Genomic DNA, 57,671 nt, shown 5'->3' on the forward strand with positions numbered 1-57,671 from the left:
TGGGCGCGCTTTATGGTCACTTTCAGGGATTTATCACACCCTCTGTGGCCAGTTTCGATTTTTCCATTTTGTTGATCACCATGGTTGTTCTGGGGGGTATGGGATCGACCATCGGGGTGATTATTGGCGCAGTGGTTCTGGAAATTCTGCCGCAAGTGCTGGCAGATTTTCAGGAGATGGAAATGGTGATGTTTGGTTTAATCCTGATGCTGACCATGATCTTTATGCCCAAAGGCTTGCTGCCAACCCTGACTGGTTACCTGAACAAACGACGCGCCAGATCTGTCGGAGGTGACGCATGACCGCTTTGGTGGAAGTCAATAAGTTGTCCAAGGCTTTTGGTGGCGTACACGCCGTTGAGGATGTGAGTTTTTCAGTTGATGCGGGCCAGGTGTACTCGGTTATTGGTCCCAACGGCGCGGGCAAAACCACGCTCTTTAATTTGATTACAGGCCTGTACACACCTACCAGTGGCGAAGTGAAGCTGAACGGTGAAAGCACTGCCAAGCTGCAGCCTAATCAACTGGCAGAGCGTGGCATGTGCCGCACGTTCCAGCAGATGCAGATCTGTATGAACATGACAGCCATTGAAAACGTAATGCTGGGCCGGCACCTGACCCTGAAAAGCAATCTTTTTACTACGTTGTTCCGTTTGCCTGCGCTCACCCGGGGTGAAAAAGCTGCGCGGGAGAAAGCGGCCGAACTGATGGAGTTTGTCGGTTGTGGCGAGTATCTCGATACTGACGCCTCGGCGATGTCTTATGGCGCCCTGAAACGCCTTGAGATTGCCCGAGCGCTGGCCGCTGAGCCGAAAGTTGTCTTGCTGGATGAGCCGGCTGCTGGCCTGAATGCCGTGGAAACTGCTGCGCTGGAAGAACTGATCCGCAAGATCGCAGCGCAGGGCATTACTGTGATGCTGGTAGAGCACGACATGAAACTGGTGATGGGGATTTCTGACCGTTTGCTGGTGCTTAACTACGGGCGCGTACTGGCAGAAGGCACGCCGGAACAGATTCGTGCAAACCCGGACGTGATCGCAGCCTATCTGGGCGGTTAAACGGAGCGAGGGATAACCATAATGACACAGACACCGACCAAGGTTGCGCCTGAAAACAGCTACAGCCAGCAAGCCATAAGCACGATTGTTCAGGAACACCAGTCCCTGTGGCGCATACTTGATTTGCTGGATCAGCTTCAGCATGACATGAACATTAACGAACAGCAGCCTGATGAAACGCTGTTCAACAATATTTTTGATTACGTTCAGCACTTTGCCCGGCGGGTACACAGTTCCCCGGAAGAGATAGTTTTGTATCGCGTGCTGGGGGAAAAGTCCCCCGAGACCAAACCGCTACTGGATAAGCTGGCGCATGGTTACGTGATTGGCGATGGAAAGATTAACGAACTGCGACAGCTGCTGATGGTTTGCATGGAGCGCTGGCCTGATGGCCGGGAAGAATTCAGTCACGCATTGGCCCGGTTTACTGAAGCATTGCGCAAGCACATCAAAAAAGAAGAGGGGGTCGTTATACCCCGGGCGCGCAAACTTCTGAGTGAAGATGACTGGCGCCTGATTATTGAATCCCGTGATCAGGCCAACGATCCGTTGTTCGGCGAGCGGGTGAGGGATGAATTCCGGGAGCTGCGTCACCGCATCGTAAGCTATACGCCTGAACGCCTGGGTGGCCTGGGGTTGCATCATGCCTCGCGCAGAACCGCTGCGCACGCGACAGAGGAAATGCTTGCCATCAAGGGGCTGAAGACCTCCTATGGCCAGATCGAGGCGCTGCACGGCATTGATATCTGTATCAACAGCGGTGAAATAGTGTCTCTGGTTGGTGCCAATGGTGCTGGCAAATCGACGTTGTTGATGACTATCTCAGGTCTGCAGCCGACCGACAGCGGCAGCATTACCTTCGAAGGCAAAGACCTGCTGAAGATTGGCACCGATCAACGTGTAGCCAGTGGCATTGTGCAGGTTCCTGAAGGCCGGCAGGTGTTCAAGGATCTGAGTGTTGAAGACAATCTGCTACTGGGCGCCTACACCCGTGGTCGCAGCCCGGAAGTGGAGGAAGACATAGAGCGTATGTACGAAAAGTTCCCCATATTGCGGCAGAAACGCAGAAACCTGGCGGGCGAACTGTCCGGCGGCCAGCAGCAGATGCTGGCGATGGGGCGGGCTCTGATGGCCAAACCCAGGTTGCTACTGCTGGACGAGCCCAGCATGGGGCTGGCGCCATTAATTATCGAAGAAATTTTCAACATCATCAAAGAGTTGAAGAATGAAGGCATGACTATTTTCCTGGTGGAGCAGAATGCCTCCCAGGCGCTCGCTCTGGCAGATCGTGGCTATGTGCTGGAAACCGGCCGCGTGGTAGTTGAAGGTTCCGGGCGTGAGTTGCTGAGCAACGAGAAAGTACGTGAGGCGTATCTGGGTATGTAATGGAACACCACAAAAAAACCGCCAGAGCGTTAAGCTTCTGGCGGTTTTTTTATGGCCGGAAGTTTATTCCGGCTTTTTGGCAACCAGGGTCAGAATATCGTAGCTGGCAACCAGCTCGTCGTTCTGATTGGTGACCTGAACATCCCAAACCACCACACCTTGAGGGTGGCCATCTGGCGACGTACGGCCCTGGTCGATTTTGCGTTTACAGGTCAGGCGGGCGCGAATGGTATCGCCCGGTGCGACCGGCTCAATGAAGCGCAGCGTGTCCAGGCCATAGTTGGCCAGGACAGGGCCTTCGCCAGGATCAACGAACAGGCCGGCGGCGGCAGATAGCACGAAATAGCCGTGGGCAATGCGCTTGCCGAACTGGCTGTTCTTCGCGGCGATTTCATCGAAGTGCATGTAGAAGTGATCGCCCGACAAGCAACCGAAGTTCACCAGATCTGCCTCAGTAACCGTGCGACGGTGGGTCAGCAGCGATTGATTGATCTGTAGATCTTCAAAGTGATAACGGAACGGGTGAATGTCATTTTCGATCAACGTGGCACCGCGAACATATTCGCCGGTTACTGCTGCCAACATGGTGGGTGAACCCTGAATGGCGGTGCGCTGCAGGTAGTGATACACGGCGCGGATACCACCGAGTTCTTCGCCACCACCGGCGCGGCCCGGGCCGCCGTGCTTCAGCATAGGCAGGGGAGAGCCGTGGCCGGTAGATTCCTTTGCGGCTTCTGCGTCCAGCAAGTGCAGGCGGCCATGATAGGCTGCCAGCGCCGGAGCCAGCTTGGCAATGGTGACCGGGTCGCGGGTGGTTACGGTGGTAACCAGTGAACCACGGCCTTTGGCGACCAGCTCAACGGCTTCGTCCAGAGTGTTGTAAGGAATGATCGTGGCAACCGGGCCAAAGGCCTCGATGTCGTGTGCGCCACAGCCATTTTCCGGGTTACGGCATACCAACAGGTGCGGTTCGATGAACGCGCCTTTTTCGGTGCCCTCGCCTGTTGGCTTGAAGTTGCCTTCGCCTCCGAAGACAAGCTCACTGGTTTTCAGCAGCTCCTGGATGTTGGCTTTCACGTCTTCCAGTTGATCGATAGAGGCCAAAGCCCCCATGCGCACGCCTTCGACAGAAGGGTCACCCGTGGTGATTTTCGACAGTCGATCTTTGAGCTTGTCACACACCGCCTGTACCTGATCCTGAGGTACTATCACCCGGCGGATTGCAGTACATTTCTGACCGGCTTTGGCGACCATTTCGCGGCCGACTTCCCGCACAAACAGGTCAAACTCTTCGTGTTCCGGTTTTACATCCGGGGCCAGAACAGCACTGTTCAGCGAGTCTGCTTCGGCATTGAAAGGAATGGACCGGTTGATAATGTTCGGGTGATTTCGCAGCATCCGGGCGGTTTTCGCCGAGCCGGTAAAGGTAACCACATCCTGCTCTTCCAGGTGTTCGAACAGATCGCCGGTGCTGCCGATAATCAACTGCAGGCTGCCTTCAGGCAAAGCGCCTGATTCGTGCATCAGGCGCACGGCCAGTTCAGTCACGTAACAGGTCGACGTCGCCGGCTTAACAATGGAGGGCATGCCTGCCAGGAAGGTTGGCGCAAACTTTTCCAGCATTCCCCATACAGGAAAGTTGTAGGCGTCGATATGCAGTGCTACACCGCCACGAGGCACCATAATATGAGTGCCCGCAAAGTGATTGTTTTTGCCCAGGGGTGTTACCGGGCCTTCGTGGATCACATTGCCGGATGGCAGCTCACGGCGGCCCATGCTGGCATAGGAAAACAATGTACCGAAGCCGCCATCGATGTCGATACCGTTATCTGCTTTGCTGGAACCGGTATGCATTGAGAGAGCATAAAGTTCTTTCTTGTGCTCTTGCAGATACAGCGCCATGGCTTTTAGGGCCAGGGCGCGCTCCTGAAAATCCATGGCCAGCAGGTTTTTTCCGCCGACCTTGCGGCCATACTCCGCAGCTTTTCTGAAATCCAGTGTGTCGTCGTGTGTATAGGCAACGATCTCGCCGTTGATGGCGCTGGGCAGGGCTTTGCCCTGCTTTGAACCAATCCATTCACCGGCAATAAAACTCTTGAGAACTGACATGTAAGAAAACTCCAGAATCACATTTCGTCGTAGTCAAGGACGACCTTGTCACTGACGGGGTAGCACTGGCACGACAAAACGTAGCCGGCGTCTACTTCGTAGTCTTCCAGGGCAAAGTTCTGGTCCATTTCCACTTCGCCTTCCACCACTTTTGCGCGGCAGGTGGAGCAAACGCCTGCTTTACAGGAGTATGGCAGGTCAGCGCCTTCGTCATTACCTGCATCAAGGATGCTCTTGGTATCGCGGACCAGCTCAAAAGTCAGCGAGCGGCCATCGGCTTTGACAGTTACAACGCTGACGGCCTGAGGGTCTACTTTGTTTTCAGCCCGGTCTTTGCGGGACTGCGGAGCTCCACCGGCTGGTGTAAACAGCTCGTAGTGCACCTTTGTTTTTTCCAGACCATGGCGAACCAGCGAATCACGCACGGTTTCGGTCATCATCTGCGGCCCGCAGAGGAAAGCCGCGGTGAGGTTTTTGGCGTCGATCCAGTGATCAAACAGCTGGTCGCATTTCCCGGCATCAATGCGGCCGTTGTACAGATCTATGTCCTGTTCTTCCCGGGTAAAGATATACACCAGGTTGAAACGGGTCATATATTCGTTTTTCAGGTCCTGCAGCTGATCGCGGAACATGGTGCTGCTGGTGCCCTTGTTACCATAGAACAGGGTGACCTGACTTTTCGGTTCGGCTTCCAGTGTGGTTTTCACAATAGACAGAATCGGGGTGATACCACTACCGGCAGCCACTGCCAGGTAGTTGCCTTCCCGTTCCGGATCCAGATCAATGGAGAAATGGCCTTGCGGCGGCATGACGTCCAGAGTGGATCCGGGCTTCAGTTGTTCGTTGGCAAAACTGGAAAACACTCCGCCGGGCACGCGTTTAACGGCTATGCGCAGCTCTTCGTCATTCACACTGGTGCAGATGGAGTAGGTACGGCGCACTTCTTCGCCGTCCAGGTTGGTACGAACGACAATGTGCTGACCTTGCTTGTACTTGAACTTTTCTGCCACATCGGCGGGCAGGTCAAAGCTAAGGGATACGGCGTTTCTTGTTTCCGGCCTGACCTCTTTGAGGGCCAGCGAGTAGAATTTATTCATGATCGTATCGGCTCTATATGCATTTGAAGTAGTCGAAGGGTTCAAGGCAATCACGACAGCGATAAAGCGCCTTGCAGGCAGTGGAGCCGAATTCGCTGATGCGTTCGGTGTGCTCGCTGCCACAGAGCGGGCAGGCAATCACCTCATCAGCACCCAGCAGGCTCATTTTGCTGGCACTGCCCTGGGGTGGAGCTATGCCAAATACCCTCAGTTTTTCCCGGCCTTCATCGGTTATCCAGTCAGTCGTCCACGCGGGTGTCAGCACGCGGTTAATGTGTGGGTCGCGAATGCCGGCTGCGCGCAGGGCTTCGGCGATCAGCTCTTCAATGAGCTCGGTTGCGGGGCAGCCGGAGTAGGTTGGTGTTACATCTACACTCAGATGTTTTCCATCCCAGCTAATGCCGCGCACGATGCCCAGTTCCACAACACTGACTGCGGGCACTTCCGGGTCCAGAACCTTGTCCAGAAGCTCCCATATGGCATCTTCTGTCAGCAGTTCCGGGTGGGCGTTGGCCGGTACCCGGTCGCTGGCAATCAATACGTCTACAGACGATGGTTCACGTTCAGTCACCGGAGGTGCTCCCTATAGCAGACGGACTTACCAGGTGGTCGCATCCGGGTAGGCGCGAGGCAGGAACTGCATCTCGGCCAGGATGAGCCCCAGGTGTTCTGTGTGAACGCCGCGCTTTCCACCCATGTACATCCAGGCGTCTTCTGCACCAGTTGTAAGAGTGGCCTGGGCTGCTACTTCACGCACCATTCCAAACCAGTCTTGCTTCAGCTGCTCAGGATCAGGGCCTATGCCGGCCTTGAACATGGCGTGGTCGATATCGTCCGGAGTTACCAGTTCGCCGGTGAAGCGCCAAAGCAGATCGAAGGCATCCTGAATGCGACGATGGCTTTCTTCGGTACCGTCGCCCATGCGCTTGACCCACTCAGAGGAGCGCCGCAGATGATAGGTCGCTTCCTTGACAGCCTTTGCTGCGATGTTGGCAATGCGCTCGTCTTTGGCATTTTCCAGGCTCTTCATTGTGAAGTAGTGCCACACATCGAAGAAAAACTGGCGCGCCATGGTGACTGCGTAATCACCATTTGGCTGCTCGACCATCAGCAGGTTGCGATAGTCATGGGCATCCCGGAGGAAGCAGAGCTTGTCTGCATCACGACCGTCGTCGATCAGTTCAGCGGCGTATTCGTACCAGTTGCGGGCCTGCCCCACCAGATCCAGCGCGACGTTCATCAGTGCCAGTTCTTCTTCTACAGCTGGCGCTTTGCCGCACAGTTCGCAAAGTCGCTGACTCAGAATCATGTCTGAATCCGCAAGGCGTAGCAGGTAGTCCTGCAGAGCTTGTTGTTCGGTCATTGGATGCTCTCCTTACATGTGCCCGACTTCGTCGGGCAGTTTGTAGAAGGAAGCGTGTCGGTACACCTTGTCTTCTGATGGATCAAACAGAACTTCCTTTTCATCAGAGGCAGAGGCGGTGATGGTGTCCGACGGAACCACCCAGATGCTTACCCCTTCACTGCGGCGGGTGTAAAGATCACGGGCGTTTTCCATGGCCATTTCATTGTCGGCGGCGTGAACGCTGCCAACGTGTTTGTGGTTCAGGCCGTGCTTGCTGCGAACGAATACTTCGTAGAGGCGCCATTCAGACATGGTTGTTTCTCCTGTTTACGCGGCTGCGCGCTGTTTTTGTTTTGCTGCGTAGGCAACGGCGGCTTCCCGTACCCAGGCACCTTCATCAATTGCTTTGCGACGGGTGGCCAGGCGTTCACGGTTGCAAGGGCCATCGCCCTTCAGCACGTCGTAGAACTCTTTCCAGTTGATGTCGCCGAAGTCGTAATGACCTGTTTCTTCGTTCCACTTCAGATCCGGATCGGGTGCGGTGCAACCGAGGAATTCAAGTTGTGGAATTGTCTGGTCAATGAACATCTGGCGCAGTTCGTCGTTACTCTTGCGTTTGATCTTCCAGACCATGGACTGCTGGGAATTGGGGGACTCATCGTCGTGCGGACCGAACATCATCAGCGCCGGCCACCACAGACGGTTGATTGCGTCCTGTACCATATCCTTCTGCTCTTGCGTGCCTTCGCGCATCATGTCCAGCAGGATCTGGTAACCCTGACGCTGGTGGAAACTTTCTTCTTTACAGATGCGGACCATGGCGCGGGAGTACGGGCCGTAGGACGTTCGCTGAAGAACCACCTGGTTCACAATGGCTGCACCATCAACGAGCCAGCCAACTGCACCCATATCGGCCCAGTTCAGTGTCGGATAGTTGAAAATGCTGGAATATTTAGCCTTGCCGTCGTGCAGCTTCTGGATTTCCTCATCCCGGTCAGCGCCCAGCGTTTCCATGGCGCTATACAGGTACAGGCCGTGGCCCGCTTCGTCCTGAATTTTGGCCATAAGCTGCAGCTTGCGCTTCAGCGTGGGTGCACGGGTAACCCAGTTGCCTTCCGGTAGCATGCCGACAATTTCTGAGTGGGCGTGCTGGGAAATCTGGCGAATCAGGGTTTTGCGGTAGCCGTCTGGCATCCAGTTTTTGGCTTCAATCTTGATTTCGGCGTCTACCTTTTCCTGGAAATCCCGCTCTTCGGGAGACATTTCTTCCAGGGTCTTGAGGCGCTTGGTGCCGGTATCAACGAGCTGTGCGTACATAACTCTCTCTCCGAATCTGGCTTGTTTTGGTCTGCTGGAGTTGTGCAGCAGGGCGCCGTGACGGATCACGGGCGATATCTTCATACTATATGATACTGAATAAATATCAAGGAAACGTATTTTGTATCATGTTCGCTTGTATGGGTTTTTGTTGGTCATTTAACTCATTGAAACGAAACAATTAACGTGAGTTTATTAATGATATTTTTTTGATCTGTTAAAGCCTGAAGAAAAATAAATTTCCGGAGCGTAGCTGCTGCCCGCCCCGGATCCGTGGGTTTTAGTCCTTGCGGCGATCAAATACTCGCTTGGCTTTGCCCTCAGAGCGGTTCATGGTTCCCGCATCCTGCACATGTACTTTTGTGCTTATGCCGATATACGACTTGATATGGTGAGCCAGTTCTTTGGCTGCGCTTTCCTTTATGCCGGCTCCTTCTGCTTCCAGTTTCAGCTCGACCCGGACATCAACGCAGTCCAGATTTCCCTCTTTGTACACTTCGATTTCGTAGTGGGGTGCCAGTGAACGGCACTTCAGTACCTGCTCTTCAATCTGGGTGGGGAACACGTTCACGCCACGAATAATCAGCATGTCATCACTGCGCCCGGTGATTTTGTCGATACGGCGCATCGGACGGGCTGTGCCTGGCAGCAGGCGGGTGAGGTCTCGTGTGCGGTAGCGCAGCACTGGCATGGCTACTTTGGTGAGGGAGGTGAATACCAGTTCACCGTACTCGCCGTCAGGCAGCACTTCACCGGTTTCCGGATTGATGATTTCCGGGTAGAAATGATCTTCCCAGATGGTCGGGCCATCTTTTGTTTCCAGGCACTCCATACCTACGCCGGGGCCCATTACCTCAGACAAACCGTAGATATCCAGAGCCTGAATGCCCAGGCGGGTTTCCAGTTCTGTACGCATTTCGTTGGTCCAGGGCTCTGCGCCGAAAATGCCCAGTCGCAACGGCAGTTTTCTGGGATCAATGCCCTGACGATCCAGTTCATCAGCAATGTTCAGCATGTAGGAAGGTGTGACCATGATGATGTCGGGTTCAAAGTCTTTGATCAGCTGAACCTGTTTCTCGGTCTGGCCGCCAGACATGGGAATCACGGTACAGCCCAGACGCTCGGCGCCGTAATGGGCGCCGAGACCACCGGTGAACAGGCCGTAGCCATACGCAATATGAATTTTGTCTCCGGCACTGCCGCCACCAGCGCGGATAGAACGTGCAACTATATCTGCCCAGGTTTCAATGTCGCTCTGGGTGTAGCCCACAACAGTGGGTTTTCCGGTGGTACCGCTGGACGCGTGAACCCGGACGACTTCTTTCATTGGCACTGCAAACATGCCGAACGGGTAGTTTTCCCGAAGGTCGTTTTTACCGGTAAAGGGAATTTTGGCTATGTCTTCCAGGCTTTTTATATCCATTGGCTTCAGGCCAATAGCGTCAAACGCCTTGCGGTAATGGGGCACGTTTGTATAGGCATGCCAAACGCTCCAGCGCAGGCGCTGAAGTTGCTCATGACGGAGTTCGTCGACACTGGCGGTTTCCATCCGGTCCAGTTTTCCGAGTTTCTGCATGGGTAGGCTCATGTTTGCTTCCTGTCTTGTTCTTGTTGCTCCGGCATACCGCCGGAGCAGCTTCAGTTTGTGTCACGGCCCCGGAATTCTCCGGGCTGCTTCAGCTATTACTCAGCGCTGTCTACGCGTTCGATAATCAGCGCTATGCCCTGGCCTACGCCAATGCACATGGTGCACAGAGCATAGCGGGCGCTCTGGCCTTGCTGATGGCGACGTTCCAGTTCATTCAGTGCTGTAGTCACAAGGCGCGCACCGCTCATACCCAGAGGGTGGCCCAGGGCAATGGCTCCGCCATTGGGGTTCACATGTTCGGCATCATCCGGCAGACCCAGGTCGCGCAGCACGGCCAAAGCCTGGGCGGCGAAAGCTTCGTTCAGCTCGATCACATCCATATCGGCCAGTTCCAGCCCGGCAGTCTTCAGCACTTTGCGGGTGGCGGGAGCCGGGCCCATACCCATGATGCGCGGCTCAACGCCAGCAGTTGCCATGGCAACGACCCGGGCGCGGGGTTTGAGATTGTGCTGTTTAAGAGCATCGCCGCTGGCCAGCAGCAGGGCGCAGGCACCGTCGTTTACACCGGAGGCATTGCCCGCGGTAACACTGCCGTTCTCACGGAAGGGGGCGGCCAGGCTTGCCAGCTTTTCCAGACTGGTTTCACGGGGGTGCTCGTCGGTATCAACGATCAGCGGGTCCTGCCTGCGGCGGGGGACACTCACCGGTACGATTTCATTGTCAAACCGGCCTGCTTTCTGGGCTGCAGCGGTACGTTGCTGACTGCGCACTGCAAAGGCATCCTGGTCTTCCCGGCTGATATTGAAGTCGGCAGCGACGTTCTCGGCAGTCTCCGGCATGGAATCAATGCCGTACTGTTTCTTCAGCAGAGGGTTAACAAAACGCCAGCCGATAGTGGTATCGAACATTTCAGCTTTGCGGCTGAACGCAGAGTCTGCTTTTCCCATAACGAAAGGAGCCCGGGACATGGACTCCACACCGCCGGCCAGCATCAGGCCAGCTTCGCCTGTACGCAGTGCACGTGCGGCACTGCCAATGGCATCCATGCCGGAACCACAAAGGCGGTTTATGGTGCTGCCCGGGACATCAACCGGCAAGCCGGCCAACAGCAGCGACATGCGGGCTACATCGCGGTTGTCTTCACCCGCCTGGTTGGCGCAGCCGTAAAGCACGTCGTCGATGGCGGTCCAGTCCAGCTCGCTGTAGCGGTCTTTCAGCGCCTTGATAGGAATGGCGCCCAGGTCGTCGGCGCGTACAGTTGCAAGGGAACCGCCGTAACGGCCGATTGGCGTGCGTACTGCGTCCACTATATAGGCATCTTGCAAGCGTTTTTCGTTACTCATTGATCGTTCTCCGACTGAATGACTTCGCCGCGTACCTGATAGGATTTGCCGCGAAACAGGGCAATCACGTGGCCGTTCTGGTTGGTGACAGTGATGTCGTATACGCCGGTGCGGTTGCCTCGGGACTGCTCAACTGCATTGGCTGTAAGCAGGTCGCCTTCGCGGGCGCCGAGCATGTAATCGATGGAGCAGCCTGATGCCACTGTGGCTTTGTTGTAGCTGTTGCAGGCAAAGGCAAACGCGGAATCGGCCAGGGTAAACAGATAGCCTCCATGGCAGGAGCCGTGGCCCTGAATCATGATGCTGGTGACGGGCATGGTGACAGTGGCTTTCCCCGGGGACACGTGGGTTATTTTCATGCCCAGGTTGCGACTGGCCGCGTCACGCTGGTACATGGATTCGGCACAGTCCTGCGCCAGTTTTTGCGCATCGGGTGTGTGATGTTCGTTGCTCATGAATAGAACCCTTTTTCAGCGAACCGGTTTTTCCTCAGCAGCAATGCCGGCCGGTATCGGTCTTCGCCATAGCTTTGCTGGATGTTTGTCAGAACTCTATGAACAAGGCTGAACCCCAGGTTGTCGCTCCAGCGGAGTGGGCCTTCGGGGTAGTTCAGGCCGGCTTTCATGGCAAGATCGATATCGCTGACAGAAGCCACTCCGTGCAGAGCCGCGTCGGCAGCCTCATTGGCCAGAGTTGCAAGAGTGCGCATAATCACAAGGCCCGGACGGTCGGCGACCTGACTCACGGCAATGCCGGCCCTTTGCAGCAGGGCGCAGGCGTCAGCTACTGCCTGTAAGGGCGCCTGATCGGCAGCGGCAATAGCGAGACGGCTGGCCTTGGCATAATCAAATGCCAGGTCCAGAAGAACAAGATTGTTGCAGGCTTCTGCAGTGGCGCGCTCAGTTGCCATGCGGCCATCGGTCAGTGCCAGAACGGCCTCGCCGAAACGCAGGCGGCCCGGGCCGTCGCGTTCAATGATGTTGAGGCCGCTTTCTTTCAGGCGCGCTATCAGTGCCGCCAGAGGCCCCGGGTTGCCCTCTACAACAAGCGTACTGGCCTCGCTGCTGACCGCTGCTGCTGTTACTGGCTCAGGTTTTTGCGCACCTTCTGCATAGCTATAAAACCCCTGGCCACTCTTACGTCCCAGACGTCCGGCTTCAACCAGCTCTTTTTGCACCAGAGAAGGCAAAAAGCGGGTGTCCTGGTAGTAGGAATTGAAAACCGAGGAGGTGACCGCGTAGTTCACGTCGTGGCCGATCAGGTCGGTCAGTTCGAAGGCGCCCATACGGAAGCCTCCGGCTTCGCGCAGGATGGCGTCCAGTGTTGCGCTGTCCGCTGCCTGTTCCTGCAGCAGACGCAGGCTTTCAGCGTAAAAAGGTCGTGCGACCCGGTTAACAATAAACCCGGGAGTGGATGTCGCAGTAACGGGTTTCTTGCCCCATTGGGCAGCTGTGGCATAAACACTTTGTGCTATCTCGTCGCTGGTAGCCAGGCCCTTGATGACTTCAACCAAAGCCATCAGTGGTGCCGGGTTGAAAAAGTGCATGCCCACCAGACGCCCGGGATGTTTCATTCTGGCACCCAGAGCGGTCACAGAGATAGACGAGGTGTTGGTGGCGAGAATGGCGCTGTCGTCACACACTTCCTCAAGGTTTGCCAGCAGGCTGCGTTTGATCTCCAGATCCTCAACGATGGCTTCAATGACCAGTCCTGCGCCTGCAAGTTCGTTGAGTTCGTTGACCGGTTCGATGCGCGCAAGAAGTGCGTCCAGGGAAGCCTGCTCCATCTTTCCTTTATCGACCCGGCGCTGCAGTTGACTGGCAATGCTCTGGCGACCTGCTTCTGCCGCACCTTCGCGCTGGTCCAGCAGAAAAACCCGGTGGCCTGCCTGGGCGGCTACCTGAGCGATGCCGGAACCCATGGCGCCGGCGCCTATGACCGCAACAGAGATATCAGTGGTAAGTGGCTGCATGCTTATTTCCCCTTGAATTCAGGAGCACGCTTTTCCATGAACGCGGTAACGCCTTCGCGGTAGTCCTCCGTGCGACCAGCGAGGCGCTGCAGATCCCGTTCAACCAGAGACTGTTCTTCAAAGCTGTTATTGGCGCTTGCGTGCAGGGCACGCTTGATCATTGCCAGACCTTTGGTGGGCTGGGTGGCGAAATGGCGAGCCAGTTTCATGGCTTCATCCTGCAGGGCGTCGTCTTCCACGCACTGCCAGATCATGCCCCACTGTTCGGCTTTCTCGGCGCTCAGCTTGTCACCCAATAAGGCCAGGCCTTTTGCGCGAGCCATCCCTACTGCACGCGGCAGGGTCCAGGTACCGCCGCAATCGGGAATGAGGCCGATCTTGCAAAAAGCCTGAACAAAGTTTGCAGAACGTGCTGCAATCGTAATGTCACAAGCCAGAGCGATGTTTGCGCCAGCTCCGGCCGCCACACCATTTACAGCGCAGATCACCGGCATGGGCAGATCCCGAAGGGTCTGCAGCAGAGGGTTATAGTAGTTCTCGATAGAGAACCCCAGATCCGGGGCTTCGGCGCCGGGCTTTACGTTTCGATCCGACAGATCCTGGCCTGCACAGAAACCGCGGCCGTTACCGGTAAGCAGCAATACGCGTACGGTGTGGTCGTTGCTGATGGTTGTCAGTGCGGCACGCATCTGTTCATGCATTTCGACGTTAAAGCTGTTGAGGCTCTTGGGACGGTTCAGGGTTACTTTTGCAATCCCCTGATCGATATCGAGAAGCACACTCTGCTCGGTCATGGAAGAATCCTTGTGATAGCAGTGAAGCCCGCGTTGGTTAATTGGCGCGGGTATTTGGAATTAGTCTGGATTTCGGGATGGCTTCAGGGCGATTAAGCGTTAACAGACGAACGCCTTGATCCGGCCCTTCTGAGAGCAGTATCTGTGGCATAGCGATTCCGGCATTGCGTTGTTTTAATGGTTTGTCGGTGAGCCTGAAGATGATCAGGACAGCTCCCGAATGGCCGTATTCAGCCTTGTCCGATATCAGGAAAGAGTATAGGTTTGAATTGATACCGGTCAAGAATTTGAAACTGATTTTTTGTATCACGTTGTTGTGATGCTGACAGAGTTGTCTGTAGAATTATGATTTCTATGGTTATTTTCCGTGTTAGTCTTTAGTCTTATAGCTGGCTGAAACAGAGCCTGTTGCGCTCTGTCCGCGTATAGACTGGGTATTATTTGTTCTGATACAGAAAATGTAGCTTAAAATACAAAAAAACAAACGCGTTATAAGGAGTGCTTTATGCCCTATTACCGGATTGATGGTGTGACGCCAGTGGTACATCCATCGGCTTACGTGCATCCCACTGCCGTAGTCATCGGCGATGTGCATATAGGACCCGATTGCTATGTAGGGCCCTGTGCTTCCTTACGTGGTGACTTTGGCCGCATTGTGATGGAGGAGGGGGCAAACCTGCAGGACACCTGTGTAGTTCATGCCTTTCCCGGACGTGATGCCATTATCCGGCGTAACGGCCACATAGGTCACGGGGCCATATTGCACGGCTGCGAGATAGAAGAAGACGCCATGGTGGGGATGAATGCAGTTGTAATGGACGAAGCCGTGATTGCAACGCGCTCCATTGTAGGGGCCGCAGCGTTTGTGAAAAGTGGTTTCAGCTGCGAGCCAGCATCATTGATAGTGGGCTCGCCGGCCAAGGTGCTGCGCCAGTTAAGCGACAAGGAAGTCAGCTGGAAGCAGCGCGGCACCCGGGAATACCAGGCTCTGACACAAAGGTGTCTGGAGAACATGAGGGAATGTTCTCCTCTGACTGAAGTGGATACTGACCGGCCGAAGCTGCAGGTTGGCGGGCATGATCTGAAAGACAAGGCATGACGTTTGCTGTGCTTTATGCCTGTTTTGGGTTTGCAGACGACAATGGTTTGCGTATGGGGCTGATATGAGCCCTGACGAGTGGCAGTCCGTTCTGGAGGTTATTCCGGATGTGCGTGATGGGCTGACGCGCACAGAGAGGCTGATTCTGTACCTTGTACATGAAACCCAGAAAGAGCTGAACGGGCGCAATGTGCCTACCGCCATGCTGTACGGCCGGGTACTTGAATACGTGGATATGAGTGAGGCCGAGCTGCATGTCTATCTTGACCGGCTGGGCGTCAGGGGCACCTGAGCACTCGTTGCGAGTGCTCAGGTGGGGTTAGTGATGGTCAGAAAAACACGCCTGGAAGCCAGGTTGCGATTTCCGGAAAGACCATAATGATGGCAATGGCCAGTATCTCAATGATCACGAATGGAACGACAGAGGTATAGATGTCCTTCATCGTAATACCCGGTGGAACTACACCTTTGAGATAGAACAGATTAAAACCGAAGGGTGGCGTTTTATAGCCGATTTCCATATTGATCACGAACAGGATGCCGAACCAGATAGGGTCGAAACCCAGTGATTTCACGATCGGCATGAACACCGGCAGAGTGATCAGCATGATACCGACCGGGTCGAGCACCATGGCCAGGAAGAATATGATCACCATCATTGCAATGATGATACCCCAGGGGCCGCCGGGGATATGCTGCATCATGCCTTCGATAAGATCCTGGGCGCCCATGCTTTGATACGCCGCACTGAATGCATGTGCCGCAAACAGGATCCACATGATCATACCGGTGAGCTTGAAGGTACGGATAGCAGCTTCCTGCAGGATGCCCCACTTGAGCTGGCGATATACAGCCGCTGATATCAGGGACCCGAGTACGCCCATGGCGGCGGCTTCTGTTGGTGTAGTAATACCGCCAATAATGGATCCGAGTACCATGAAGACTACGCCGATGGGCAGCAGTACTGCTCTGAGTGCGCGTAGCTTCTCAGGCCAGGTGCCCCGTTCTTCCGGAGGCAGGGCTGGTGCCAGATGCGGCTGGAGGGTAGAGCGCACCACGATATAGGTTACGGTAAGCACCATCAGTAGCACCCCCGGCATAATGCCGGCAGCAAACATCTGGCCTACAGATACACCGGTAATCAGGGCGTAGAGGATCATCAGGATGCTGGGTGGGATCAGAATGCCCCAGCCACCACCGGTATTGATAACGCCCAGTGCCATTTTTCTGTCATAGCCCCGTTCCAGCATGGAGGGCAGTGCGATAGTCCCCATTGCAACCACTGCTGCTCCGCTTATTCCTACCATGGCAGCAAAGACAGCACAGATGACCAGGGTTCCTATAGCCAGACCGCCACGAAGGCCGCCGAACCACAGGTGCATCATCCGGTACAGATCCTTTGCGACTCCGGTTCGTTCAAGCACCATGGCCATGAAAACAAACAGGGGTATAGCTACCAGGGTAAAGCTTTCCATCGTGCCCCAGATCTGTGAGGCCACCATGTAGAAGGAGTCAAATCCCCAGGTGAAATAGAGGAAGACCACCGAAACGCCACCAAGAACAAAAGCCAGTGGCAGTCCAAGCAGCAGGAAGAACAGCAAGGAACCAAAAAACAGGAGGGTCAGGATTTCAATGCTCACGACTGCTCTCCTTCGGAAATGCTCTGATCCGGACGGTAGTAATCCAGGTTGAATGCAATGGCGATGTCTTCAAGGAGCTTGGCCAGGCCCTGTAGCACCAGCAGTCCTGTTCCGACGGGAATGGCAAGCTTGACCGGCCAGACGGGCGGGTTCCAGGCTGAGTAAGACGTTTCCCAGCCAGCTATGGATTCGCTCGCCATATCAATGCCGAACCACAGAAGGGCGAGGGTAAAAATAAAGAACATCAAAGAGGTAACTATGTCCATTGCTGCCCGCTTTCGGGGTGGCAGCTGTGCGTGCAGAAGGTCCACATTTACATGGCCTCTGTGGGCCATGATGTAGCCTCCAGACATGACCGCATAAACGCCGAACAGCATCTGGGTAAGCTCGTTTGTCCAGACTGTGGGTGTGTTCAACAGGTAACGGAAGCCCACTTCCAGTAACAGGAACGCGAACATCGCGAAAACAAGCAGGGCTATCCAGCGCCCGACGAAGTCATTAAGACGGGTAACCCCTCTTATGAATGCAGTCAGCACACTCATGGCACTCTCCAGGAGGATGTTAAGTTTTTCAGGGAGAAAAAGGCCGGAGGTGAAAGACTCCGGCCTTTATTACATATTCAGGCTTTCGGCTCAGAGGTAGCCGAGTTCACCCAGGTAGCTTTTCAGCATGTCCAGCGCCTTCTTGGCGTTGTCGCTGCGCTTGCCTTCCTCGTCCCACATGGCCTGAGCTGTCTGGACCAGTCTGTCCTGAACTTCGTCCGGCAGAATGTTTACCTGAACACCTTGTTCTGCAATGACCTTGGCCAGAGTTGTACGCTCTTTATAGAGGTATTCGTTGGTACGAATCCAGAACTGCTCGTTGAGCGCATCTTTGACGATCTTCTGCATGTCTTCCGGCAGTTTGTCCAGCGCCTTCTGGCTGACAATGATGACATCGGTTCCAGCTATGTTCAGGGCCGGTTGAACGTGGTACTTGGCAACTTCATACAGAGCCATACTGGCTGCACCCTGAGCCGCGCCCCAGTGGGCACCGTCAACAATGCCTGAGTCGAGTGCAGAGTAGAGTTCGCTGCCCGGGATGTAAGATGCTGCAGCGCCAGCTTCGGTCAGGAATTTTTGCAGAGCGCCGGAGGAGCGGATCTTCAGACTGGTGAAATCATCCCAGTTGTTGATCGGCTTTTTGATAACCATCTCGGTGGGATAAACCTTGTCTGTCGCCCAGTAAACGCCATGTTCCGCAGCTTCATCGCGAAGCATTTGCTCGAAACCCATGGCCTGGTGGAAGTAGGCGGCTTCCCAGACGTTACGAAACGCAAATGGCAGGCCGGAAGCGATACCAGCAAGAGAAACCTTATCCTGAGCATAGCCCGGAGAGATTGTTCCCATTTCCAGGATGCCGCGGCTTACCGCATTGAATGTTTCCTGGGCCTTGAACAGTGCGCCAGCTTCGTAAAGTTTGAGCTTCAGGCGTCCGTCGGTCCGCTCGTCCAGAACCCGTTGCAGTCTTACGAGGCTGTCGGTGTAGGAGCTGCTGGCGCCTGGCCAGTGGGACTGCACTTTCCAGGTGAAGGTTTCCTGAGCGGCTACGGGTGCAGCACTCAAGGCGGCAGTAATGCCCAGAGTCAGGGCTGACGCGTAAACGGTCAGTGTCTTGCGTGCTTTGGCAAAGAGTTTCATAGCTGTGCCTCGTTCGTTGTTGTAATGGTACTTATTATTGTTTCACTGTGCAGAACTCACGACTGCAGGGTGAATTTATGTTTTCTGAATCTATCACAAGATCGGGTTTTTGCAATAGGATGTTTTAAGCTTAGGTATCAGAATCTTTCTAAAAGGATAGTTCAATGATCGAAATTCAGCAGTCTCAAGGTGTGCTCCAGCTTGTTATCAACCGGCCAGAGAAGAAGAATGCCCTGACCCGGGATATGTACCAGCAGTTAGGTGACGCAGTATTTCGTGCCAACAATGACGAAACAGTTAACGCAATTGTTATCTCCGGTGCGGGAGGCGTGTTTACCGCCGGTAATGATCTGGATGATTTTCGCGCTCGCGCCACGGATGAAAACCCGAAGCCTTCCGCCGGGCTGGTGTTTATCGAAGCTCTGATCAACAGTGACACGCCGGTAATTGCTGCGGTTGAAGGTCTGGCTATCGGCATAGGCACCACTTTGCTGTTGCACGTGGATGTGGTGGTTGCAGCAGAAAGTGCAAAATTCAAAACAGCGTTTGTGGATCTAGGATTGGTTCCCGAGGCTGCCTCCACGGTTACCATGCCCTTGCACCTTGGGGCTCGCAGAACCACGGACCTGCTGCTGTTGGGCGAGGTACTCAATGGTAACGAAGCAAGAGAATGTGGGCTCGTAAGCCGGGTTGTGGATGATGGGCAGGCGTTGGCTGAAGCGATGATCGTTGCGGCAGGTCTGGCAACCAAGCCCCGCGAAGCGCTGCGGGCCAGCAAACGACTGATCCGGGCTCCCTGGCGTGAGCAGGTAGAACAAGCTCTGGCGCGGGAACGGGAAGTATTTTCTGAGCGTCTTAGGTCTGAGGATTGCCGGGCCGCTCTGGATAAGCTGCCCGGCGCTGAGAGGGCTTAAATCGCGGTATTCTGCCAATAGGGCGCGCGCAGCTCCCGCTTCAGAATTTTGCCTATGGTGGAGCGGGGAAGCTCGTCGCGGAGCTCAATAGCAGAGATGCGTTGGCTTTTACCCAGCTGGCTGTTGGCCCAATCAAGTACCTCTGGCCCGGAATTCTTGTGTCCGGGCTTGAGAACGACAAGACCCAGAGGGGTTTCTCCCCATTGTTCGCTGGGAATGCCGATAACGGCAGCATCGTCTACTGCAGGGTGAGCCAGCAGGGCTTTTTCAAGATCTACCGCATAGATATTGAATCCACCCGATATGATCATGTCCTTGCGGCGATCGAGGATGTGGATAAAACCGTCCTCGTCGATTCGCCCCATATCTCCGCTGCGATAGAACACATCGCCTTCAGGGCTGGTCCACAGCATTTCCTGAGTCTGTTCAGGCCGGTTCACATAACCCCGCATCATTGAAATTGCGCGGCCAACGAGTTCGCCTGTTTCGCCTTTTGGCAGTTCCTGGCCATCCTCGCCAATCACACGTACTTCAGCGCCTTCTGTGGGCAGACCCACGGTGTTCCATTTGTCCGGGTACGCCGCACAGTCGAGGCTGGTGGAAATGCCGCCTTCGGTCAGGCCGTACACCTCGCGGATGTTACCAGGCCAGCGTGCCATGGCATCTCCGATGATTTCCGGACGCAGCGGTGCGCTGGTGCACAGTTTCAGCTTGAAACTGGAAAGGTCAAAGCGATCAAACTCTTTGTCAGCCAGGATTCTCTGGTACTGCACAGGCACCAGCATGGCGTGAGTGACGCGATGTGTCTCTGCCAGCTCAAGAAACCGTCGTGCATCGAACTTGGCCATGATCACGATTGTTCCGCCGTGAAATAACGTCGGTAATACCGAAACCAGTGTGGTGTTGGAGTACAGCGGCGTGGAAACCAGGTTAATGGCCTCTCCATCCAGCCCGTAGCGACTCATGCGCAACATCTGCCGCTGCCGGAACCGGTAGTCGTGGAGGATGCCCTTGGGCGTGCCTGTGGTTCCGGAGCTGTAGATGATGTTGAAGGGGTTATCCAGTGATACATCTGCAGGCCGGGCCTCGGTGGAGGCGTTGGCCAGCCAGTCGTTCAGTGTTTTGCCAATACCATCGTTGTCTGCATCCAGAGAAATAATCCGGTCATCCGGTAATTCCTTCAGCCCGGCGCGGAAGCTTTGCAGGAGCTCACGGTTTTTCTGTGACACGAACAGAAACTGAGCGGAGCAATCGGACAGCATAAGGTTTAGTGCTTCTGCACTGGCCATACCTGAAAGCGGCACCATGCAGCCGCCGGCAGTAATTGCGCCAAGATAGAGCGCGACATAGTCAGCGCTGTTTTCCGATAAGGCGGCAACTGCTTCGCCGGGCTGAAGCCCTGCATCTCTGAGGCGGTTGGCAATCTGGTTGATCCGGTCAAGCAGTTGCCGCCAGCTCAAGGTGCCCTGTTCGCTGATCAGCGCAGGGTGATCAGCACGGCTGTTCGCAAACTCCTGGATCCGGTGCCCGATGGCTTCCATGGATTCATTCTGGATTAAGGGTGCGTACACCGGCATTTCGTTCAGGTTACTTTTCATTTTTGTTCCTTATGCTGCTATGGTGTTTTGACTAGTGAAACTTGTTTTCGTTTATATTGACTCAAAAGTGGAAGTCATGACAAATTAAAGTAAAAGCAAAACCGATAACGCAATAACAAAATCAAAGACACAAGGAGCATCGGCATGGGGCGTTTTGATGGCAGAGTGGCTATTGTCACTGGGGCAGGCAGCGGCATAGGCCGCGCGACCGCCATACGGCTGGCGCGGGAAGGCGCGCGGGTGGTTATGGCGGATACGTCCGAGTCGGGGCTGGTTGAGAGCGAGAATCTGATGCCGGAAGGTGCAGAATACGTTCGCCATCTCGTGAATGTTGCCGATGAGGCGCAGGTGAAGGAACTGGTAAGCAAAACCATCAGCGCCTTCGGGAAAATTGACGTCCTCTGCAACATTGCCGGTATTTCAAGCTCAGGGAAAGGTTACCCGCGGGTAACCGATAATGAGCGGGACGAGTGGGACAAGGTGTTGTCGGTCAATCTGATTGGCACCATGTTGCTCATCAAGCATGTGGCCCCTCACATGCAGGCACGCAAGCTCGGTTCCATTGTGAACACCGCTTCGGTGGCTGGTGTCCGCTCTGGCGCCGGCGGTAATGCCTACAGCGCCTCCAAGGCCGGAGTAATAAACCTCACCATGACCGCTGCATGCGATCTTGGTGATTGCAACGTTCGGGTTAATGCAGTCTGCCCGGGCCTTGTTGAGACAGGCATGACGAAAGCGGTATTCGACTACGCCCGCGCCAATGAAAAAGCCCACAAACTTGGTAATCGCTGCGAACTGCGTCGTTATGGCGACCCGGAAGAAATTGCGGCTGCCATTCTGTTTTTTGCCAGTGACGATGCCAGTTATATCACCGGGCAGGCGCTACCGGTGGATGGCGGCAACACGGCTTCCCTGAACCTGCCAGGAATGAAAGTGTAATGAATAATCAAGAACCCCTTTATGCCGACAGCTCTGAATTGCCGGGTTTTCATAATCTGCTTGGTTACCAACAGGTTTCCTGGGAAGAAAACGAAGCAGTCATGGAGCTGAAGTTACAGCCCAAACACCTGAATCTTGGTGGTGTGATTCATGGGGGTGTGCTGACGTCACTGCTTGATATTACGATGGCTCAGGCTGGCACTTACTGCCCCTTTCCGGGGCGGCTGCGCAAAGCCATAACCCTGTCCCTGACGACTACCTTCACCGGCCAGTGTTCTGGTGGAACCATCCGGGTGACGGGTCGAAAGCGTGCAGGTGGTACGCGAATCTTCAACAGCACCGGCGAAGTTCATGATGATAAGGGTAATCTCCTTGCCATCGCTGAAGGTACGTTCCGGGTCCGGTCTGGCAGTGATAAGCCAGAGGGCGTTCCTCTCTGACTTTCAATCCCTAAAACAAAAACTGTTCGGTTGCGAAGACCGGTCGTCGAATCAATATCAATAAAAGGAAGCCGAGATGTTCGAATTGTCTGATAAAGCCAAAAAACTTCAAGTGCAGTTGAACGATTTTATGGATGCGTACATTTATCCCAATGAACACACGCATCACGAACAGATTGGAAAGGCAGAGAACCGCTGGGCTCCGGTTCCGATCATTGAAGAGCTGAAAGCAAAGGCGAAGGCCGCGGGGCTCTGGAATCTGTTTCTGCCTGAGAGCGATCTGGGCGCCGGCCTGACCAACTTTGAATACGCTCATCTTTGCGAAATCATGGGTCGTTCCGAAATGGCTCCGGAAGTATTCAACTGCTCCGCTCCAGACACCGGCAATATGGAAACCATCGCCCGTTACGGCAATGAAGAGCAGCAGGAAAAGTGGCTGAAACCTTTGCTTGCAGGTGAAATCCGTTCCTGCTTCTCCATGACAGAACCGGATGTTGCCTCTTCGGATGCCACCAATATTGCCTGTGAAATTCGTCGTGAAGGCGATGAGTATGTGATCAACGGCAAAAAATGGTGGTCATCAGGTGCCATGACTACCACCTGTAAAATTGCCATCGTTATGGGCAAGACTGATCCAACCGCGCCAAAGCATCAGCAGCAGTCCATGATCCTGGTACCGCTGGACGCGCCTGGCGTAAAGCTGGTCCGGCCGCTGACTGTATTCGGATACGATCACGCACCCCATGGCCATGCGGAGATTCATTACGAAAACGTACGGGTTCCTGTCAGTAATATTCTGCTGGGTGAGGGGCGCGGTTTTGAAATCGCCCAGGGTCGCCTCGGGCCAGGACGTATTCACCACTGCATGCGCACCATTGGTGTTGCGGAACGTGCGCTGGAACTGATGTGCAAGCGTGCCAACGAGCGCGAAGCTTTCGGCAAACCCTTGTCTGGTTTTGACTCTATCCGTAAGGACATCGCCCGTAGCCGTATCGAGATTGAGCAGGCTCGTCTGTTAACGCTCAAGGCAGCTCACATGATGGATACCGTCGGTAATAAGGTAGCTCGTCAGGAAATTGCCATGATCAAGGTGATTGCTCCCAGCATGGCGCTGAAGATACTTGACCGTGCCATTCAGGTACACGGTGGGGCCGGCGTGAGCCAGGACACCTTCCTTGCGTCAGCCTGGGCCAAGGTTCGTACGCTGAGACTTGCGGATGGTCCGGATGAGGTGCATCTGGATTCGGTCGCCAAAATCGAAATGCGCCAGTATCGCTAACCGAACCGGAACTCTGGCGGGAAGAGAGCCTTCCCGCCAGCCCCTCCAACGAGCATGAGGATCTTGATATGAACAATCCACTTTTTGATATGACCGGCAAAGTAGCCCTGATCACGGGTTCAACCAAGGGCATAGGCCTTTCAATTGCCGAAGAAATGGCCCGGCTGGGCGCGAAAGTTGTTATCTCCAGCCGCAAGGCCGACGTCTGCGAACAGGTTGCGAATGATCTGAAAGCCCAGGGGTATGAGGCTATGGCCATACCCTGCCACGTTGGTAAAAAAGACGACCTGCAGAACCTGGTGAACAAGACAAACGAAGCCTGGGGCGCTATCGACGTACTCATATGCAATGCCGCCACTAACCCGGTGTATGGCCCAACCTCGGAAATGACTGACGAGGCCTGGGACAAGATTATGGACACCAACGTTAAAGGGACCTTCTGGCTTACCGGTATGGTACTGCCGCAGATGGCAGAGAAGGGCGAAGGTGCCGTTGTGCTGCTGTCCAGCATCGCAGGCATTCGTGGCAACACCACTATCGGTACCTACGGTGTGTCCAAAGCGGCAGAAGCTGCACTGGCCAGAAACCTGGCCGTGGAGTGGGGTCCGAAGGGCATCCGTATCAACAGCATAGCTCCTGGTCTGATCAAAACCGATTTTGCCAAAGCCCTCTGGGAAGATCCCGTGCGTGTGAAGCGGGCAGAAGACAAAACCCCATTGAGAAGAATTGGTGATCCGGTAGATATCGCCGGTCTGGCCGTATTCCTGTCAACCAAAGCCAGCGCATACATAACCGGACAAACCATAGTAGCCGACGGCGGCGAAACCATCTGTTGAGCAGGGAAATAACCAAAATAAGCCTAGGGCTGTGGGTGGTGATGCTTTCTGCAGGAAAAAATGTCTGAGTGCAGCGAGTTGTTTTTCCGAAAGAAAGCATCACCACCCACAGCCCGCCGCTCCCAGCGTAAGGCTGCCCCCAAAAAATGAAGGCAACAAAATAATGAGCATAACCCCAGAGCTGGTAGATGTCCTTCCGGCCCACAAATTCGACGAAGCCAAACTTTTGTCCTGGCTCCGCCAAGCCATGCCGGATTTTGGCAATCGCCTTGTTGTAAAACAGTTTCAGGGTGGCCAATCGAATCCTACATTTCTTTTGGACAGTGACAGTGGACGCTATGTCCTGCGCAAAAAACCGCCGGGGAAAACACTACCTTCTGCCCATATGGTCGAGCGGGAATACAAGGTTATTCGTGCGCTTTCAGACAACACCTCCCTGCCAGTGCCCAAGGCCAGAGTTCTGTGTGAAGACAGCGACATTATCGGTACCCCTTTTTACGTGATGGACTTTCTGGAAGGTCGCATTGTCAGCCACTCTGCCTTGCGGGCGCTGGATCGCCGGGAACGGCTGCCGGCCCATTACTCTGCGATCGACACCCTGGCGGAGCTGCATTCTGTTGATGTAAATGCAGTAGGCCTTGGGGACTATGGTCGTCCGGAAGGCTACGTGGCCCGGCAGGTTGCGCGCTGGAGCAAACAGTATCTGGCTGCAAAAACCGACGAAATGCCCGCCATGGACAAGCTTATGGCATGGCTGCCTGAAAACCTTCCTTCCACGGACGAGTGCGCAATTGCCCATGGGGACTATCGTTTTGGCAACCTGATGCTGGCCCCTGACAAGCCAGAAGTGATTGCCATACTGGACTGGGAGCTTTCTACGCTTGGACACCCGCTGGCGGATCTGGCCTACTACTGTCTGCCTTATCATCTGCCTTCGGATATGCCAGGTATGCGCGGATTGAAGGGTGAAGATCTCGAAGCGCTGGGCGTTCTGGATGAACAGGAAACCATTGCCCGTTACTGCGCCAGGACTGGCCGTGAAGAAATAGCAGACTGGCATGTTTATCTGGCGTTTTCGTTGTTCCGGTTAGCCTCTATCGTTCAGGGTGTCTATAAACGTGCTCTGGATGGTAATGCCGCCAATGCCAATGCTCTGGAAGTGGGGAAACGTGCGAGTCTTCTGGCTGAGACGGGCTGGAAAATTGCCTGCGAGGGAGAGCAGAAATGAGCGGGCCTATCGTGCGGCGTATCCTGATAACCAATGATGATGGCATCAAAGCCCCGGGGTTGGCGAGGCTGGAAAAGATAGCTCGCAACCTGGCGGAAGAGGTCTGGGTGGTTGCTCCGGAGCACGACCGCAGCGGTGCAGGTCAGAGCATTTCTATCCACGATCCTCTGCGAGTCTACGAAACCGGCGATAAGCGTTATTCAGTCTCCGGCACTCCGGCAGATTGTGTTCTCTATTCACTCGCCCGGTGGTTTGGCGAAACGCCTCCGGATCTGGTGCTGTCCGGTGTTAACTGCGGGGCCAATATCAGTGATTCGGTGCAATATTCGGGTACGGTGGGTGCTGTGCTCAGCGCCCGTCATATGAACGTCCCTGCCATTGCCCTGAGCCAGGCCTTTTTATCCAGAGACGGTGTTCAGTGGTCGCCCGTAGAACGTTTTGGCGAGGAGGTGATCCGGCAACTGTGGGAGCCAGGTGAAATCCGGGCCTGGAACGTGAACTTTCCTGCCTGCGACGCCGAAGACATTGTCTCTGCACGTTTGTGTCACCAGTCTACCGGGTCCATCCAGCAGGCCCGACTGCAGGCCGGGAAGGATGCCCGCAGTCTGCCTTACTGGTGGCTTGGGTTTGATCGCAGCTCCCGACACATAGTTGCGCCGGATTCTGACGTATCGGTATTGAGAGACAAAGCCATCGCTATCGCACCTCTGCGACACGAGGGGCCCCTGCCGGGGAACGTCAAAGAACTTGATCTGTCCGCACTGCTGGCAAACTGATTTTAACTTAAAGAGAACAATAACCATGTTCACACGCCATTATGCCGTCTGGCCTAAAGAGTTGCCCAAGACCCTGACTCTGCCGAACACCAGCGTTTTCACCAACCTGGAAATTTCGGCATTGCGCTACCCTGACCATACAGCCATTATTTTCTATGACGAACCTATGACATACCGTCGCCTGTTGGCAGAGGTGGAGGCGATGGCTGGATACCTGCAGGCGCAGGGTGTGAAAAAAGGTGATCGGGTACTGCTGTATATGCAGAACTCACCTCAGTATGTAATTTCCTATTACGCGATTCTGCGTGCGGATGCGATCGTGATTCCGGTGAACCCGATGAACCGGGCTTCAGAGCTGGAGCACTATATTGCGGATACTGGCTCGGCTATATGCATGGCGGGCCAGGAACTTGTCGACTATATATCTCCACTGCTGGAAACAACCGATCTGGAACAGGTTGTGGTGGCCTCGTACAGCACCTATATCAAGCCTGATACTGATCTTGACCTTCCCGCAGAGGTAGCCGCACCAGCCTGGTCCGGTGAGATTCCTGGTCTGGTGAGCTGGGAACAGGCTATGGCGGCCGGCCATAGTCCTTCGGAACATACAGCGGGTCCGGAAGACCTGGCGGTGTTTCCATACAGTTCCGGCACGACCGGTGCGCCCAAGGGTTGTATGCACACCCATCGCTCGGTAATGGCGACGACAGTACACCGGGTTTTCTGGAATCTGAGCACCGCCAACAGCGTGCAGCTGGCAACCTTGCCATTTTTCCACGTAACAGGCATGACAGGTTCCATGAACGGGCCAATTTTTTCGGGATCCGCAGCAGTGATCATGACGCGCTGGGATCGCACAACTGCCTCAAGGCTTATTGAACGCTATAAGGTCACTGCCTGGACCAACATCGTTACCATGGCCGTGGATTTCCTCTCCAACCCGGATATTGGCAACTACGACCTGTCCAGCCTCAGCATGATTGGTGGCGGAGGCGCCGCCATGCCTGCTGCCGTTGCAGAAAAACTGAAGAGGCTGACGGGGCTTGATTACATCGAAGGGTACGGCATGTCAGAAACCATGGCCGCAACCCACATAAATCCTAACGCGCATCCCAAAGCCCAGTGTCTGGGCATCCCCGTGTTTGATGTGGACAGCCGGATTATTGATCCAGAGACATTGAAAGAGCTGGGCCCGGGGGAAACCGGCGAGATCGTTTCCTGTGGTCCGCAGGTTACCCTTGGTTACTGGAACCGGCCTGCTGAAACCGATGCGGCGTTCATAGAAATTGACGGCAAGCGTTTCTTCCGTACTGGTGATCTGGCGTATTACGATGAAGAGGGATATTTCTTCATGGTTGATCGCCTTAAGCGGATGATCAACGCCTCCGGGTTCAAAGTCTGGCCGTCGGAAGTTGAGGCCCTGATGTACCGCCACCCGGCTATTCATGAGGTATGCATTATCTCGGCGCCAGATCCCAAGCGTGGTGAAACGGTGAAAGCCTGCATTGTGCTGACGCCTGAAGCCGAGGCGAGCACCAGCGTCGAAGATATTACCAGTTGGTGCAGAGAACATATGGCCGTCTACAAGGTACCTACCCTGGTTGAATTTGTGACTGCTTTACCCAAATCTCCTACGGGCAAGCTGATGTGGCGTGCGCTGCAGGAAGAAGAATGGAAAGGAAGGGAGGGGTCATGAACAACAAACCCAGTATTCTGATTGTTGGTGCGGGAGCTATCGGCGGCTTCTATGGGGCCATTCTGAAGCGGGCAGGTTGCTCTGTGAGCACTGTGTTGCGATCTGACTATGACGCCGTCAAAGCCAGGGGTATTTCCATCACAAGCCCACTCGGAGACCTGTCCTACAAGCCTGATCATGTATACCGCGATGGCGACCTGCCTGATGAAGCACCTGACTTTCTGATTCTTTGTGTGAAAGTTCTGCCCGGTGTGGATCGGGTTGCTCTGGTTGCGCCCTGGATGGGTGAGAATACCCGTCTGGTACTGATTGAAAATGGTCTGGATATTGAGAAGGAGATGGCCGACGCCTATCCGGACAATCCTCTTTTAAGCTGCCTGGCATTTATTGCCGCGAGCCGCACAGAGTCAGGAGTAATTGAGCACAAGGCTTATGGCAAGCTGGTAATGGGGCGCTACCCGGAAGGTGTGGATGAAAACTGCCAGACTTTGTCGCAGCTGTTTACAGAGGGTGGTATCAGGGTCGATCTGACTGAACGGGTGGTGGGCGAGCGCTGGCGCAAGTGTCTCTGGAATACTCCGTTCAACCCTTTGTCTGTTATTGCCAATGGTGCGGATACCCGAAGCATTCTGGATACCGAGGGCGGTGAAGAGCTGATCCGGGCGATGATGCGGGAGGTGATGGATGTGGCAGCAGCGGAAGGCTACCCGATGGCTGACGAGTTGATCGATCAGAACATTGACGGTACCCGCAAAATGCCTGCATACAAGAACAGCATGGCGCTGGACTATCTGAATGATCGCCCGATTGAGCGGGAGGCAGTGCTGGGCAATGTTGTGGCACTGGCCAAAAGTCACGGCATTGCTGTACCTCACCTGAATACGGTGCTCGTTACTCTGAAAATGCGGGCCGCATTGGAAGGTAGGGAATAGTCACCGGGTTGTTTTCAGGGCCCGTTTCCCGGGCCCTGAAAAACTCAGTGTTGCTCAGGCCACATACATGGCGAGATTTTCTGTCACGCAGGCCGGCTTGTCCTGTCCCTTTATTTCTATTGTGGTTTTGTAGGCTGCGAGGGTTCTGTTGTCGCCTGCAGGTGTCACGTCGATCAGTTCGATTCTGGTACGGATCTCCGAGCCAACCGGCACAGCTGCCGGGAAGCGCAGTTTGTTTGAGCCGTAATTGATGGTGGCGGTGGTTCCGGTTACCCGCAGAGCCTGAGGGTTAAGCCGGGGGATCAGCGACACTGTCAGATAACCATGTGCAACCGGGCTCTTCCAGGGTGACTCTCGCTTTGCCCTCTCCACGTCTACATGAATCCACTGATGATCACCTGTGGCATCGGCAAATGCCCCGATCATTTCCTGGGTAATTGTAAGCCAGGGGCTGTAGCAACATAGCTTGCCCTTATAGTCAGCCAGATTACCGAGCGGTATTTCCTTCATGTTGCCTCCTTTTTATACTGCGTAACCGGGGTTTTTGCTGTCGAGAAGGCGCAGCAGTGCCGGCCAGGTGAGTGCAGCGGCACGACCCAGGGATTGTGACTGCTCTGCGGTAGTCTGTATGGCCTCTTTGGAGGGCATACACACCGGGCCGCAACTCTGGGCTTTGACCTGGATCTCGCAGGCTTTCATCAGGAAGTACAGGTAAGTAAAGGTTTCCGGCACGTCTTTACCCGCAGTCAGAACACCGTGGTTGCGCAGCATCATCATGGATTTGTCTCCAAGATCCCTGATCAGGCGTTCACGTTCGTCCAGATTCAGCGCCACGCCTTCGTAATCGTGGTAACTCAGGTGTTCAAGGCAAAGCATGGCGGTCTGGCTCAGAGGCAGCAGGCCGTCTCTGTGGGCTGAAACTGCGACACCGTCTGGCGCATGGAGGTGCATAACCGCACCGGCATCGTCGCGGCCCATATGCACGGCACTGTGGATGGTAAAGCCTGCAGGGTTTACCCGGCCAAGGCCTCCGGATTCCACCACCTGCCCTTCCTGGTCTACCTTCACCAGAGAGGATGCAGTGATTTCATGGAACAGCAGGCCATATGGGTTGATCAGAAAATGATGTTCGGGGCCAGGTACCCGGGCCGAAAGGTGGGTAAAAACCAGATCGTCCCACCCGAACAGGGCGACAAGACGGTAAGCGGCCGCCAGTTCACTGCGAACCTGCCATTCTGCATCGCGTAGCGCTTTCGCTTCGGTATTCGAGGTGTCTTTTTTCATGTTGTTCACCTTTTTTGACTGCCCATAAAAAAAGGGGGTGGCAAGCCACCCCCAAAAAGAGACCCCCGACTGATAAGAAAGAGGTCTCTGGCTCACTGATCAGGAGTTTAGCTTGCCTGTAAAAGGGAGGCGTAGCGCTCCAGATGGAAATCGTCGTCACCCAGCTGGTGGTTGATCATGATCAGGCGCTTGGCGTAATGGGCAAAGTTATACTCCCATGTCATACCAATGCCGCCATGGGACTGAACGCCCTGTTCGGAAATAAACTGTCCGCTGCGGCCAATAATGTTTTTAGCCGCAGACAGCACTCGGCGACGCTCATCGCTCTGTTCTTCGTTTGCCACACTGGCGGCGAGAATAGCCATGGAACGGGCCTGTTCCAGTTCGGACATCATGTCGACCATACGGTGCTGCAGAACCTGGAACTTACCGATAGGCACACCGAACTGCTTGCGCTGCTTGAGGTAGTCCAGAGTCAACTCGTTGGCGGTTTCCATAACACCGACAGCCTCTGCACACAGCGCTGCGATGGCACGGCCTGACTGATACTCAATCACCCCGGAGGCGTTGCCTTCTTCGCCCAGCAGGGCTCCGGCATCTACCTGAACGTTGTTCAGGGTAAGGTCGCAACCTTTGAAACCGTCAATGGTCGGGTAAACCCTGCGCTCGATTCCTGCTGTGTCGGCCTTTAAAGCGAACAGGCTGATGCCGTTGGCATCAGAGGTATCGCCAGAGGTGCGGGCGGATACAAGAATGAGGTCAGCACAATGCCCGCCAATCACTACGGCCTTGCGACCATTAAGGAGGTAGCCTTTGTCATTTTTCTCGGCGCGGGTTTCCACATCGTTCAGATTGTAGAAACTCTGGGGCTCCTGAAGAGCAACCGCTGCCTGCAGACCGCCACTGGCAATACCCTCAAGCCAGGCTTCTTTCTGGCTGTCGTCGCCGGCCTGGCTGATAAGGCCTCCGCCGAAAATAACAGACTGCAGGTATGGTTCCAGGCACAGGCCCCGGCCCAGTTCGGTCATAACCGACTGTACTTCTACGCCGGTACCACCGAAGCCTCCCAGCTCTTCCGGGAAGGGCACAGCTGTCAGCCCCAGTTCGCCGAGTTGCTTCCAGAAATCTACGCTGAACCCTGCGTCGGTTTCGCTGAACTCCAGGCGTTTTTCAAAGCTGTATTCACCGCGCACCAGGCGCGCCACGGTGTCCTGCAGCATCTGCTGCTCTTCATTGAGTCGGAAATCCATGGTCGCCTCCTTAAAGCCCAAGAATCATTTTCGAAACGATATTCTTCTGGATCTCGTTGGATCCGCCGAAAATCGAGAGCTTGCGGTTATTGAAGTAGTAGGCTGACAGAGGTGCTGCATTCTCGTCTGACAGGAATTCGCCTTCATGCTCGAGGCTCAGTTCTTCTGCCACAAATGGAATGGCGTAAGGGCCGATGGCCCGGCGCGCCAGGTCGTTAATGGACTGGCGAATCTCGGTACCCTTTACTTTCAGCATGGAGCTTTCAGCCCCGGGAACACCGCCGCCTTCAACCGAGGCAATAATGCGAAGGTTGCTGATCGCTGCTGCCGTAAGGTCAATCTCGATTTTGGCAATGCGCTGGCTGAAGGATGTGTCTTCAATCAGCGGCCGGCCATTCTTGAGGCGACGGGAGGCAAGTTCCTTGAGATGAGACAGCGCGGCTTTGGACAGGCCAATGCCTGCAAGACCAGTGCGCTCATAAGTGAGAAGGAATTTGGCGTAGGTCCAGCCTTTGTCTTCTTCACCTACCAGATTCTCAACCGGAACTTTCACGTCTTCAAAGAAGACTTCGTTCACTTCGTGGGCGCCATCCAGGGTGATGATCGGGCGCACGGTGATGCCCGGTGTGTTCATATCAATCAGCAGGAAGGATATGCCCGCCTGAGCTTTCACCTCGGTATTGGTGCGTACCAGGCAGAAAATCATGTTGGCGTACTGGCCCAGGGTGGTCCAGGTCTTCTGGCCATTCACAATATAGTGATCGCCCTGGCGTACAGCCCGGGTTTTCAGTGACGCCAGGTCTGATCCTGCTCCAGGTTCGGAATAGCCCTGACACCACCAGTCTTCGCCACTGAGAATGCGGGGCAGGTAGGTCTGTTTCTGTTCTTCATTGCCGAACCGGATGATAACCGGCGCCACCATGTTCACACCAAACGGGATAGAGCGGGGCGCGCCATACCGGCAGGATTCCTCATCCCAGATATGCTTCTGAACCGGCGTCCATTTCACACCACCATACTCTTCCGGCCAGTGTGAGGCGTACCAGCCTTGCTTGCAGAGAATCTGTTGCCAGCGCTGATGGTCTTCTTTTGTCAGGTGACGGAAACCCTTCACTTTTTCGGCAATGTCTGCCGGCAGTTTCTCGTCCAGAAACGCTCGCACTTCGTCGCGGAAAGCGAGCTCCTCGGAGGTGTAGTTCATGTTCATTGAGTAGCCTCTTGTGTTGGGCTTTATGATTTCAGCTAAACGCTGCGATACCAGTCTGTCCACGGCCAAGAATCAGTGCGTGAACATCATGGGTACCTTCATAAGTATTGACGGCTTCAAGGTTCATGACGTGACGGATTACGTGGTATTCGTCCGAGATGCCGTTGCCGCCGTGCATATCGCGGGCAACCCGGGCGATATCCAGGGCTTTGCCGCAGTTGTTACGTTTCAGCAGGGAGATCGCATCCGGAGTGATGCTGCCGTCATCCATCATGCGGCCCAGTTGCAGGGCTGCCTGCAGGCCCAGAGTGATTTCAGTCTGCATGTCTACCAGCTTCTTCTGGATCAGCTGGTTGGCGGCCAGAGGGCGGCCAAACTGCTTGCGCTCAAGGGTGTAATTGCGGGCTGCGTGCCAGCAGAATTCAGCTGCACCCAGAGATCCCCAGCTGATACCGAAGCGGGCCTTGTTCAGACAGCTGAAGGGGCCTCTCAAACCATCAACTTCCAGCTTGTTTTCTTCTGGTACGAACACTTCATCCATAAAGATGGAGCCAGTCTCTGATGCCCGTAGCGAGAACTTGCCCTGGATTTTCGGTGTGTCCAGACCTTTGGAGCCTTCGCGTTCAATAACAAAACCGTTTACTTTTCCGTCCAGCTTGGCCCAGATGACGCACACGTCCGCAATAGGGGAGTTGGTGATCCAGGTTTTGGAGCCGCTCAGCAGATAGCCGCCGTCAACTTTTTTGGCACGGGTTTCCATGCTGCCCGGATCGGATCCGTGGTTGGGCTCAGTCAGACCAAAGCAGCCAACCATTTCGCCAGAGGCGAGTTTGGGCAGGATGCGCTTTTTCAGAGCTTCCTGGCCGAAGGCGTAAATCGGGTGGATAACCAGTGAGGACTGAACGCTCAGGGCAGAACGATAGGCAGAGTCAACACGCTCCACCTCACGGGCAATCAATCCGTAACAGACGTGGTTCAGGCCCGGGCCGCCGTATTCTTCCGGCAGGGTGGCGCCGAGCATGCCAAGTTCGCCCATATCGTTGAAGATTTTACGGTCGAATTTTTCATGGCGGTTGGCTTCTGTGATACCCGGCATAAGGCGTTGGTCACAGAAACTGCGAATACTGTCCCGTACCTGGCGCTCAGTTTCATCCAGTTGTTTGTCAAATTGCAGCAGGTCATCCCAAGGTGCAGAAGCCATGTTGTTTCTCCTTCGTAAAATCAGTTATTAGCCCGTTTAATCAAAGCCTCAGTGCCTCTTTCTTTCGGGCTCAGTACAGAATCCGGGAAAGAGTGCTCAGGGATAAAAGATTCCGAGCTGCTTTGTCATTTGTGCTAGCATAGTTTCATTAAGCGAAACTGAGTTTTGTATTGACTTGGCAAAAGACTAATCCGGGTGTGTGTGAAATGCAAGCAGAGAGCATCTTTGTCGGCGTCATATTGACGAGGGTAGGGCAGGCATGAGCAGTGCAGATCGTTGGCTGTTACCGTTTGCAGTATTGATGGAGCTGATCGCTATAGGCTTTTCCTGCACTCCGCTCAGTGCAGTTGCAGGGGTGCTGTTTGTTATCTGCTTTCTGTGGGCGGGTGCGCGTTTGCAGACATATTCCCGGGTTTTGTTGCTGGTTGCCCTGGCAGTCACCGGGTGGTTCTCCGTTCAGGGGCAGTTGGGCCTGGACCGGTTGATCAAAGCCTCTGCCGATGCCGCGTTTTACGCCGCATTCCTTGGAAGCCTGGGGATGATGCAGTGCCTGGTGCGGCGCTTTGAAGTGCTGAGCCGTATTCACGATGTCCTGTTGGGTGGTCGCGCATTCTGGTTATATCCGAAGTATGCTGTGGTTAGCTGTGGCATAGCCTCAGTGTTGAGTTTCGGGATGATGAGTCTGTTGTGTGGCAGCCTCTCCGAAACCCTTCGGGAGCGGGGAATTACCGGTGAATCCCGTTTGCAATGGCTGCGCAGCGTTCTGATCAGTGCGCTTCGTGGTTTTGCTCTTGTTCCCCTGGTGGCGCCAACCAGTGTCGCCGTAGCCATACTTGCCCGCGAACTGCCTCAGATAAGCTGGTCTCTGCTTTTACCCTATGGCCTTGCGGCTTCAGGGGTTCTTATTGCGGTTGGCTGGTTGCTGGAGCAACGTCGTTTCCGGCGGGTCAGTAGCGAGCGGGTGGCTTTGGAACAGTGGCCTCCCGGCACTCTCCTGTTGTTGGGGCTGATCCTGGTCCTGTTTATTGTGATGGTTGCCATTGTCGCGTTCACTGATTTTAAAGTGTCCGTTGCCGCCATGATGGCCGTTCCATCCATTACTCTTCTTTATATGGTCTGGCAGGAGAAGTCGCCAAAGGTAGTGCTCAAGGAGAGTGTTACCCAGATTTCAGCCATGAATAATGAAATGGCCATTTTTGCCGCATCGGCGATTCTCGGGGTGTCCATATCCAGCGTGATTCCGGAGGATTCCCTGAGTGGGCTTGCAACTTCCGCTGGCGGAATGTGGGTGCTTGCTGTCGCTGGCATGCTCATTCTGCCGCTGCTATCAATGATCGGGATTATTCCGATTACAGTGCTCAGTGTTCAGGCAGGTCTTCTGCCTCAACTTGTTGCAGAAGGGATGGATCCGGTTTTGATGGCGGTCGCTCTGGTTATTGGCTTTTCGCTGGCGATGATGATTTCGCCCTTCGGGCCGTCGGCCATGCTGCTCTCCCGTTTTGGTCAGGTGCCCCGGTGGGTAGTCGCTTTTCGCTGGAATGGCGTGTTTGTGCTGATAGCAGTGCCATTGTTGCTGGTTCTTCTGGCGTTGGAGATTTTTGTTTTACCGGAAGTTCTGTAAGGGGTGTTTCAGAGGCTGTTTGTTCTGACAGGCAAAATAATGTACCAATGATTGCTCATTGTTTGCAGCTTTTGGGACGCAGTGCTCAGGCAGAAGCCACAATGTTTCATTTTTAGGTACAAGTTTTGACCAGAGTTTGTGGTACTTGCAATCTTCAACGATTAAAATGTTGCACACATTATATACACACGTATCTATAGCCCGAAATCCGGGAACAGGCGACGTTATTGGAGGACGCCACATTATGCCAAAAGGAAAAGCCACTGCACCGGAGCCGATAGTTGCTCCTGGTGACGGCGAACCGGTGAAGCCGGAGAAGGATCGGAAATTCGTCGAGGCGCTGTCCCGTGGTCTGAATGTGTTGCGTGCCTTCAGTCAAGGTTCGGTGATTCTTGGTAATCAGGATATTGCCCGGCTTACCAATCTGCCCAAGCCGACTGTATCCCGTATGACATATACCCTGACCAAGTTGGGATATCTCAGCTATAACGCTCAGCTGGAAAAGTATCAGCTCAGCTCTGGCGTGCTGGCACTGGGTTATGCCTACGTGTCCAACCTGAAGGTCCGTCAGTTAGCCAAGCCCTATATGGATGAGTTTGCGCGTCAGACCAATATGTCCGTGGGTCTGACCTGCCGGGACCGGCTTCATATGATCTATGTTGAAAACCGCCTGCCTCCGGAAGCTTCGCTTCTGCGCATGGATATCGGAATCAAGTTGCCTATGGCGACTACGTCAGCAGGCAGGGCCTACTACTGTGCGATTGCAGAGAAGGGGCGCAAGATTATCGAGGACTCGATGGCGCAGAAATATGGCCCCGAGTCGTGGCCCGAGAAGAAGGAAGGGCTGGATCGTGCCATGGAGGATTACAAGAAACATGGCTTCTGCCTTTCAATCGGTGAGTGGGACCGTAATATCAACTCCGCTGGCGTGCCGGTTCACCTGCAGGACGGCACTATCATGACATTGACATGCGCTGCGCCGTCTTATCTGGTTCCGGCCGAAAAGCTTCGGGATTCTATTGCTCACCAGCTGGCGATGCTGGCAAGTGACATTGAATCCTTAGGGGTTTGACCCGGTTTCCGGATGAGAAGGCCGGCCTTGGGCTTAAGAAAAACCGCAGGACTTGTTCTGCGGTTTTTTTGTGCCTGTTTTAAATGGTGGTTGAAACCCGGGGCGAATTTGTATTAAATCGTACTTATGTTTCGCTTGTTAAAACTACATTTCATATAAAGCGAGGGAGAAAAGATGTCTGAGGTCGTAACTTATAGTCGTGAAGGCGCTATTGGCGTGATTACCGTGAACTACCCGCCAGTGAACGCCCTCAGTCATGCGGTGCGTTCTGGTCTGGTTGCCGCTCTGGAACAGGGGCAGGAGGACTCAGAAGCCAAGGTGCTTTTGCTGGTGTGTGACGGCCGCACTTTCATCGCAGGTGCTGATATCCGCGAATTTGGCAAGCCCATGCAGGAACCCGGGCTGCCCGCAGTCGTTGAACAATATGAAAACAGTGACAAGCCTCTGGTTGCCGCTATTCACGGTACTGCGCTGGGTGGCGGTCTGGAAACGGCCCTTGGCTGCCATTACCGGGTTGCACTGAGCAGCGCTAAAGTCGGCCTGCCGGAAGTGAAGCTTGGCTTGTTGCCAGGAGCCGGTGGTACTCAGCGTTTACCACGTCTGACTGGTGCCCAGAAAGCGCTGGAGATGATTACCTCTGGTGAGTTTGTCGGCGCTAAAGACGCCCTGGCATTGGGTATCGTGGACGCTGTTGACGAAGGTAATGATGTTAAAGCTGCGGGCCTCGCCTTTGCACAAAAGGTTGCGGATGAGGGGCGCCCGGTGCGCCGGGTTCGTGAACTGACGGACAAGGTTGCGGCGGACAAGGGTAGTGATGTATTCGACAAGTTCCGTGCCGTACTGCAAAAGAAGGCTCGTGGTCAGTTTTCTCCTTTCAAATGTGTTGATGCTGTTGAGGCGGCATTTAACCTGCCGTTTGCTGAGGGAATGAAGCGCGAGCGCGAACTGTTTATGGAGTGCATGGGATCATCCCAGCGCAATGGTCTGATTCATTCATTCTTTGCAGAGCGTGAAGTTTCCAAGATCAAAGGATTGTCGAAAGATACTCCGGTACGTGATGTGAACAGTGTCGGTGTAATCGGTGCAGGCACCATGGGCGGTGGTATCGCCATGAACTTCGCCAACGTCGGTATCCCGGTCACTATTGTGGAAATGAAGCAGGAAGCTCTGGATAAAGGGCTGGGCATTATCCGCAAGAACTATGAAAACTCTGCGAAGAAGGGCCGCCTAACCTCGCAACAGGTGGAAGACCGGATGGCGCTGATCACCGGCAGCCTGGACTACGACGATTTCAAAGATGTGGACCTGGTAATTGAGGCTGTGTTTGAAAACATGGCTGTGAAAAAAGAGATCTTTGCGAAGCTGGACTCAGTGTGCAAGCCCGGGGCTATTCTGGCTTCCAATACCTCCACTCTGGACGTCGATGAGATTGCATCTGCCACCAAACGTCCTGAAGACGTTGTGGGCATGCACTTCTTCAGCCCGGCTAACGTCATGAAGCTGCTGGAGAACGTTCGTGGCAGCAAGACTTCTGATGAAGTAAAAGCGACGGTGATGGCCGTTGCCAAGAAAATCAAGAAAGTGGGTGTACTGGTTGGCAACTGTCACGGCTTTGTGGGTAATCGCATGCTGCACAGACGCGGTGCCGAGGCCATGGCTCTGGTCAATGAAGGCGCTACGCCACAACAGGTTGATAAGGTGTTGACGGACCTGGGTTATCCCATGGGTCAGTTTGCCATGTCGGACCTGGCTGGCATTGACGTTGGCTACCGGATTCGCGAAGAACGCCGCAAGGCCGGTGAACAGGTAGATGCGAGCTGGATGGACAGGCTTGCCGAGCAGAACCGCCTTGGCCAGAAAACCATGGCCGGTGTTTACAAGTACGAAGAGGGCAGCCGCAAGCCCATTCCGGATCCTGAGGTGGAGCAGATTATTGAGGCTTTCCGCAAGGAGCAGGGCATCAGCTCCCGGGAGATTACGGACCAGGAGATTCTTGAGCGCTGCATGTATGTGATGGTGAATGAGGCTGCCAAGATTCTGGAAGAGGGCATTGCTGACCGGGCTCTGGATATTGATGTGGTCTGGATTTATGGCTATGGCTTCCCGGCTTATCGTGGTGGCCCTATGTTCTGGGCGGACGAGGTTGGCCTGGATGTGATTCTGGCTGCCGTGGAGAAGTATCAGGGTACTGTAGGCGGTGAGCAGTGGGAACCTGCGGATTTGCTGAAGAAGCTGGTTGCTGAAGGGAAGAAGTTCGGCGAGCTCTAAGGCCTCTGTAATTCAAGCCGGCCCCTGAGTGCATCGACGCCGGGGGGTTGGCTGGGTGCGGGTGGTCTTTCTGTCGGAAAAAACAACTCGCTTTGCTCAGACATTTTTTTCCGACAGAAAGACCACCCGCACCCAGCCGATCTGAACGCTTGATTTGTATCTCTGCTCTATCCCGATTGAGGGGCAGGCAACCTATTTTAATTTTAAGGTAACTCTTATGTCAGACGCAGTTATTGTATCTACCGCACGTACAGCTCTAGGGAAATCATACCGCGGCGCTTTGAATAATACTCACAGTGTGGATCTGGCCGGGCACGTGATTAAACACGCGGTTGCCCGTGCAGGTATTGATCCTGCGATTGTTGAGGATGTGATTCTCGGCGCTACTTTTCACGAAGGCGCACAGGGCAAGAACATGGCCCGCCTGGCTGCGATTCGTGCGGGTCTGCCGGTGACTACGGCTGGCTTGTCGATTAACCGTTTTTGCAGTTCCGGTTTGCAGTCGATTGCTATTGCGTCGCAGCGTGTGGTCTCCGAGAAGGTGCCCGTAATGGTGGCGGGTGGTGTGGAGTCTATCTCTCTGGTGCAGAACGATAAGCTCAACAGCTATCACGCCGCGAATGAGTGGCTGATGAAGAACAAGCCTGAGCTGTACCTTTCGATGATTGAAACGGCGGATATCGTAGCCCAGCGCTATGGCGTCAGTCGTGAGGCTCAGGATGAGTATGCATTGATTTCCCAGCAGCGTACGGCTGCTGCACAGCAAGCCGGCCGGTTTGATGATGAGATCGTCCCATTTGATGCAACGATGCTGGTGAAGGACAAGGAAACCGGCGAAGTGAGTCAGAAGGATGTCACTCTTACCCAGGATGAGTGCAACCGCCCGAATACCACGCTTGAAGGCCTGCAGGGGCTGAATGCGGTGCGTGGCGAAGGCAATTTTGTCACTGCAGGTAATGCCAGCCAGTTATCTGACGGCGCCTCTGTCTGTACGGTGATGAACAGCACTTATGCCGAGAAAAACAACATCGAGCCTATGGGCATCTTCCGTGGTTTTGCCGTGGCAGGGTGTGAGCCGGATGAGATGGGTATCGGGCCGGTGTTTGCCATTCCCCGCCTGCTTGAGCGCAATGGTCTGACCATGGACGATATTGATCTGTGGGAGCTGAACGAAGCTTTTGCTTCACAGGTGGTGTATTGCCGCGACCGTCTTGGTATTCCCATGGAGAAGCTTAACGTGAACGGTGGCTCCATCGCTGTTGGTCACCCTTATGGTGTTACCGGATCCCGCCTCACGGGGCATGCCTTGATTGAAGGTAAGCGTCGTGGTGCTAAATACGTTGTGGTCACCATGTGTATTGGCGGTGGCCAGGGTGCCGCAGGTCTGTTTGAGGTGATCTGATCACAGTCAGATCCTGACAACCCGGTGTCAAAAACAATAAGCGATAGCAAAGGTGTCAAAACGTGCAGCAAAAGATCATCAACCCGCAGGATCTGGCATTCCAGCTCTTTGAACTCCACGATGTGGAGCAGTGTCTCGGTTTTGAACGCTACTCTGATCACAGCCGGGAAACGCTTCAGGCTGCGCTTGATCTGGCGCTGAAGGTTGCGGCTGAGGAGTTCGCGCCTCATGCGCGTCTGGTTGACGAGGAAGAGCCTCGTTTCGAGAACGGTCGGGTGGAAATGCGCCCGGAAGTTAAAAAGGCCCTGGGCGTGTTGAAGGACACCGGGTTGATGGCGGCTGGCCAGGACTACGAGCGTGGTGGCATGCAGTTGCCGGCGGCCGTGACTCAGATGTGTGTAGGAATGCTGAAGGGAGCGAATGTTGGCACCCAGGGTTATGCCGGGCTGACTATCGCAGCAGCCAATCTGATTATGGTTCAGGGCTCGAAGGAACAGCAGTCCCGGTTCGCTGAGCCGATGATGGCTGGCCGGTTTTTTGGCACCATGTGTTTGACCGAGCCCCATTCAGGCTCATCCCTGGGCGATCTGCGCACGCGCGCAGAGCCTCGCCCTGATGGCACCTACCGCCTGTTCGGTAACAAGATTTTTATCTCTGGCGGTGACCACGAGCTGAGTGAAAATATCATTCACATGGTACTCGCCCGTTTACCTGATGCGCCTTCAGGCGTTAAGGGCATATCCCTGTTTCTGGTTCCTAAAATCCTGGTGAATGATGATGGCAGTCTTGGCGAGCGGAATGATGTTGCGCTGGCGGGCCTGATTCACAAGATGGGATACCGGGGCACCACTTCTACGATGCTCAACTTTGGTGAAAAAGGCGGAGCGGTCGGTTACCTGGTGGGTGAGCCCAACAAGGGGCTGGCGGCCATGTTCCACATGATGAATGAAGCCCGGGTCGGAGTTGGTCTTGGCTCTGTCATGCTCGGCTACACTGGTTACCTGCATGCGCTGGAGTATGCGCGGGAGCGTAATCAGGGCAGGCCGATCGGAGAAAAAGATCCGGCTGCCCCCCAGGTGCCACTGATCCGGCACGGGGATATTCGCCGCATGTTGCTGGCCCAGAAGGCCTATGTGGAAGGCGGGCTGGCCCTGTGTCTGCAGGGCGCTATGCTGGTGGACGAGAAAAAATTTGCAGCGACCGATGCGCAGCGCAACCTGGCCGCCGGATTGCTTGATCTGCTAACGCCTGTCATCAAATCCTGGCCTGCACGCTATTGTCTTGAGGCCAACAGCCTCGCGATTCAGGTGCATGGTGGTTATGGCTACACCCGGGAATATCCGGTGGAACAATTCTACCGGGATAACCGCCTGAACCCGATCCACGAAGGCACTCATGGTATTCAGGGCATTGACCTGCTGGGCCGCAAGGTCTCAATGGCTGGTGGTGAGTTTTATCAGGAATTGATGCGACGGATTGAATCCGCCATTGCTGATGCCAGGCAGGAACCCCGGCTTGCAGATTCTGCGGACCGTCTTGAACAGGCGGTTGCGGCAATATCTGAAGCTACAGACGTTATCAACGAAGAGAAAGCCAGGGGAGACAAAGAGAAGGCGCTGGCGAATGCGACTCTGTATCTGGATGCCTTTGGTCACGTTGTTGTTGGCTGGATATGGCTTCGTCAGGGCCTCAAAGCCGTAGTGGGTCTGGCTGGAAAAGGTGAACAGACGCCGGCGTTTTATGAAGGTAAGATCAAAGCCTGCGAGTATTTTGCCCGGTACGAACTGCCCGGCGTGGTGAGTTCTGCAGAACTGTTAAAAGCTGTTGATACAACAGCTCTGGAGATCCTTGAGGATCAGTTCTAGACACCTGGCGCCCTAACGAACACTTTTGCTTTTATTTAAGTGACGAAACAGGAAAACGATCATGAAGACCAGAATCACCGAGATGTTTGGTATCCGCCACCCGATCATTCAGGGAGGCATGCACCATGTTGGCTATGCCGAACTGGCATCAGCCGTCTCCAATGCCGGTGGCCTGGGTATCATTACAGGGCTTACCCAGCCCACGCCGGAGGATCTGGCGCGGGAGATTGCCCGGTGCCATGAGATGACAGACAAGCCGTTTGGCGTGAACCTCACCTTTCTGCCTTCTTTCAGTACACCGCCTTATCCTGAGTATATCGATGCGATCATTGCGGGTGGTGTGAAGGCTGTTGAAACGGCTGGTCGCAGTCCGGAAAAGTACATGCCTCAGCTGAAGGCCGCTGGCATTAAAGTGATTCACAAATGCACATCAGTACGTCATGCCCTGAAAGCAGAGCGGATTGGCTGTGACGCGGTCAGTGTTGATGGTTTTGAATGTGCGGGCCACCCCGGTGAAGACGACATTCCAAACTTTATTCTGTTGCCCCGGGCAGCGGAAGAACTGAAAATCCCGTTTGTTGCCTCTGGCGGTATGGCGGATGGCCGTAGCCTGGTGGCGGCCATGGCGCTGGGTGCAGAAGGCATGAATATGGGAACCCGGTTTCTTGCCACCAAGGATGCCCCCATTCACGACAACGTCAAACAGGCGATTGTAGAGGCTGATGAGCTGCAGACAAGGCTCATCATGCGCAACCTGCGCAACACGGAAAGGGTTCTGAACAACGCTGCCGTAAAGGAAATTATCCGCATTGAAAAAGAGAAAGGCGAAGCCGAAACCATTGATGACATTCGTCATCTGGTAACCGGTGCCAAAGGCCGCCTCGTGCTTCAGGAAGGAAAAATGGACGAGGCAGCCTGGAGTTGCGGCATGGTGGCGGGGCTGATTCATGATATCCCGACCTGCGACGAGCTGATCCGGAATATCATGGCCGAAGCTGAAACCATTGTGCGCCAACGCCTGACGGGTTTTCTGGAAAACTAGCGCTCCACGATAACCCGAACCACATTGTTGTATTGCCGGTGTTCGAATACTCCAGTCGGACTACCGGCCTCATCTGTTAGCGGGAATACATAGCGTGGCGTCATGATGACTTCATAGTTGTAGTCGCCGGAAGGGCGGACATCAACTTCAAGAAATCCGTAGTGCTTGCCACCATCAATAAGCTGGTTGCCGTTCCAGATTTCCGGAGCATCGCCATGGGCGCTCCAGTGGGTTTCCTGGGCTTCCGCTGGCAAGAGGTCAAATGGCACATAGTCCGTTGTCGGTGGGTAGCCCGGGCCCCGGAGACCATCACCGGCAAAGCCGACATCCCAGTAGCTCACACCATTGATGCTCACATATTCCACCAGTTCGTCGTGTCCGGAGAGTACGGCTGTTACACCGTAGCGTTCGAACAGGTCCTGATATACCCGCATCGGCATACCGGACTGGCTATCTTCTCCGTTAGCGATACCGGCAGAACCCGAGGGCAGGCTGTGAACACCTGTGCCAAATGAGGTGTGATGGAACTGGACGAAAATGATCTGGCCCTGTGCCTGGGCATTCGCGAGTTCGCGTATTGCCCAGTTCCACTGTTCGCTTCCAGGGTTGAAGTCGGGGACTCGCGACTCAACGCCGTCAATATACAGGTTGGTATCCTGACTTGGATCTGCGTCGTTACCATTTGATGAATCGAGGGTGATGAGGGTTACAGGGCCATAATCAACGCGGTAGAAGCGTTTCTCATAACGCTCATCGGTTGCATAGTTTGTCGGAAGATCCCAATAGGTATTCCATTTGTCGTAGGACAGCATGGAGGCTTCTGAATTGTATCCGGGCGCATCGGGGTGCCAGTAGTTCTCGTGATTACCCAGGGCCGGGAATATAGGCGTGGTAGACGCCAGGGTGCCCCATTCACCAGCGCTGTGTCGCCAGAACTCGTCCCAGTCCAGCTGGCGGCCGCCTTTTTCAACGAGGTCGCCTGCAATCACCCAGAAATCCGGATTTCGTTCAGTTGCATAGACCAGATTTGCTTTATATCCGGTTGTCTGGTCAACCGGATACTGACGGGTGTAGGTATCAGGATCTGTTCCGAGTTTATCTCCCCCGATAGCAAGGGCACTGGCGGTCCACCGGACGGTTTTTTGCGTTGACTCAGGCTCTGTCTCCATGTCTGACATAGTAATAAACCTGACAGGCTCACGGCTTCCCAGGATAGGGGTTGTGCTGAATGTTGACGAAAAAATGCTTGCTCCCGGTTGCTCAACGGAATAGTTGTAGGAAGTGCCTGGGGCAAGTCTCGTGATTCTGGCGTAGTGCTTGTAGCTGGGAGCCGGAGCTTCGCCACCCACAACACCCGGGTGTGTTTCGCCGAAGTTTGAGTCGCCATGGATATAGTCTATTTCTGACGTGCCATAGGTCAGCGCTTCTGCCAGCCCGGATTCGGATGTAAAGGAACCTATACCGTCGACAGAAATCGTGCCGGGCTCGGCTGAATCACTGAACCAGCTGACTGTTATGGCGGTAGAAGAAGGGTTCTGGACATAGGGTAAAACACTGAAGTGGCTTTCCGCTGATGGGGCAGCGGCTTCGTCTGTCGATGACGAGCCGGAACCACCATTGCATCCTGCGAGAGTAATAATACTCGCAGCCAGAGCCATTTTCGGAAATATTGGATTCATTCGGTTCATGTCCTGCGGTCAATAAAGGGGGTAGCGCGACCGAAAGTCTAGTGATCGAATGTTTCGCGATTGTTACTTGGTTGTGACCTGGGTTCCGGTTTTATGGCGGGTGGAGTCAGGTTCAGCGTTGGTAAAGGGGCAACCCCTGTATTCAGAGTGGTATGAATCCTGCTTGGATAATGAAAGCTGGCTTGTCGGCTGTAATTGATGGATAAATTATGTTTTTTGATAAAACAATCGTCGTGACATTTGTTCTGCTCTTTACTGCCGTTTTTGCCCAAGCCTCTGAGCCCAAAGAGTTGGTGCTCCTTAACTGGGCAAATTACATGGATCCGGATGTTCTGGTGGAGTTCGAACAACGCACAGGCATCAGCGTCAAACAAAGATATTTCGACTCTGATTCGGCCCGGGGGGAGATACTGCTCGAGACCGAAGGAAAAGGGTTCGATCTGGCTCTTGTTAACGGCGCTTCGATCCGGATCCTGGCCAAGCGTGGTTGGCTTGCCCCTGTTGATGAGTCGAGCATCCCTAATCTGAAGCACATTGATCCACGCTGGCGTACCGCCTTTGAGGGGGCCAGAAGCTATGGTGTGCCTTACTTCTGGGGGACGCTGGGCATTGTTTATCGTAAAGATCTTGTCCCTTTCACCGTTTCAAGCTGGATGGACCTGTTGCGGCCGGCAGAAGAGCTTCACGGGAAAATCAGCATGATTGGAGATAGTGCGGATTTGATCGGCACGGCTCTCAAAGCGCTGGGGTACTCTCTCAACATTACTGATGAGAAGGCGATGCAAGAGGCAGAGGCGCTGCTGCAAGCACAGGCTCCTGCGGTCAAGACCTATCGTTATATATCCATTGGCGCGGATTCTGCCCTGCTGACAGGTCAGGTTGTCATGAGCATGATGTATAACGGGGACATGCGGATGCTGCAGCAGCATAGCGACAACATTGCGTTTGTGCTTCCGAAAGAGGGTGGCAACATCTGGACGGACTATCTGAGTGTACTGAGCGCCTCCCCCAGAAAGGCAGATGCCAAACGTTTCATTGATTTCCTCAATGAGCCGGAGATCGCTGCACGGTTGGCGCAGTTTACCCACTATGCCACGCCCAATCTGTCTGCAGAAGCATTGCTGCCGGCTGAGTTCATGAATGATCCGGTAATCTATCCGACCGGGGAGGCACTGGACAATTCGGAAGCCTATGGTCGTTTACCTCCCCGGGCGCAAAAACGCCGGGCTGCGATCTTTTCGCGACTTGTCGACTGAGACTGAAATACCTTATGCGCCTTCATGCCAAGGTTCTTTTAGTTGTCGTTCCTTTAGCTGTGATTCCGCTGATGATTCTGGGGTGGCTGGCCTATGACCAGTTGCGCTCAAGCGCGGTAGAGCGCAGTTCCAGCCAGATGACAGCATTAATGGATCAGATGGCGCGCAGCTTTCAGATGCACCAGAGTGTTGCAGAAGCGAACGCCAGATTATTTGCGGATGCCTCGCTGATGCGCGCGTATGCGCTGACGGAAGATGATGAAGAGCGGTATGTATTAGTGCTGCCTTCCCTGCTGAAGTTGTTTTCCAGCTATCTGCACGCCTACCCTGGTTATACCGAAATTCGTTTCCTGCTGCCGGATGGCTACGAGGATGCTCGTGCCACCTTGATACCAATTCCGAACGCTACTGAAGAAGAAGGCGATACTCCCTTCTTTCAGGAACTCAGCCGTCATAAGGGTGAGGCATTTGTCCGGGTTTCCACTCCCCCTGATAGTCATGCGATATCTCTGCAGGTTGCGCAACCTGTCCGGTTGATTGATCCGGTTACTCAGGATCCCCTTAACGGCAAGCCAACGTTGCGAGGTTATCTGGTCGTTACTATGGGGCTGGATTTTATGGCGGAACAGGTAGCCTCCAGCCGGATAGGCGAAAACGGCCATACGCTGATCGTCGATGAAAGCGGCAGGGTTCTTTTTCATCGTGACCCGTCCCGACTGGGTCAGCATATACCGGCGTCGCTGTTGAGAAAGATTATGGGTACAGGAGCGCGTGAACAGCTTATGCCTGCTTTTTTTCAAGAGGCAGAGAGTCTGCTGGCAACCCGCCGCTTGCACGAAGGACTGATGTTGATCGGCGTATTGCCGGAATGGGAGTTGCTGGAAGAAAGTCAGAGGCTGGGAAGTATTGTCGCCTGGATCATACTGGGCACCGTAGTGCTGATGATTATCTCGCTGTTGATGGCCATGAATGCCCTTATGGTTCGTCCATTGAAACAATTGATGGGGGCGGTTCGCGAGATCGGCCGTGGAAACCTGGCCCCGGAAATGGCGTTGCCGAGCAAAGACGAACTGGGCCAGCTGGCACGAAGTTTTCAGGAAATGGCGGGCAATCTGGAAAGTTCACGCGTCAAGGTGGAACAGCTGGCATACCACGACAGCCTGACTGGGTTACCTAACCGGTTCCGGGCGCATGAGAATCTACGCCGTATGATCTCTCTTGCCCAAAAAACAGACGCCAAAATGGCGGTGTTGTTCCTCGATCTGGATAACTTCAAACGGGTTAATGACACCCTGGGTCATCAGGTGGGAGACCAGCTTCTTAAAGAGATGGCAGCGCGTCTCAGCTCGGTTTTACGGGCAGAAGATTTCATCTTTCAGGAAGAACTTCAAAATACCTCGCATATTCTCGCTCGACTGGGTGGCGATGAGTTTGTCGTACTTTTACCCAGGATCGATGGGGCTCAGGATGCGGCCAGGGTTGCTGCCCGTATTCTGGATATCATGAAGGCACCATTCCATTTTGATGATCAGGAGATATATAGCAGCACCAGTATTGGAATCTCGTTGTTTCCTGATGATGGTACCGGGGTGGATGATCTGATCAAGCGTGCTGATGCCGCTATGTATCAGGCAAAGGAACAGGGGCGTAACAATTTCCAGTTCTATTCCGCTTCATACAACCTTGCAGTGTTCGACCATATTTCGCTGGAGGGCAGGCTGAGACGTGCCATAGAAAACAGCGAACTGGAGCTCTACTATCAGCCGTTGGTGGAGGCAAAGACAGGTAAAATAGTCGGGTTGGAGGCCCTTCTGCGCTGGAATGATCCGTTGGAGGGAATTATTCCTCCGGACAGGTTCATCCCTATTGCTGAGGATAGCGGTTTGATTCTGCCGATTGGAGAATGGGTCCTGCGGGAGGCGGGACGTCAATTGTCCATCTGGCAGGCTGCCGGGCTCAGCGATGCCTGTGTTTCTGTCAATGTCTCCGCCATACAGTTGCAACGCCAGGACCTGTTCACAATTGTCGGTGAAGTATTGGAACATAACAGCCTGGCCCCCTGGCAACTGGAGCTGGAAATTACCGAAACCGCTCTGATGAAAATCAGGCCGGAAGTTATTGCCGAACTGGATGCACTACGCCAAAAGGGTGTGACAATTTCACTGGATGACTTTGGCACCGGATACTCGTCCCTGAGCCTTTTGCAGGAGTTGCCAATAGGCAAACTCAAAATTGATAAAAGCTTTGTGCGGGACATGCTTGTGGATCCCAAGGATGCGGCCATCGTATCTGCTGTTCTGTTTATAGCAAAAAGCCTGGGTCTCCGCTCTACAGCTGAGGGCGTAGAAACCCCGGAACAGGCGGCCCGGCTGGCCGAAGAAGGGTGTGATCAGCTTCAGGGTTATCTGCTATGCCGGCCATTGCCTGTGGCTGATATGGGCCGGTTTTTGAAGGCTCGAAAGGCCACAGATTTGCTGAGTACGGAGTGACAAAGATTGCCCCGGCAGCACTGAATGTGCTGCCGGGGTTGCCCCTGGCATGGGAAAGACGTAGGCGGTGTTCTAGAAGTTGTACTGTGCTGCGAACATCAGGCGATTGGCATCACCCTCGTCACCGTTTATTTTCTTCACTTCGTAACGACCGTACTCTACGCCGAACACAACGCTTTTTATGGGTGCCCATTTGTAGGTCAGGAAGGCATTTGTGTTGCGTTCGTGCTGGTTGCCTACGGCCAAGCCGTCGTCCTGTGCATCGTCCCAATCCATAGTCGTCATACCATAGACGGCGCTGAGGGATCCTGGTCCAACTTTTATGGTTGTGCCCAGATTGGCGCTATAGCCAACGATAGTTTCTACGTTGTTTCCTTTCAGGTAGGCGTCTTCGCCATAGTAGTTTGTACCAGAGCGCCAAAGGTAGCTGTTAGCTCCATCCGTATAGTTGACGTTACCCTGAATGCTCAAGGTATCTGTCACCTGGAATTTGGCTGCACCGAAGACTGCGAAACCGATAGCTGAATCGTCGTTGATGCCGGTGTCGTATCCGACCTCCTGGATCAGGGCGGCAGAGGAAAACTTCAGTGCACCGGCTTTATTCTCGTAGCGGGCGGTGAGTGTAGGCAGGCCGTTCTTGGTGGTCTGGTCAAGGATTTTGGGTTTTGGACTTTCCGCGGCAAAGGTGAAGTTGCCCTGGATGTAGCGCACCTGGGCGGTTCGGTTATAGAGGCCCGCGTTACCTGCAACACCGTCCATTTCCAATACGGAAGTGTTGCCAACAAAGCTGTTGTAGTTGGACCAGGTGCGGCCCATCAGCCAGTTGCCGTATTGGCCATACGCATGCCGCAGCCGGAGTTGGCCACCGTTTGTGCCGCCCCTGAAATCGCCTTCAATGTTAACCATAACGCCATTGGCCAAGCTGGTGCGAACTCCCAGGCGGGATTGAACGGCGTCGGCGCCGAAGTAACCGGAGGCTTCACTGTTTTCTGCGGCGCCTGTGTTGATCTGGCTAAAGTCACCGGACCGGGTGCCACTGCTTCTGCTGATATCTTCGTTGATATCGTAAGATGCGTTCAACCGGGCGTAGCCGTAGATGTCAATCCTGGCTTCGTCCGTTTCGATCTGTAATGCGCTTGCGGAGTTGGCCAGGCCAAGAATAAGAACGCCGGAAAATAGTTGTATTGAGGAGGACAGTTTGTTCTTGGTCATCGTTGGTGCCTTTGTCAACGTTGTGTTTTATGTTGCCGCAGAGTGGGGGCACGCCATGACATGATTATCCACCACCCGGATCTCGCGGGCGGCAGAAATTATCAGTGTGAAATCATGCGGACAATTACCTAGATTGTATTGCGGTTATACCCGAATGTTATACCAGCCTGTACCGGTTGGCAGTTTATGTATGTCAGACCTCTGCAAGACCGTAGTCGGTTGGTGCGCTAATGCAGCTTAAAGTGTTTTCTCCAAACAGAGGGCGTCCCTCCCAGAGACCATCTGCAACCTGAAGCGTCACCTGGCTCATGATGATTTCGGCGAGCTTCAGGGTAGCAAGAGAAGGGGGTAGATCACGCGGTATTGCAATGGCCAGCGACCGGTGAAGCTCGGGGGTGTCAATTGGAATGGCTACGACTTCCTTGCGCATCACCATTTCATACACCGACGCGTATGACAGCACGGTATAGCCCAGCCCACGCTTTATCAGGTCGGTTAACAGTGGCCAGGCGTTGACCTCTATAGCTAACTGGAGTTTCTTCTGGTGTTTTACAGCTTCTTTTTCCATGAGTTCTCGCAGGCCGTGCTTTTCTTCCGGCATAACCAGGGGCAACTCAAGCACTTCTTCCAGAGAGATGCTCCGGCGTCTGGCGAGTTTGTCCGTAGGAGGAGCGATCAGGAAAAAGCGTTCCTCGATTAATGGTGAGTACTGGACATGTCGGTGCTTGCTGTGATTATAGGTGACCGCCAGGTCCACCCGGTGCTGCGACACCAACTGCTGCAAGGTGCCGCTCATGGCGGATTTGATTGATAGTCTGACTCGGGGGTATTTTCGGCGAAATTCGCTGATAATGCTGCCGGAAAATGCGTTAGATGCGGTGGGTAGCATGCCCAGTATAATTTGTCCGGTGACTTCGCCTGCTGTGGCGGCCACTGCAGCCTGAGCACGCTCCAGGTCCTGAAAAATCGCTAAAGTTTTTTCGTAAAGCACTTCGCCTGCGGCGGTCAGCACAACGCCACGGCCATGGCGAACAAACACCTCAGCGTTAAGGGATTCTTCCATCAAGCGAATTTGTCGGCTAAGAGCTGGCTGAGCGACGAACAGTTTTTCTGAAGCGCGACTGAAACTCCCGGTCTCTGTAATCGTCATAAATGTATTGAGCTGGCGCAGGTCGATCTTTAGCTGGAATGACATAGGGGGTTCTCGTACCGAGCGGCTATTGGTTCTGGTTGGCACTGCTGAGCAATCAGGGCGACATATTGCCATATAAAAATTGAATGGGACGTATGCAAAGTATATATAGTGGCATTTTTTTTGAAATGGTATCTTGCTTCCCTCATTTTTCTAAGCTTGCAATATGGTGCCATCTTAATCAGTGCGTTGCTTATGGGGCCCTGTCTGGCCGGAGTCCTTTTCGGCATTGCCGTTGTTACGAGATTGGGTAGCATTCCCTGTTCAGCAAACGCCGCACTGTTCGAGCGCTTTACTGGCTATGACGCGCGGACGGCCACTTGCGGCTGGAACCTGTCTTATTCGTATTTTCCCGGACCCAGCTGTTGTCTGTGCGCAGCCGTAGTGCTGGTTTCGCCCTGACCGTTACAGCCGTCCTTTCCGGGTATTTATTTTCAATATGTCACTGTCGCTTTGATGGGCAGTTTTCGTTAACTCGCAATATGTGTGGAGGCCGCAATGGCGCTTGATCAAGAAACTCTGAACCAATTCATCGATAGCGTGCGCCGCTATGTGCGGGATCGCCTCGTACCTCTGGAGATGCAGGTTGCGGAAGAAGATCGCATACCTGAAGAAGTGATTGATGAAATGAAGGAAATGGGCCTGTTCGGTTTGTCCATTCCCGAAGAATTCGGCGGGCTGGGTCTGAGCATGTCGGAAGAAGTCGCCATTATCCAGGAAATGGGATACACCTCACCGGTGTTCCGCTCCATGTTCGGCACCAACGTTGGTATTGGCTCCCAGGGTATTGTGATTGATGGCACCCCGGAGCAGAAAGCCAGGTACCTGCCCAGGCTGGCCACTGGTGAGTTGATTGGTTCGTTTGCGCTCACAGAAGCCGATGCCGGTTCCGATGCCGGTTCGGTTATGACCAGTGCCCGTCGCGATGGCGATGACTACATTATCAATGGTAGCAAGCGCTTTATCACCAATGCTCCTCGTGCGGGTGTGTTCACCGTGATGGCGAGAACCGGCACCCGTGAAGAAGGTGGCCGGGGAGTGTCTGCATTCCTGGTTGATGCGACTCTGCCAGGCATTTCGTTGGGTAAACCCGACAAGAAGATGGGGCAGAAAGGGGCGCACACCTGTGATGTTATTTTTGAAAACGTGCGGGTGCCGGCGGATGCGCTGATCGGCGGTAAGGAAGGTCAGGGTTTTAAAACAGCGATGAAGGTACTGGACCGGGGGCGTCTGCATATCAGTGCCCTGAGTGTTGGTACCGCCAAGCGTCTGATCGATGAGAGTGTTAACTACGCCACTCAGCGCAAGCAGTTTGGAACTGAAATCAGCAACTTCCAGCTGGTACAGGCAATGCTTGCCGATAGTCAGACAGAATACTACGCCGGCAAATGTATGGTGGAAGCAACAGCAGGTTCCTACGACGCCGGTGAGTCGGTTTCCCTGAATGCAGCCAGCTGCAAACTCTACTGCACCGAAATGGTAGGCAGGGTTGCCGATCGCGCCGTGCAGATTCACGGTGGTGCTGGTTATATCAGTGAGTACTGCGTCGAGCGCTTTTACCGGGACGTGCGGCTGTTCCGTTTGTACGAAGGCACTTCGCAGATCCAGCAACTGGTTATTGCCAAGCAGATTATCCGTAACGCCCAAAACACGCTTTGATCGAGGAGACAGCTATGTCAGGCCCATTGTCAGGTATCCGTGTACTTGATTTATCCCGCGTTCTGGCGGGCCCCTGGTGCACCCAGATTCTAGCGGATCTGGGGGCTGAGGTTATCAAGATCGAGCGTCCGGGTCTGGGTGATGACACCCGTCACTGGGGGCCTCCCTGGTTCAAGGACCCGCAGGGTAATAACACCAAACAATCGGCCTATTACCTTTCCGCCAACCGGGGAAAACACTCGGTCACGCTGGACATAGGCAGTCCGGACGGGCAGGCGATTATCCGGGAGCTGGTTGCAGAATGCGACGTGCTGGTTGAGAACTTCAAAACCGGAGGGCTCGACAAAAAAGGCTTGGGCTATGCCGACCTGTCCAGAATCAATCCCGGACTGATCTACTGTTCGGTCACCGGGTTTGGCCATACCGGCCCGATGGCAGCGGATGCGGGCTATGATTACCTGATCCAGGCGCAGTCCGGGCTGATGAGTATTACCGGTGTCCCCGATGGCGAGCCTGGCGCAGGCCCGATGCGAGTGGGAATGGCGGTAGCCGATCTGACCACCGGTATGAACTCCGTGATTGCAATCCTGTCAGCTGTTCATCACCGCACTAACACCGGTGAGGGGCAGCACATCGACATGGCGCTGCTGGATGTGCAGGTCAGCTGGATGGCGAATCAGGCGCTGAATTATTTCTGCAGCGGAAATGTGCCCGGGCGCACCGGAGAGTATCACCCCAATCTTGCTCCCTATCAGCCGTTTCCCACGAAAGACGGAAAGGTCATCATTGCCGTCGGGAACGATGGTCAGTTTCAGCGTTTGTGCACGGCAATAGGGCGGGCAGAACTGGCGGAAGATCCACGCTTTGCGACTAACCCGCAGAGGGTTCTCCACCGTGAAGAACTGGTCGGCAAGCTGTGCGAGACCACGCGCACCAGAACCAGCCGGGAATGGATGGATTCTCTGGTCAGTGTGCATGTTCCCTGTGGTCCCATCCAGAATATTGCGGAAGTCTTTGAAGACCCGCAGGTGCAGGCCCGCAACATGAAAATCGAACTGGAGCACCCTCAGTTGGGGAAAGTTCCGGGTATCGCTAACCCGATCAAATTCTCCAAAACCCAGCAGGTCTATAGCAAAGCGCCTCCTATGCTGGGCGAAGATACAGATGCGGTTCTTCAGCGCCTGCTCGATAAGTCGCCAGAAGATATAGCGTCGCTACGGGCCAGAGGTGTTCTGTAGTTTATCCGCGAAATTACTTCAATTGTCTCCATAGCCAGAAGCTGCCGCGTAAAGCGCGGCTTCTGCTATCGGATCTCACAGGAGAGCCCCCTGCATGTTGGTTTCTTATCGCCGAGTCGATGAATTAGCTGTTATCACCATTAATAATCCGCCAGTGAATGCCTTGTCTCACGGTGTCCGGAAAGGCGTCCTTGAGGCTATAAATACTGCCCAGGCAGACGATTCCAAAGCGATTGTCATCCAGTGCGAAGGCCGCACGTTTATTGCCGGTGCAGACATCAGTGAATTCGGCAAGCCCATCGAAGAACCTTCCTTGCCCCAGGTGAACGCGGCGATTGAAGCCTCCGCCAAGCCAGTAATTGCGGCTATTCATGGCACCGCTCTGGGTGGAGGTTTCGAGTTGGCCTTGAGCTGCCATTACCGTTGTGCGCTTGACTCTGCAGCGGTAGGGCTGCCCGAGGTCACCCTTGGGCTTTTACCTGGCGCGGGAGGAACCCAGCGGGTGCCCCGGTTAATTGGTGTGCAGGCCGCTCTTGATATGATCACCAGCGGCCAGAAAGTCAGTGCTCAGAAAGCACTTTCGCTGGGTCTGATTGATCGCGTGCTTGATGGTCCGGTTGAGGAAGCCGCGCTGGCATATGCCCGAGAGCTTGTGACAGAGGGCGCGGGGCCGAGGCGTATCAGCGATATTGCCATTCCGGCGGAGAGCTTTGACAGTGAAGCCTTTGAGGCATACCGCAACCTGCTCCGCAAGCGCAAGCGTGGGCAGGAAGCGCCTCAGCGCATTGTCGATTGCATCGAGGCCTCAATGGTGAAGCCGTTCGATGAGGGACTGGCTTACGAACGCTCCCGTTTTGTTGAATGTTGCCAGTCGGAGCAGTCGGCGGCACTGCGACATATCTTCTTTGCTGAACGTCAGGCCCCGAAAGTGCCCGGGCTCGACAAAGCCGTTGTACCGCGGGCCATTGATCGCGTGGCTATTATTGGTGCCGGCACCATGGGCGGTGGAATTGCCATGTCTTTTGCCAATGCAGGTATCCCTGTAACCCTGCTGGAACTCAACCAGAAGGGGCTGGATGCGGGTCTGGCGCTGATTGCCAGGAATTACGCAACCACTGTCAGTAAAGGCAGGCTTTCGCAAGATCAGGCGGCTGCCCGTCAGGCATTGATCAGCGGCACCACGGATTACGAAGCTCTGGCCGATGTTGATCTGGTGATCGAAGCCGTTTTCGAAAGTATGGACGTGAAGAGGCAGGTGTTTGGCCGCCTGGACCAAGTCTGCAAAGAGGGCGCTATTCTGGCATCCAATACCTCGTATCTGGATGTCAACGAGATCGCTGCAGCGACCTCGCGGCCTCAGGATGTTGTGGGGCTGCATTTCTTCAGTCCTGCGAACGTTATGCGTCTGCTTGAGGTTGTTCGCGCAGACAAGACTGCGGAAGACGTTATTGCAACAGCCATGGCTCTGGGTAAGCGCATCGGCAAGGTGCCTGTGCTGGCAGGAGTATGCTACGGGTTTATTGGTAACCGGATGTTGCGGCAATACGCACGCGAAGCCCAGCTTTGCATGATCGAGGGTGCGGAACCTGAGCAGATCGATGGTGTGCTGACCCGGTTTGGCATGGCCATGGGCCCGCTGGCGGTGGGTGACCTTGCCGGTCTGGACATCGGATACAAGGCGCGCCAGGCACTGACGGATGAGCAAAAGGGTGATCCTCGCAGCTATTGTATTGCCGATACGCTGGTTGAAATGGGACGGCTGGGGCAAAAAACAGGCGCCGGATACTACCGTTACGATCCTGATACCCGTGCCCGCTCAGCGGACCCGGAGGTTTTGGCCGTTATTGAGGAGCAGGCGAAACAGCAGGGCGTGGAGCGTCGTGTGCTCAGCGATGAAGAGATTCTGGACCGGCACCTGATGGGGCTGATCAACGAAGGTTTCCGCATTCTCGAAGAAGGCATTGCCCAGCGCCCGGGCGATATTGACGTTGTGTATGTTCACGGATATGGCTTCCCCTCGTACCGGGGCGGTCCCATGTTCTATGCCAGTCGTCGTGGCCTGAAAGCGGTTTATGAGAGTATCGAGAACCTGTATGAGCTTACCGGTGAGGCCCACTGGGCTCCGGCACCATTGCTCACTGAACTGGTCAGGAACAACCAGACTCTGGATGACTGGATGGCTCGAAAAAACTGATCCCGAAGGCCTTGGATCGGGGATCCGGAGTAGGTTCCAGCCCCCGTTTTTCCTTGCAGGCCGGTGGCTTGCATAGCCGATTCGTCGCTGTCATTATCCGCTGCTTCGAGCAACTGGCCGATTATCGGCCAGTTGCTTAAGTTAATTCGGAAGGGATGAATCAGGGTGAGTCACCAGAATACGGATGCTGCCGGTGCAGACAAGGAGTTCCTGTCAACGTTTGCGCGCGGGCTTGAAGTCATACGATCATTCGACACAGAAACTCCGTCTATGACGTTGTCGGCTGTTGCGGAAAAAAACCATCTGTCTAGGGCGTCTGCGCGCCGGTTTCTGCTGACATTGCAGAAACTGGGCTATGTCTCCCAGAATGACAAGAAGTTTGGCCTTACCGCCAAGGTGCTGGAGCTTGGATATTCTTATCTTGCGACTCTGGATTTCTCGGAAACGATTACGCCCGTTATGGAGGAGGTCTCCTACCAGCTTGGTGAATCCTGTTCCGCTCTGGTGCTTGATGGAGTCGACATTGTCTACGTCGCCCGGATTCCCCGTCGTGGCCTGATTCCTCTTAACCTTCAGATCGGGGCGCGGTTACCAGCCTACGCCACCTCCGGCGGGCGGATTCTGATGGCTGCACTTCAGGGCCCGGAGCTGGATGGACTGATTGAGAAAACGAATTTTGAAAAACTGACTGCTTATACCAAGGGGCCAGATGATTTACGAACTGAGCTGCAAAAAGTTCGTTCTGATGGCTACGCCATTGTGGATCAGGAACTGGAGTTGGGTATGAGAGCACTCGCGGTGCCGGTTCTGGATCGCCGTGGAACAGCCCGGTTTGCGCTGAACTCCAGTAGCCATGTCAGTTCGGTCTCAATGGACCGGGTTGTCCGGGAATATGTGCCCATTATGCAGCGTGCTGCCCGGAAACTTACCGACCTTCTGCCCTGATACAGGGCATAGCTGATTACTCACTTACTCTGAAAATGTTGGCTTAGACAGGGGAAAAAATCTTGCACCTTGTTTATGAATATGTGAGATTACGCCCGCGATCAACAAGCGAACATAAGTTCGATAAGCGAACAAGTATCGTTACCGATTAGGACAAGCATAAAAATGATGAAACTAATGAAGAGTCATGTGAAAAGTAAGATTTTGTGCGCCCTGGCTGCTGCATCACTGTCTTTGGGCGGGGTAGCTCAGGCTGATGAATGGCCAGAAGACAATATTCGTCTGGTGGTTCCCTATTCAGCAGGCGGTACTACGGATCTGGTATCTCGAAAGGTCGCCGACCTGCTGCAAAAAGAGCTGACCACCGTAGTTGTCGAGAACCGTCCCGGTGCCGGATCTACTGTGGCAACCGGTCAGTTGGCACGCGGTGGGCGTGGATCAGATCACACGCTGTTGATGGCATCTCCCGGCCATACTATCGGCGCGTCCCTGTATCCGAATCTTCGTTACGATCCGGTGGCT

Annotated in this window: 50 protein-coding genes and 1 pseudogene (2 of these 51 only partly in view); 28 read left to right on the forward strand and 23 right to left on the reverse strand. The window is 54.5% G+C overall.

Features of this window, described 5'->3' with window-relative positions; all coding sequences use genetic code 11:
• The 4 genes and pseudogenes from CPA50_RS12755 to CPA50_RS19685 all read left to right on the forward strand — a co-directional run.
• On the forward strand, positions 1-302 hold the end of the coding sequence (locus CPA50_RS12755; protein ID WP_096782883.1) for a branched-chain amino acid ABC transporter permease. Its footprint begins 706 nt before the window's first position; only the last 302 of its 1,008 coding nucleotides appear in the window; the start codon falls outside the window, past its left edge; it ends in the stop codon at positions 300-302.
• Positions 299-1,057: an ABC transporter ATP-binding protein gene (locus CPA50_RS12760; RefSeq protein ID WP_096782884.1), complete on the forward strand. Its 759-nt coding sequence runs from the start codon at positions 299-301 to the stop codon at positions 1,055-1,057. The genes CPA50_RS12755 and CPA50_RS12760 overlap by 4 nt, the downstream gene beginning before the upstream one ends.
• Positions 1,058-1,078: 21 nt before the next feature.
• A pseudogene (locus CPA50_RS19680) lies at positions 1,079-1,528 on the forward strand (hemerythrin domain-containing protein); the annotation flags it as partial.
• Between the two features lie 210 nt (positions 1,529-1,738).
• Positions 1,739-2,443 carry an ABC transporter ATP-binding protein gene (locus CPA50_RS19685; RefSeq protein WP_227519651.1) on the forward strand — a complete coding sequence of 235 codons (705 nt, stop codon included), beginning with the start codon at positions 1,739-1,741 and terminating at the stop codon, positions 2,441-2,443.
• Between the two features lie 63 nt (positions 2,444-2,506).
• On the opposite strand, the gene paaZ is transcribed toward CPA50_RS19685, so the two are convergent.
• The 11 genes from paaZ to paaG all read right to left on the reverse strand — a co-directional run bounded on the left by paaZ (position 2,507) and on the right by paaG (position 14,008).
• Complete coding sequence (gene paaZ, locus CPA50_RS12770; protein WP_096782886.1) at positions 2,507-4,552, reverse strand: phenylacetic acid degradation bifunctional protein PaaZ; 2,046 nt, start codon at positions 4,550-4,552, stop codon at positions 2,507-2,509.
• 17 nt (positions 4,553-4,569) lie between these two features.
• Positions 4,570-5,649, reverse strand: coding sequence for a 1,2-phenylacetyl-CoA epoxidase subunit PaaE (gene paaE, locus CPA50_RS12775; RefSeq protein WP_096782887.1), 1,080 nt, complete (start codon positions 5,647-5,649; stop codon positions 4,570-4,572).
• Between the two features lie 13 nt (positions 5,650-5,662).
• Positions 5,663-6,220, reverse strand: a complete 558-nt coding sequence (gene paaD, locus CPA50_RS12780; RefSeq protein ID WP_096782888.1) for a 1,2-phenylacetyl-CoA epoxidase subunit PaaD — start codon at positions 6,218-6,220, stop codon at positions 5,663-5,665.
• A gap of 27 nt (positions 6,221-6,247) precedes the next feature.
• A complete protein-coding gene (paaC, locus tag CPA50_RS12785; RefSeq protein ID WP_096782889.1) occupies positions 6,248-7,012 on the reverse strand; it encodes a 1,2-phenylacetyl-CoA epoxidase subunit PaaC in 765 nt (254 codons plus the stop codon).
• A gap of 12 nt (positions 7,013-7,024) precedes the next feature.
• Entirely contained in the window at positions 7,025-7,306 is a 282-nt protein-coding gene (paaB, locus tag CPA50_RS12790; RefSeq protein WP_096782890.1) for a 1,2-phenylacetyl-CoA epoxidase subunit PaaB, read from the reverse strand.
• 15 nt (positions 7,307-7,321) lie between these two features.
• Positions 7,322-8,311 carry a 1,2-phenylacetyl-CoA epoxidase subunit PaaA gene (gene paaA, locus CPA50_RS12795; RefSeq protein WP_096782891.1) on the reverse strand — a complete coding sequence of 330 codons (990 nt, stop codon included), beginning with the start codon at positions 8,309-8,311 and terminating at the stop codon, positions 7,322-7,324.
• Positions 8,312-8,591: 280 nt separating this feature from the next.
• Positions 8,592-9,899 carry a phenylacetate--CoA ligase PaaK gene (paaK, locus tag CPA50_RS12800; RefSeq protein WP_096782892.1) on the reverse strand — a complete coding sequence of 436 codons (1,308 nt, stop codon included), beginning with the start codon at positions 9,897-9,899 and terminating at the stop codon, positions 8,592-8,594.
• Between the two features lie 95 nt (positions 9,900-9,994).
• Entirely contained in the window at positions 9,995-11,242 is a 1,248-nt protein-coding gene (pcaF, locus tag CPA50_RS12805; RefSeq protein ID WP_096782893.1) for a 3-oxoadipyl-CoA thiolase, read from the reverse strand.
• A complete protein-coding gene (gene paaI / locus CPA50_RS12810; protein WP_096782894.1) occupies positions 11,239-11,697 on the reverse strand; it encodes a hydroxyphenylacetyl-CoA thioesterase PaaI in 459 nt (152 codons plus the stop codon). The genes pcaF and paaI overlap by 4 nt, the downstream gene beginning before the upstream one ends.
• Positions 11,694-13,214 carry a 3-hydroxyacyl-CoA dehydrogenase PaaH gene (gene paaH, locus CPA50_RS12815; RefSeq protein WP_096782895.1) on the reverse strand — a complete coding sequence of 507 codons (1,521 nt, stop codon included), beginning with the start codon at positions 13,212-13,214 and terminating at the stop codon, positions 11,694-11,696. Before paaH ends, paaI begins: the two co-directional genes overlap by 4 nt.
• A 2-nt stretch (positions 13,215-13,216) precedes the next feature.
• Positions 13,217-14,008 (reverse strand): 2-(1,2-epoxy-1,2-dihydrophenyl)acetyl-CoA isomerase PaaG, encoded by a 792-nt coding sequence (gene paaG / locus CPA50_RS12820; protein WP_096782896.1) that lies wholly within the window; start codon positions 14,006-14,008, stop codon positions 13,217-13,219.
• A gap of 505 nt (positions 14,009-14,513) precedes the next feature.
• On the opposite strand from paaG, the gene CPA50_RS12825 reads away from it, so the two are divergent.
• Positions 14,514-15,107 (forward strand): phenylacetic acid degradation protein PaaY, encoded by a 594-nt coding sequence (locus CPA50_RS12825; RefSeq protein ID WP_096782897.1) that lies wholly within the window; start codon positions 14,514-14,516, stop codon positions 15,105-15,107.
• A gap of 64 nt (positions 15,108-15,171) precedes the next feature.
• Positions 15,172-15,399, forward strand: coding sequence for a hypothetical protein (locus CPA50_RS12830; RefSeq protein WP_096782898.1), 228 nt, complete (start codon positions 15,172-15,174; stop codon positions 15,397-15,399).
• A 37-nt stretch (positions 15,400-15,436) separates the two neighbouring features.
• On the opposite strand, the gene CPA50_RS12835 is transcribed toward CPA50_RS12830, so the two are convergent.
• The 3 genes from CPA50_RS12835 to dctP all read right to left on the reverse strand — a co-directional run bounded on the left by CPA50_RS12835 (position 15,437) and on the right by dctP (position 18,426).
• Entirely contained in the window at positions 15,437-16,747 is a 1,311-nt protein-coding gene (locus tag CPA50_RS12835; RefSeq protein WP_096782899.1) for a TRAP transporter large permease, read from the reverse strand.
• Positions 16,744-17,289, reverse strand: a complete 546-nt coding sequence (locus CPA50_RS12840) for a TRAP transporter small permease subunit (RefSeq protein WP_096782900.1) — start codon at positions 17,287-17,289, stop codon at positions 16,744-16,746. Before CPA50_RS12840 ends, CPA50_RS12835 begins: the two co-directional genes overlap by 4 nt.
• Positions 17,290-17,379: 90 nt before the next feature.
• The gene (gene dctP, locus CPA50_RS12845) at positions 17,380-18,426 is read right to left on the reverse strand and encodes a TRAP transporter substrate-binding protein DctP (protein ID WP_096782901.1); all 1,047 of its coding nucleotides are present in this window, start codon (positions 18,424-18,426) and stop codon (positions 17,380-17,382) included.
• Between the two features lie 164 nt (positions 18,427-18,590).
• Here dctP and CPA50_RS12850 point away from each other — a divergent pair, with 164 nt between their 5' ends.
• A complete protein-coding gene (locus tag CPA50_RS12850; protein ID WP_096782902.1) occupies positions 18,591-19,340 on the forward strand; it encodes an enoyl-CoA hydratase-related protein in 750 nt (249 codons plus the stop codon).
• Here CPA50_RS12850 and CPA50_RS12855 read toward each other — a convergent pair.
• A complete protein-coding gene (locus CPA50_RS12855) occupies positions 19,337-20,938 on the reverse strand; it encodes a class I adenylate-forming enzyme family protein (protein ID WP_096782903.1) in 1,602 nt (533 codons plus the stop codon). The genes CPA50_RS12850 and CPA50_RS12855 overlap by 4 nt on opposite strands.
• Positions 20,939-21,082: 144 nt before the next feature.
• On the opposite strand from CPA50_RS12855, the gene CPA50_RS12860 reads away from it, so the two are divergent.
• From CPA50_RS12860 to CPA50_RS12895, 8 genes are all read left to right on the forward strand, one after another.
• Positions 21,083-21,877, forward strand: coding sequence for an SDR family NAD(P)-dependent oxidoreductase (locus CPA50_RS12860; RefSeq protein WP_096782904.1), 795 nt, complete (start codon positions 21,083-21,085; stop codon positions 21,875-21,877).
• Entirely contained in the window at positions 21,877-22,317 is a 441-nt protein-coding gene (locus CPA50_RS12865) for a PaaI family thioesterase (protein WP_096782905.1), read from the forward strand. The genes CPA50_RS12860 and CPA50_RS12865 overlap by 1 nt, the downstream gene beginning before the upstream one ends.
• A gap of 76 nt (positions 22,318-22,393) precedes the next feature.
• Positions 22,394-23,596, forward strand: a complete 1,203-nt coding sequence (locus CPA50_RS12870) for an acyl-CoA dehydrogenase family protein (RefSeq protein WP_096782906.1) — start codon at positions 22,394-22,396, stop codon at positions 23,594-23,596.
• A 68-nt stretch (positions 23,597-23,664) separates the two neighbouring features.
• Positions 23,665-24,432 carry an SDR family NAD(P)-dependent oxidoreductase gene (locus CPA50_RS12875; protein ID WP_096782907.1) on the forward strand — a complete coding sequence of 256 codons (768 nt, stop codon included), beginning with the start codon at positions 23,665-23,667 and terminating at the stop codon, positions 24,430-24,432.
• Between the two features lie 163 nt (positions 24,433-24,595).
• Positions 24,596-25,660 carry a phosphotransferase gene (locus CPA50_RS12880; RefSeq protein WP_096782908.1) on the forward strand — a complete coding sequence of 355 codons (1,065 nt, stop codon included), beginning with the start codon at positions 24,596-24,598 and terminating at the stop codon, positions 25,658-25,660.
• Positions 25,657-26,436 carry a 5'/3'-nucleotidase SurE gene (surE, locus tag CPA50_RS12885; RefSeq protein ID WP_096782909.1) on the forward strand — a complete coding sequence of 260 codons (780 nt, stop codon included), beginning with the start codon at positions 25,657-25,659 and terminating at the stop codon, positions 26,434-26,436. The genes CPA50_RS12880 and surE overlap by 4 nt, the downstream gene beginning before the upstream one ends.
• A 25-nt stretch (positions 26,437-26,461) precedes the next feature.
• Positions 26,462-28,132 (forward strand): long-chain fatty acid--CoA ligase, encoded by a 1,671-nt coding sequence (locus CPA50_RS12890; protein WP_096782910.1) that lies wholly within the window; start codon positions 26,462-26,464, stop codon positions 28,130-28,132.
• On the forward strand, positions 28,129-29,064 hold the full coding sequence (locus CPA50_RS12895) for a ketopantoate reductase family protein (RefSeq protein ID WP_096782911.1): 936 nt from the start codon (positions 28,129-28,131) through the stop codon (positions 29,062-29,064). The genes CPA50_RS12890 and CPA50_RS12895 overlap by 4 nt, the downstream gene beginning before the upstream one ends.
• Before the next feature lie 54 nt (positions 29,065-29,118).
• Here the strand turns inward: CPA50_RS12895 and CPA50_RS12900 are convergent, their stop codons facing one another.
• From CPA50_RS12900 to CPA50_RS12920, 5 genes are all read right to left on the reverse strand, one after another.
• The gene (locus CPA50_RS12900; protein WP_096782912.1) at positions 29,119-29,574 is read right to left on the reverse strand and encodes a MaoC family dehydratase; all 456 of its coding nucleotides are present in this window, start codon (positions 29,572-29,574) and stop codon (positions 29,119-29,121) included.
• Between the two features lie 12 nt (positions 29,575-29,586).
• Entirely contained in the window at positions 29,587-30,348 is a 762-nt protein-coding gene (locus tag CPA50_RS12905) for a class II aldolase/adducin family protein (RefSeq protein ID WP_096782913.1), read from the reverse strand.
• A gap of 107 nt (positions 30,349-30,455) precedes the next feature.
• Positions 30,456-31,598, reverse strand: coding sequence for an acyl-CoA dehydrogenase family protein (locus CPA50_RS12910; protein WP_096782914.1), 1,143 nt, complete (start codon positions 31,596-31,598; stop codon positions 30,456-30,458).
• A gap of 10 nt (positions 31,599-31,608) precedes the next feature.
• Positions 31,609-32,805 (reverse strand): acyl-CoA dehydrogenase family protein, encoded by a 1,197-nt coding sequence (locus CPA50_RS12915; protein ID WP_096782915.1) that lies wholly within the window; start codon positions 32,803-32,805, stop codon positions 31,609-31,611.
• A 31-nt stretch (positions 32,806-32,836) separates the two neighbouring features.
• Positions 32,837-34,006, reverse strand: coding sequence for an acyl-CoA dehydrogenase (locus CPA50_RS12920; RefSeq protein WP_096782916.1), 1,170 nt, complete (start codon positions 34,004-34,006; stop codon positions 32,837-32,839).
• Positions 34,007-34,265: 259 nt separating this feature from the next.
• Here CPA50_RS12920 and CPA50_RS12925 point away from each other — a divergent pair, with 259 nt between their 5' ends.
• From CPA50_RS12925 to CPA50_RS12950, 6 genes are all read left to right on the forward strand, one after another.
• Positions 34,266-35,627 carry a hypothetical protein gene (locus tag CPA50_RS12925; RefSeq protein WP_096782917.1) on the forward strand — a complete coding sequence of 454 codons (1,362 nt, stop codon included), beginning with the start codon at positions 34,266-34,268 and terminating at the stop codon, positions 35,625-35,627.
• Between the two features lie 244 nt (positions 35,628-35,871).
• The gene (locus CPA50_RS12930) at positions 35,872-36,699 is read left to right on the forward strand and encodes an IclR family transcriptional regulator (RefSeq protein WP_096782918.1); all 828 of its coding nucleotides are present in this window, start codon (positions 35,872-35,874) and stop codon (positions 36,697-36,699) included.
• A 174-nt stretch (positions 36,700-36,873) separates the two neighbouring features.
• Complete coding sequence (locus CPA50_RS12935) at positions 36,874-38,967, forward strand: 3-hydroxyacyl-CoA dehydrogenase NAD-binding domain-containing protein (RefSeq protein ID WP_096782919.1); 2,094 nt, start codon at positions 36,874-36,876, stop codon at positions 38,965-38,967.
• A gap of 217 nt (positions 38,968-39,184) precedes the next feature.
• Entirely contained in the window at positions 39,185-40,369 is a 1,185-nt protein-coding gene (locus tag CPA50_RS12940; protein WP_096782920.1) for an acetyl-CoA C-acyltransferase, read from the forward strand.
• Positions 40,370-40,431: 62 nt separating this feature from the next.
• Entirely contained in the window at positions 40,432-42,234 is a 1,803-nt protein-coding gene (locus tag CPA50_RS12945; protein WP_096782921.1) for an acyl-CoA dehydrogenase, read from the forward strand.
• 61 nt (positions 42,235-42,295) lie between these two features.
• Positions 42,296-43,276, forward strand: coding sequence for an NAD(P)H-dependent flavin oxidoreductase (locus CPA50_RS12950; RefSeq protein WP_096782922.1), 981 nt, complete (start codon positions 42,296-42,298; stop codon positions 43,274-43,276).
• Here the strand turns inward: CPA50_RS12950 and CPA50_RS12955 are convergent.
• Positions 43,273-44,955, reverse strand: coding sequence for a metallophosphoesterase family protein (locus tag CPA50_RS12955; protein ID WP_096782923.1), 1,683 nt, complete (start codon positions 44,953-44,955; stop codon positions 43,273-43,275). The genes CPA50_RS12950 and CPA50_RS12955 overlap by 4 nt on opposite strands.
• 218 nt (positions 44,956-45,173) lie before the next feature.
• Between CPA50_RS12955 and CPA50_RS12960 the strand changes: the two genes are divergently transcribed.
• Both CPA50_RS12960 and CPA50_RS12965 read left to right on the forward strand, forming a co-directional pair.
• The gene (locus CPA50_RS12960) at positions 45,174-46,220 is read left to right on the forward strand and encodes a spermidine/putrescine ABC transporter substrate-binding protein (protein WP_096782924.1); all 1,047 of its coding nucleotides are present in this window, start codon (positions 45,174-45,176) and stop codon (positions 46,218-46,220) included.
• A 14-nt stretch (positions 46,221-46,234) separates the two neighbouring features.
• Positions 46,235-48,709, forward strand: a complete 2,475-nt coding sequence (locus CPA50_RS12965) for a putative bifunctional diguanylate cyclase/phosphodiesterase (protein WP_096782925.1) — start codon at positions 46,235-46,237, stop codon at positions 48,707-48,709.
• Between the two features lie 72 nt (positions 48,710-48,781).
• On the opposite strand, the gene CPA50_RS12970 is transcribed toward CPA50_RS12965, so the two are convergent.
• Both CPA50_RS12970 and CPA50_RS12975 read right to left on the reverse strand, forming a co-directional pair.
• Entirely contained in the window at positions 48,782-49,921 is a 1,140-nt protein-coding gene (locus tag CPA50_RS12970) for a DcaP family trimeric outer membrane transporter (RefSeq protein WP_179397218.1), read from the reverse strand.
• A 193-nt stretch (positions 49,922-50,114) separates the two neighbouring features.
• The gene (locus CPA50_RS12975; protein ID WP_179397219.1) at positions 50,115-51,116 is read right to left on the reverse strand and encodes a LysR family transcriptional regulator; all 1,002 of its coding nucleotides are present in this window, start codon (positions 51,114-51,116) and stop codon (positions 50,115-50,117) included.
• A gap of 495 nt (positions 51,117-51,611) precedes the next feature.
• Between CPA50_RS12975 and CPA50_RS12980 the strand changes: the two genes are divergently transcribed.
• The 5 genes from CPA50_RS12980 to CPA50_RS13000 form a co-directional block, all read left to right on the forward strand.
• Entirely contained in the window at positions 51,612-52,772 is a 1,161-nt protein-coding gene (locus tag CPA50_RS12980; RefSeq protein ID WP_096782927.1) for an acyl-CoA dehydrogenase family protein, read from the forward strand.
• 14 nt (positions 52,773-52,786) lie between these two features.
• Positions 52,787-54,010 (forward strand): CaiB/BaiF CoA transferase family protein, encoded by a 1,224-nt coding sequence (locus CPA50_RS12985; protein ID WP_096782928.1) that lies wholly within the window; start codon positions 52,787-52,789, stop codon positions 54,008-54,010.
• Between the two features lie 94 nt (positions 54,011-54,104).
• Positions 54,105-56,204: a 3-hydroxyacyl-CoA dehydrogenase NAD-binding domain-containing protein gene (locus CPA50_RS12990; protein WP_096782929.1), complete on the forward strand. Its 2,100-nt coding sequence runs from the start codon at positions 54,105-54,107 to the stop codon at positions 56,202-56,204.
• A gap of 165 nt (positions 56,205-56,369) precedes the next feature.
• Entirely contained in the window at positions 56,370-57,149 is a 780-nt protein-coding gene (locus CPA50_RS12995) for an IclR family transcriptional regulator C-terminal domain-containing protein (RefSeq protein ID WP_096782930.1), read from the forward strand.
• Between the two features lie 189 nt (positions 57,150-57,338).
• Positions 57,339-57,671 carry the start of a Bug family tripartite tricarboxylate transporter substrate binding protein gene (locus tag CPA50_RS13000; RefSeq protein ID WP_227519634.1) on the forward strand. The gene runs 636 nt beyond the window's last position, so only the first 333 of its 969 coding nucleotides appear in the window; it begins with the start codon at positions 57,339-57,341; its stop codon lies beyond the right edge, outside the window.

This window comes from Marinobacter sp. ANT_B65, assembly GCF_002407605.1.
Taxonomy (GTDB): Bacteria; Pseudomonadota; Gammaproteobacteria; order Pseudomonadales; family Oleiphilaceae; genus Marinobacter.

Coding starts and splice junctions, on each gene's coding strand:
- CPA50_RS12760 (WP_096782884.1), top strand. CDS start 299: ATGACCGCTTTGGTGGAAGTCAATAAGTTGTCCAAGGCTTTTGGTGGC.
- CPA50_RS19685 (WP_227519651.1), top strand. CDS start 1,739: ATGCTTGCCATCAAGGGGCTGAAGACCTCCTATGGCCAGATCGAGGCG.
- paaZ (WP_096782886.1), bottom strand. CDS start 4,552: ATGTCAGTTCTCAAGAGTTTTATTGCCGGTGAATGGATTGGTTCAAAG.
- paaE (WP_096782887.1), bottom strand. CDS start 5,649: ATGAATAAATTCTACTCGCTGGCCCTCAAAGAGGTCAGGCCGGAAACA.
- paaC (WP_096782889.1), bottom strand. CDS start 7,012: ATGACCGAACAACAAGCTCTGCAGGACTACCTGCTACGCCTTGCGGAT.
- paaB (WP_096782890.1), bottom strand. CDS start 7,306: ATGTCTGAATGGCGCCTCTACGAAGTATTCGTTCGCAGCAAGCACGGC.
- paaA (WP_096782891.1), bottom strand. CDS start 8,311: ATGTACGCACAGCTCGTTGATACCGGCACCAAGCGCCTCAAGACCCTG.
- paaK (WP_096782892.1), bottom strand. CDS start 9,899: ATGAGCCTACCCATGCAGAAACTCGGAAAACTGGACCGGATGGAAACC.
- pcaF (WP_096782893.1), bottom strand. CDS start 11,242: ATGAGTAACGAAAAACGCTTGCAAGATGCCTATATAGTGGACGCAGTA.
- paaI (WP_096782894.1), bottom strand. CDS start 11,697: ATGAGCAACGAACATCACACACCCGATGCGCAAAAACTGGCGCAGGAC.
- paaH (WP_096782895.1), bottom strand. CDS start 13,214: ATGCAGCCACTTACCACTGATATCTCTGTTGCGGTCATAGGCGCCGGC.
- paaG (WP_096782896.1), bottom strand. CDS start 14,008: ATGACCGAGCAGAGTGTGCTTCTCGATATCGATCAGGGGATTGCAAAA.
- CPA50_RS12825 (WP_096782897.1), top strand. CDS start 14,514: ATGCCCTATTACCGGATTGATGGTGTGACGCCAGTGGTACATCCATCG.
- CPA50_RS12830 (WP_096782898.1), top strand. CDS start 15,172: ATGAGCCCTGACGAGTGGCAGTCCGTTCTGGAGGTTATTCCGGATGTG.
- CPA50_RS12840 (WP_096782900.1), bottom strand. CDS start 17,289: ATGAGTGTGCTGACTGCATTCATAAGAGGGGTTACCCGTCTTAATGAC.
- dctP (WP_096782901.1), bottom strand. CDS start 18,426: ATGAAACTCTTTGCCAAAGCACGCAAGACACTGACCGTTTACGCGTCA.
- CPA50_RS12850 (WP_096782902.1), top strand. CDS start 18,591: ATGATCGAAATTCAGCAGTCTCAAGGTGTGCTCCAGCTTGTTATCAAC.
- CPA50_RS12855 (WP_096782903.1), bottom strand. CDS start 20,938: ATGAAAAGTAACCTGAACGAAATGCCGGTGTACGCACCCTTAATCCAG.
- CPA50_RS12860 (WP_096782904.1), top strand. CDS start 21,083: ATGGGGCGTTTTGATGGCAGAGTGGCTATTGTCACTGGGGCAGGCAGC.
- CPA50_RS12865 (WP_096782905.1), top strand. CDS start 21,877: ATGAATAATCAAGAACCCCTTTATGCCGACAGCTCTGAATTGCCGGGT.
- CPA50_RS12870 (WP_096782906.1), top strand. CDS start 22,394: ATGTTCGAATTGTCTGATAAAGCCAAAAAACTTCAAGTGCAGTTGAAC.
- CPA50_RS12875 (WP_096782907.1), top strand. CDS start 23,665: ATGAACAATCCACTTTTTGATATGACCGGCAAAGTAGCCCTGATCACG.
- CPA50_RS12880 (WP_096782908.1), top strand. CDS start 24,596: ATGAGCATAACCCCAGAGCTGGTAGATGTCCTTCCGGCCCACAAATTC.
- surE (WP_096782909.1), top strand. CDS start 25,657: ATGAGCGGGCCTATCGTGCGGCGTATCCTGATAACCAATGATGATGGC.
- CPA50_RS12890 (WP_096782910.1), top strand. CDS start 26,462: ATGTTCACACGCCATTATGCCGTCTGGCCTAAAGAGTTGCCCAAGACC.
- CPA50_RS12895 (WP_096782911.1), top strand. CDS start 28,129: ATGAACAACAAACCCAGTATTCTGATTGTTGGTGCGGGAGCTATCGGC.
- CPA50_RS12900 (WP_096782912.1), bottom strand. CDS start 29,574: ATGAAGGAAATACCGCTCGGTAATCTGGCTGACTATAAGGGCAAGCTA.
- CPA50_RS12905 (WP_096782913.1), bottom strand. CDS start 30,348: ATGAAAAAAGACACCTCGAATACCGAAGCGAAAGCGCTACGCGATGCA.
- CPA50_RS12910 (WP_096782914.1), bottom strand. CDS start 31,598: ATGGATTTCCGACTCAATGAAGAGCAGCAGATGCTGCAGGACACCGTG.
- CPA50_RS12915 (WP_096782915.1), bottom strand. CDS start 32,805: ATGAACATGAACTACACCTCCGAGGAGCTCGCTTTCCGCGACGAAGTG.
- CPA50_RS12920 (WP_096782916.1), bottom strand. CDS start 34,006: ATGGCTTCTGCACCTTGGGATGACCTGCTGCAATTTGACAAACAACTG.
- CPA50_RS12925 (WP_096782917.1), top strand. CDS start 34,266: ATGAGCAGTGCAGATCGTTGGCTGTTACCGTTTGCAGTATTGATGGAG.
- CPA50_RS12930 (WP_096782918.1), top strand. CDS start 35,872: ATGCCAAAAGGAAAAGCCACTGCACCGGAGCCGATAGTTGCTCCTGGT.
- CPA50_RS12935 (WP_096782919.1), top strand. CDS start 36,874: ATGTCTGAGGTCGTAACTTATAGTCGTGAAGGCGCTATTGGCGTGATT.
- CPA50_RS12940 (WP_096782920.1), top strand. CDS start 39,185: ATGTCAGACGCAGTTATTGTATCTACCGCACGTACAGCTCTAGGGAAA.
- CPA50_RS12950 (WP_096782922.1), top strand. CDS start 42,296: ATGAAGACCAGAATCACCGAGATGTTTGGTATCCGCCACCCGATCATT.
- CPA50_RS12955 (WP_096782923.1), bottom strand. CDS start 44,955: ATGAATCCAATATTTCCGAAAATGGCTCTGGCTGCGAGTATTATTACT.
- CPA50_RS12960 (WP_096782924.1), top strand. CDS start 45,174: ATGTTTTTTGATAAAACAATCGTCGTGACATTTGTTCTGCTCTTTACT.
- CPA50_RS12965 (WP_096782925.1), top strand. CDS start 46,235: ATGCGCCTTCATGCCAAGGTTCTTTTAGTTGTCGTTCCTTTAGCTGTG.
- CPA50_RS12970 (WP_179397218.1), bottom strand. CDS start 49,921: ATGACCAAGAACAAACTGTCCTCCTCAATACAACTATTTTCCGGCGTT.
- CPA50_RS12975 (WP_179397219.1), bottom strand. CDS start 51,116: ATGTCATTCCAGCTAAAGATCGACCTGCGCCAGCTCAATACATTTATG.
- CPA50_RS12980 (WP_096782927.1), top strand. CDS start 51,612: ATGGCGCTTGATCAAGAAACTCTGAACCAATTCATCGATAGCGTGCGC.
- CPA50_RS12985 (WP_096782928.1), top strand. CDS start 52,787: ATGTCAGGCCCATTGTCAGGTATCCGTGTACTTGATTTATCCCGCGTT.
- CPA50_RS12990 (WP_096782929.1), top strand. CDS start 54,105: ATGTTGGTTTCTTATCGCCGAGTCGATGAATTAGCTGTTATCACCATT.